Consider the following 57671-nt stretch of genomic DNA (forward strand, 5'->3'; position numbering starts at 1 on the left):
TCAAGGGTTTTTGCAGGTGAAATAATAACGAGCATGGCCAGATCCTGTTTATCCAAGAAGGGGTACTGTAGCAAAAAGCGCGGGAAAAAGGGTCAATGGGTCTGATAGGCAGGGCGCGTTCCAGACGCGCCCGTAAAAACTCAGTTTTTATCCCATACGCCGGGTTCCAACTGAGATTTCAGTTCAGGGAAGCGGTTGGCGTCGAAAGTCGGCAATTTGCCCAGCGTACGCTGGCGGTGGTAATCGTTGGCCAGTTTCAGCGCCACTTTTGACAGTAGCAGGATCGCCGTCAGGTTGGTGATGGCCATTAACGCCATTGAGGTGTCAGCCATTTTCCAGACAACCGGCAATTCAGCCAGCGCACCAAACATCACCATGCCCAGTGCGGCGCAGCGGAAAACCAGCAGGCCGGCCGGGTGGTTGCGCTCGAGGAACACCAGATTACTTTCGGCGTAGGCATAGTTGGCGATGATCGAGGTAAAGGCGAAAAAGAAAATGGCAATGGCAACAAAGGGAGATCCCCAACTGCCGACGGCGGCGGACAAGGCTCGCTGAGTCATGTCGATACCGCTGACATTGGCTACCGGCTGATCCAGTACGCCGGACGACAGAATAATCGCGGCGGTCGCGCTGCAAATCACGATGGTATCGATAAAGACACCGAGCATCTGCACGTAGCCCTGAGACGCAGGGTGCGGTGGGTAAGGGGAGGCGGAAGCCGCCGCGTTGGGCGCGGAACCCATACCGGCCTCGTTGGAAAACAGGCCACGTTGAACGCCCTGGGTCATTGCCTGCGAAATACCATAGCCGACGGCACCTGCCGCCGCTTCCTGCAGCCCGAAGGCGCTCTTGAACACCAGCGACAAGATTGCCGGCATATGCTCGATATTCTGGCCAATCACCCAGAATGCCAGCAGTAGATAAGCCGCAGCCATCAGTGGCACCACCCATTCAGCCACGCGGGCAACCGAGCGGATACCGCCGAAGATTACCAGACCGCTCAGGACAACCAGACCGATACCGATATACAGAGGCTTCACGTTGAAGGCAACGGCGGAGGCCTGGGCAATGGAATTGGCCTGCACGGCATTGAACACTAATCCGAAGGCCACTATCAGGAAGATGGAGAACAGCACGCCCATCCAGCGCATGCCCAGCCCTTTTTCCATATAGTAAGCTGGCCCGCCGCGGAAGTTACCCTGATCGTCTTTGGTTTTGTAGAGCTGCGCCAGGCTGCTTTCGACAAAGGAAGTGGCCATGCCGATGAACGCCACCACCCACATCCAAAAGATGGCCCCGGGGCCGCCTGCGGTAAGGGCAATAGCCACGCCCGTCAGATTACCGGTGCCTACGCGTGCGGCGAGGGTGGTGCATAAAGCTTGAAAAGAGGAGATGCCCGCGCTGTCGCTTTTGTTGCTGTGTTTGAGCACCGAGAACATGTGGCCGAAATGGCGAACCTGGATGAAGCGGGTACGCAGGGTAAAATAAATGCCTGCGCCAAGCAGTAAATAAATCAGTACCGAACCCCACAAAATATTATTTATAAAATTCATCAGGTCCGTCACGGATCCCTCCTTGTTGTTATTTTTTGTGTACCGCGCCGCATCCACCGCGGGTGAAGATATATTGATTGAATTTTTACAAGAGCTTAGCTGAAACCAGTCGGGTTCCGAGCAATTGAGATTTTTCTCAGATTACTGGCCCTATTGCATCAATTTTCGCGAATTTAACATAATTTATTCAATCGATAGCACGTTATTGCCTTTTCTTCAGCTCGGGAATGACGAAAGATACGAGCGTAAACGGTTGCTCGCTCAAGGATAAAACCAGCGCCGCCGGGCCGCGATTTTCCAGCCTTGCACCGGGCCTTGCGCATGTTATTATCAGGGCAGGGCATGGTTGAACGATGCCAAAAGTTCATGCACAAACGATGAGATAATGCCAACATGACCGATAAATTAACTTCCCTGCGCCAACTCACTACCGTGGTTGCAGATACGGGCGATATCGCGGCAATGAAGCTGTATCAACCGCAAGATGCTACAACCAACCCTTCGCTGATCCTCAATGCAGCCCAAATTCCTGAATACCGCAAACTGATTGACGAAGCCATTGCCTGGGCGCGTGAGCAGAGCAGCGATCGCGAACAGCAGATCGCCGACGCCGCCGACAAGCTGGCCGTCAACATCGGTCTGGAAATCCTTAAGCTGGTTCCTGGCCGTATCTCTACCGAAGTGGACGCACGTCTGTCCTACGATACCGTGGCCAGCGTTGCCAAGGCCAAGCGCCTGATCAAGCTGTACAACGATGCCGGCATCAGTAACGACCGCATCCTGATCAAACTGGCTTCTACCTGGCAGGGCATCCGCGCGGCAGAGCAGTTGGAGAAAGAAGGCATCAACTGTAACCTGACGCTGCTGTTCTCCTTCGCTCAGGCGCGTGCCTGTGCCGAAGCTGGCGTGTACCTGATCTCTCCGTTTGTTGGTCGTATCCTCGACTGGTACAAAGCCAACGGCGACAAGAAAGAGTTCGCGCCAAACGAAGATCCAGGTGTGGTTTCCGTTACCGAGATCTACCAGTATTACAAAGAGCACGGTTACAAAACCGTGGTGATGGGCGCCAGCTTCCGTAACGTCGGTGAAATCATCGAACTGGCTGGCTGTGACCGTCTGACCATCGCCCCTACACTGCTGAAAGAGCTGGCAGAGAGCGAAGGTTCCCTGGAGCGTAAACTGGCTTACACCGGCGAAGTGAAAGCGCGTCCTGCGGCGCTGACCGAGCCTGAGTTCTACTGGCAGCACAACCAGGATCCAATGGCGGTTGAGAAACTGACCGACGGTATCCGCAAGTTTGCCGTAGACCAGGGCAAGCTGGAAAAAATGATCGCCGATCTGCTGTAATTCAGGCAGTCAGCGCAGAAAAAGGTGGCTTAGGCCGCCTTTTTTTATGCCCGCAGATCCCCGGCGCGGGCAGACACCTTATACTCTCGGGATGAATAACAGGGCGGGAAGCGAACCCGCTCGAACCCCATTAGGCTGTAGAGGTTACGCATGGACATATTACGTATTGGTTTGGTTTCAGTTTCTGACCGCGCTTCCGGCGGCGTTTACCAGGACAAAGGCATACCGGCTTTGGAAGCGTGGTTGACTGACGCGCTGGCCACGCCGTTCAAACTGGAAACCCGCTTGATCCCCGATGAGCAAACGTTAATCGAGCAAACCCTGTGTGAGCTGGTGGATGAAATGGGCTGCCATCTGGTGCTGACGACCGGCGGTACCGGGCCGGCGCGACGTGACGTGACCCCAGACGCCACGCTGGCGATCGCCGATCGCGTGATGCCTGGCTTCGGCGAGCAAATGCGTCAAATCAGCCTACACTATGTGCCAACGGCAATTCTTTCACGCCAGGTGGGGGCGATCCGCAAGCAGGCGCTGATCATCAACCTGCCGGGACAACCGAAGTCAATCAAGGAAACGCTGGAAGGGGTCAAGGACGAACAGGGCAAGGTGGTGGTGCATGGTATCTTCGCCAGCGTGCCGTACTGCATTCAGTTGCTCGAGGGGCCTTATGTGGAAACTCAGGCCGAAGTGGTAGCAGCATTTAGGCCGAAGAATGCGCGTCGCGAGATAAACCTCTAAATTTCAGCGTTATGTGAGATAAGCCCCAAGCGTTCTGGTGTGAAAATATTTTGCCGTTATAGTAAGGATTCGTTTACAGAAGCCGCTGGCTTTTATTTTAACAGTCTCCTCTGACGGTACCCTATGCCTCACGATAATAATCGCCGGTTAAACCGGCAAGACTACAAAACTCTGACGTTAGCTGCCCTGGGCGGAGCGCTGGAGTTCTACGACTTCATCATTTTCGTCTTCTTTGCTGCGGTGATGGGCGAACTCTTCTTCCCGGCGGATATGCCTGAATGGCTGCGTCAGGTGCAAACCTTCGGTATCTTTGCCGCCGGTTACCTGGCCCGGCCGTTGGGCGGCATCGTCATGGCACACTTCGGCGATTTGGTCGGCCGTAAGAAGATGTTCAGCCTGAGCATTCTGCTGATGGCGCTACCGACGCTGGGTATGGGCCTGTTACCGACCTACGCCAGCATCGGTATTGCCGCGCCGCTCTTGCTGCTGCTGATGCGCGTGCTGCAGGGGGCCGCGATTGGTGGTGAAGTGCCGGGGGCCTGGGTGTTTGTTGCCGAACACGTGCCGCGCCGCCGCATTGGTTTTGCCTGCGGTACCCTGACCGCCGGTCTGACGGTCGGTATCTTGCTGGGCTCGTTGGTGGCGACGGTGATCAACACTACGCTCAGCCAACAGACCATCGCCGAGGGGGGCTGGCGCATTCCTTTCCTGCTGGGCGGCATTTTCGGCCTGGTGGCGATGTACCTGCGCCGTTGGTTGCAGGAAACGCCAATTTTCATCGAGATGCAGGCGCGCAAAGCCCTGGCGGAGGAGCTGCCGCTGAAATCCGTGGTGCTTAACCATCGCAAGGAAGTGGTGGTGTCGATGCTGCTGACCTGGCTGCTGTCCGCCGGTATCGTGGTGGTGATCCTGATGACCCCGACTTACTTGCAAAAGCAATTTGGCATTGCCCCGGCGCTGTCGCTGCAGGCGAACAGTATTGCCACCATCATGCTGATTGCCGGCTGCATTACCGCCGGTTTGGCGGCGGATCGCTTCGGTGCCAGCAAAACCTTTATCGTTGGCAGTTTGCTGTTGGCCGGCTGCAGTTGGCTGTTTTATCGGACGGTGGGAGAACACCCGGAAATGCTGTTCGCCTGCTATGCGCTGGTAGGCTTCAGCGTGGGCGTGGTGGGCGCTGTACCCTATGTGATGGTGCGGGCTTTTCCGGCGGAAGTGCGATTTACCGGTATTTCGTTCTCATATAATGTCGCATACGCTATTTTTGGGGGTTTAACCCCAATATTTGTGACGTTGATCATGAAGTTAACCCCGTTAGCACCCGCTTACTACGTATTGGCGTTGTCGGGGATAGGATTGCTGCTGGGGATTTACCTCCATCGCGATCTGAACAGCGAAACCAGGGCGCAACGCGCCGGTTCTTACAGCTAAAAAAAAGCCCTGCAATCAACCGCAGGGCTTTTCATTTCAGGTCAATGACGCTTATGCCACTGCCCGGATAGGTTCTACATTGTTGACGCTGGGTTCGCCAATCGGCAGCACCGTACGGCCAAACTGCTCGTTGAGCACTTCCGCCATAGCCAGGTAGATGGCGCTGGCACCGCAGATGATGCCTTCGTAGCCGGCAAATTTCAGCAGCGCAGGGTTGCCGGTGATGTTACCGACGGCCAGCAGGGCGAACAGCAGCGTCAGGCTGCCGAACACGAACTGCAGCACGCGGTTGGCGCGCAGAGTGCCGAAGAACATGAACAGGGTGAAGACGCCCCACAGTGCTAAATAGATCCCCAGCACGCTGGCGTCGGTTGGTTCAGCCAGGCCCAGGCGTGGCAGCAGCAGCAGCCCGACCAGGCTCAGCCAGAAGCTGCCGTAAGAGATAAAGGCCGTCATGCCGAAGGTATTGCCTTTCTTGTATTCCAGCAGGCCAGCCATAATCTGGGCCAGTCCACCGAAGAAAATCCCCATGCTGATGATGGAAGAGTTCAATGGGAAAAAGCCCGCGTTGTGCAGGTTCAGCAAGACGGTGGTCATCCCGAAGCCCATCAGGCCGAGAGGGCCGGGATTCGCCAACTTGTTGGTGTGCATATGTCCTCTGCGATAACAGAATTTTAACGAAAATGGATAGGTAAATTCATAAATGGTCTGAATGGCCGAAAAACCTATAACTTCCATCAGAGCGCGCGGCATCATAATGATCCCCAGAACAGGAAACAATGATCTGAGTGACGATAAAAACGAATTTTTTTTTGCCCTGCCCCTTGATGCTGGATTGTATGGCCCCATCTTATTTGCAACCGCAGTTGCTGACCGCGGGTAAGTCTGAAATGTCGGGCAGTTGAAAAGCAAAAATTCGCCCGCATATAGGTTAGCAACCTGACCGAATATGAATTTATTAGTGGAGACGTTTAGATGGGCAAAATCATTGGTATCGACCTGGGTACTACCAACTCTTGTGTAGCAATTATGGATGGTGGTAAAGCGCGCGTGCTGGAGAACAGCGAAGGCGATCGTACTACACCTTCGATCATCGCATATACCCAGGATGGTGAAATTCTGGTTGGCCAGCCTGCTAAGCGTCAGGCTGTTACTAACCCACAAAACACCCTGTTTGCGATCAAGCGCCTGATTGGCCGTCGCTTCCAGGATGAAGAAGCACAGCGTGATAAAGACATCATGCCGTACAAAATTGTGGCTGCTGATAACGGCGACGCATGGGTAGAAGTGAAAGGCCAGCGTGTGGCACCACCGCAGATCTCTGCAGAAGTGCTGAAGAAAATGAAGAAAACGGCGGAAGATTACCTGGGTGAACCGGTAACTGAAGCGGTTATCACCGTACCTGCATACTTCAACGACGCACAGCGTCAGGCGACCAAAGACGCCGGCCGTATCGCAGGTCTGGAAGTAAAACGTATCATCAACGAACCGACCGCTGCGGCCCTGGCTTACGGCCTGGACAAAGAAGTCGGCAACCGTACCATCGCGGTTTATGACCTGGGTGGCGGTACTTTCGATATCTCTATTATCGAAATCGACGAAGTTGACGGTGAAAAAACCTTCGAAGTTCTGGCAACCAACGGTGATACCCACCTGGGTGGTGAAGACTTCGACAGCCGCCTGATCAACTATCTGGTGGAAGAGTTCAAGAAAGAACAAGGTTTCGACCTGCGCAACGATCCGTTGGCGATGCAGCGTCTGAAAGAAGCCGCTGAGAAAGCGAAGATTGAACTGTCTTCAGCTCAGCAGACCGACGTAAACCTGCCGTACATTACTGCAGATGCGAGCGGTCCAAAACACATGAACATCAAAGTGACCCGTGCAAAACTCGAGTCGCTGGTAGAAGATCTGGTTGCGCGTTCTATCGAGCCGCTGAAAGTCGCTCTGAAAGACGCTGGCCTGTCGGTTTCCGACATTCAGGACGTGATCCTGGTGGGCGGCCAGACCCGTATGCCAATGGTTCAGAAGAAAGTCGCTGACTTCTTCGGTAAAGAACCGCGTAAAGACGTTAACCCGGACGAAGCCGTTGCGGTGGGTGCTGCGGTACAGGGCGGCGTGTTGGCCGGTGATGTGAAGGATGTTCTGTTGCTGGACGTTACCCCGCTGTCGCTGGGTATCGAAACCATGGGCAGCGTGATGACTCCGCTGATCACCAAAAACACCACCATCCCGACCAAGCACAGCCAGGTGTTCTCTACCGCTGAAGACAACCAGTCTGCGGTAACCATCCACGTGCTGCAGGGTGAGCGTAAACGCGCTAACGATAACAAGTCACTGGGCCAGTTCAATCTGGACGGCATCCAGGCGGCTCCACGCGGTATGGCGCAAATCGAAGTGACCTTCGACATCGACGCCGACGGTATTCTGCACGTGTCTGCCAAAGACAAGAATACCGGCCGTGAGCAGAAGATCACCATCAAGGCTTCTTCTGGTCTGAACGAAGAAGAAATCCAGAAAATGGTGCGCGATGCTGAAGTGAACGCCGAAGCTGACCGTAAGTTCGAAGAGCTGGTGCAGACCCGTAACCAGGCCGACCACCTGATCCACGGTACCCGTAAGCAGTTAGAAGAAGCGGGCGACAAACTGCCGGCGGAAGACAAAACGGCTATCGAAGCGGCGCTGAAAGATCTGGAAGTTGCGGTTAAAGGCGAAGATAAAGCCGAGATCGAAGCTAAGACCCAGGCTCTGGTGCAGGTTTCCGGCAAGCTGCTGGAAATGGCTCAGGCGCAGCAGGCTCAGCAAGGTGCTGATGCCGGTGCTGATAACGCGGCGCAGAAAGACGACGACGTGGTTGACGCTGAGTTCGAAGAAGTTAAAGACAAAAAATAATCGCCCTTAAGCGGGCACGGAACGGCTGAGAGGCCGTTACCGGAAACCAGCACGGGCGTCGAGGCAACTCTACGCCCGTGCACGCATGTTAAGGGTTACAGAAATAATGGCGAAGAAAGACTATTACGAGATTCTCGGCGTCTCCAAGACGGCGGAAGAACGTGAGATCAAAAAGGCGTATAAACGCCTGGCGATGAAGTACCATCCTGACCGCAACCAGGATCAGGACGCCGAAGCCAGATTTAAAGAGGTCAAGGAAGCGTACGAAGTTCTGACCGACGATCAAAAGCGTGCGGCCTACGATCAATACGGCCATGCGGCGTTTGAACAAGGCGGCATGGGCGGTGGCGGTGGGTTTGGCGGCGGCGGTGCCGACTTCAGCGATATCTTTGGCGACGTATTTGGCGACATCTTCGGTGGTGGCCGCCGTCAACGCGCCAGCCGCGGTTCCGATCTGCGCTACAACATGGAGCTGTCCCTCGAGGAAGCTGTTCGTGGCGTGACCAAAGAGATCCGCATTCCGACGCTGGAAGAGTGTGGTGTTTGTCACGGCAGCGGCGCGAAGCCAGGCAGCTCGCCGGTGACCTGTCCAACCTGTCACGGTCAGGGCCAGGTGCAGATGCGCCAGGGCTTCTTTACCGTGCAGCAGGCCTGTCCGCATTGCCATGGCCGCGGTCAGATCATCAAAGACCCTTGCAACAGCTGCCATGGCCACGGCCGGGTAGAGAAAGCCAAAACGCTGTCGGTGAAAATCCCGGCCGGCGTGGATACTGGTGACCGCATCCGCCTGGCGGGTGAGGGTGAAGCAGGCGAACACGGCGCACCGGCTGGCGATCTGTACGTTCAGGTTCAGGTGAAGGCTCACCCGATCTTCGAGCGTGAAGGCAACAACCTGTACTGTGAAGTACCGATTAACTTCGCGATGGCAGCATTGGGTGGTGAGATCGAAGTGCCGACGCTGGATGGCCGCGTGAAGCTGAAAGTACCGACAGAAACCCAGACCGGCAAACTGTTCCGCATGCGCGGCAAGGGTGTTAAATCGGTACGTGGCGGCAGCCAGGGCGACCTGCTGTGCCGTGTAGTGGTGGAAACCCCGGTTAACCTGAACGACAAGCAGAAGCAATTGCTGAAGGAACTGGAGGAGAGCCTGGGTGGCCCTTCCGGTGATAAAAACAGTCCGCGTTCGAAAAGTTTCTTCGACGGCGTGAAAAAGTTTTTTGATGACCTGACGCGTTAAGCTTCTGTCTCCGTTAGCGTTCTGCATAACCCCGGTGTCAAAACCGGGGTTTTTTATTGACATTCATTTACCAATATCCCTATAAAAAGTGTGATATATATCGTTAATAGATCGGTTTTAACGATGTTTAAAGCATTTATAAACGTATTTTATCGAGCTAAATCGCCGTCTATACTCGTTCCATTACTTTGTCTGCGGGGCCCATGTGCTACGCACAGATCTGGAGAGACGTATTGTGACCAACATTATTCGTCAGTTTTTACGTCAGGAGGCCGCGGGCGGTATCATCCTGATAGTCGCCGCGATTATTGCGTTGATCATGGCCAATACCCCGGCTCAGGGGATCTATCACGCTTTCCTCAATTTACCGGTTATGGTGAAGGTGTCTTCACTGGAGATTGCCAAGCCGCTGCTGCTGTGGATTAACGATGGCCTGATGGCGATCTTTTTCTTGGTGGTGGGGCTGGAGGTTAAGCGTGAGCTGATGCAAGGCTCATTGGCCGGGCGCGACAAGGCGGTCTTCCCGGCAATTGCCGCGCTGGGCGGCATGCTGGCACCGGCGCTGATTTACCTGATGTTCAACGGCGCGGACGAGGTGACTCGTCAGGGCTGGGCAATCCCGGCGGCGACCGATATTGCGTTTGCCCTCGGGGTGATGGCGCTGTTGGGTAACCGTGTGCCAACCAGCCTGAAGGTGTTCCTGCTGGCGCTGGCGATTATTGATGACCTGGGCGTGATCGTGATTATCGCGCTGTTCTATACCCACGAAGTCTCGATGGCGGCGCTGGGCGTGGCGGCGGCGGCTGTTGCGGTACTGGCGTTTATGAACTGGCGCGGGGTGGGGAAAACCTCACTCTATATGATTGTCGGCCTGGTGCTGTGGGTAGCTATCCTCAAATCCGGGGTGCATGCAACGCTCGCCGGGGTGATCGTCGGCTTTATGATCCCGCTGAACGTGAAGAAAGGCCCGTCGCCTTCAGAAACGTTAGAGCATGAACTGCATCCGTGGGTGGCCTTTATGATCCTGCCGCTGTTTGCTTTCGCTAACGCTGGCGTTTCATTACAGGGCGTGTCGTTGAGCGGGCTGACCTCGCTATTGCCGGTCGGGATCGCGGCGGGTCTGTTTATCGGTAAGCCGTTGGGCATCTTCACCTTTAGCCTGTTGGCAGTGAAGCTGGGGATTGCCAGGTTGCCTGAAGGAATTGGTTTCAAACAGGTGTTTGCCGTTTCTGTGCTCTGTGGTATTGGTTTCACCATGTCGATTTTCATCGCGTCGCTGGCGTTTGGTGATGCGGATGTTGTACTAAGCACCTATTCGCGACTGGGGATCCTGATTGGGTCAACTACGGCGGCGGTGGTCGGGTACGCTCTGTTGCGCATGTCGTTACCAAGGGTCAGATAACCCCTTTAGGGTATCCCCTGTTTGCGGGGACACACTACAATAGCTGGTCGGAGCTGCACAGTATAAAATATGTGCAGCTTCGGCCGTTCTGTTTGGGACGAATGCAGCAACAGGTTGTCTGAAACAGGGAAAGGACATTAGTCGCTCGTCACGGTCGAAAGTTCGCCGCGATGAAATGTTAAGGAGAGCACCTCGTGAGGATGTCGCATATCAACTTTAATCACCTTTACTACTTCTGGCAGGTCTGCAAGGAAGGTTCTGTGGTCGGCGCCGCCGAAGCGTTGTTTCTGACGCCGCAGACCATCACAGGCCAGATCAAAGCGCTGGAAGAGCGTTTGGACGGCAAGCTGTTCAAGCGGCAGGGGCGTGGGCTGGTGCCTTCTGAATTGGGGCAGCTGGTGTTCCGCTATGCCGACAAGATGTTTATGCTCAGCCAGGAAATGCTGGATATCGTCAACTACCGCAAGGAATCCAACCTGCTGTTCGACGTTGGGGTGGCGGATGCGCTGTCCAAGCGTTTGGTGAGCCAGGTGCTGGAAACGGCGGTGGTGGTGGATAATGAGCAAATTCACCTGCGTTGCTTTGAGTCGACGCATGAGATGCTGCTGGAGCAGCTCAGCCAGCATAAGCTCGATATGATCCTGTCAGACTGCCCGGTGGACTCCAGCCAGCAGGAAGGGCTGTTTTCACTTAAGCTGGGTGAGTGCGGCATCAGCTTCTTCTGTCGTCAGCCGGCGCCGGACCTGCCGTTCCCCGCCTGCCTGGAACAGCGCAAATTGTTGATCCCTGGCCGACGTTCGATGCTGGGACGTAAATTGCTTAACTGGTTTAACACCCAAGGCATTCAGGTAGAAATCCTGGGCGAGTTTGACGATGCGGCCCTGATGAAAACCTTTGGCATGTACCACAACGCGATCTTCGTTGCTCCGACGCTGTATGCGCAAGATACCTATAACGACGATGACGTGGTGGAGATTGGACGTATTGATAGCGTGCAGGAAGAGTACTACATCATCTTTGCCGAGCGCATGATCCAGCATCCGGCGGTACAGCGGGTGTGCAACAAGGACTTCTCTGCGCTGTTTGCCTACTAGACCGGGTAGCGCAGACGTAAAAAAACCGGCCTGAGCCGGTTTTTTTTCAAGCAGACAACACGATGCTTATTACAAAGCGTTGATGCGCGCCGACAGGTTTGACTTATGGCGTGCTGCTTTGTTTTTGTGGATCAGGCCTTTAGCAGCCTTGCGGTCCACGATTGGTTTCATTACAGCGTAAGCAGCTTGCGCAGCTTCTTTGTCGCCAGTGGCGATAGCAGCTTCTACTTTCTTGATGTAGGTACGCATCATTGAGCGGCCGCTAGCGTTATGCTTACGACGCTTCTCAGACTGTACGGCGCGCTTCTTAGCTGATTTGATATTAGCCAAGGTCCAACTCCCAAATATATTCTATTGAGGACAATTCGAAGGCCGAGGAATATGCCCTTTTAGCCTGCGTTTGTCAATGAATTTGTGCAAATAAGCGCCGTTTGTACGGGCGGCACTTGCTACGTTGTGATGGCGCAGGATTTTACCAGCTTCGGTCATGGGAATACAGTCTTTCGCGAGAAAATTCACCAATGATTTGCCACGGTGGTCGCAACCCATTGGCCGCAGTCGGTAATCACCCGGATGACGCCGGATAAACTGCGGTTAGGGCGTTTCACCTGCAGATTATCTCCGGTATGGTATGTCTATTACATAAAGGCACCAATCGCGGGTTAACCTTAACCGCTGTACAAGGTATAATCCGGCGATTTCCACTGTTTTGAGCCAGCTATGGAGCTAATTCGCGGCATTCACAATATCCGGGCACGCCACCATGGTTGCGTGCTCACCATCGGCAACTTTGACGGCGTACACCGCGGTCACCAAGCGTTGCTGGAGCAGCTGAAACAAGAGGGGCAACGCCTCGGGCTGCCAGTGATGGTCATGATCTTTGAGCCGCAGCCGCTGGAAATGTTTGCAGCGGACAAGGCACCGGCCCGTCTCACGCGTTTGCGTGACAAGGCCAAATACCTGGCGCAGGCGGGGGTTGATTACCTGCTGTGCGTCAAGTTTGATCCGCGTTTTGCCGCCAACACGGCACAGGCGTTCGTCGCCGACCTGCTGGTGGAAAAACTGGGCGTGAAATTCCTGATGGTCGGGGATGATTTTCGCTTTGGCGCTACCCGCCAGGGCGATTTTCCGCTATTGCAAAAAGCCGGGAAAGAATACGGCTTTGAAGTGATCAGCACGCCGACCTTCCGCGAGGGCGATCAACGCATCAGCAGCACGGCGATCCGCAATGCGCTGCGCGATGACGACCTGGCGCAGGCGGAGACGCTGCTGGGCCACCCGTACAGCATTTCTGGTCGGGTGGTGCACGGCGATGAGCTGGGTCGCACCATCGGCTTCCCGACCGCCAACCTGCCGCTGAAGCGCCTGGTTGCCCCGGTGAAAGGGGTTTATGCGGTAGAAGTTTATGGTCTGGGGCCTGAGCCGCTCCCTGGCGTAGCCAATATCGGCACGCGCCCAACCGTTGCCGGTGTACGTCAGCAGCTGGAAGTCCACCTGCTGGATGTCACAATGGATCTTTACGGGCGCCATATAGACGTGGTGCTCCGCGCGAAATTGCGCAATGAACAGCGTTTTGCTTCGCTCGATGCCCTGAAGCAGCAAATCGCCAATGATGTGGTGACGGCCCGAAAGTTTTTCGGGTTAAAAACACTGGTTTAATCGTTTACCCTAAACAATTCGAGTGGCATCGTGGCGGCAACCGCGCGAACCCCGATGAGCTTGCACAGGCAAGTGATTCGGGTAAGAAAGGGCAGCCAACAAAGATGCAGCTTGAAGTGTGACGGGTAAATAGCCGAAAACGGAAACGAGAATCTCATGAGTGACTACAAGAATACCCTGAACTTGCCGGAAACAGGGTTCCCGATGCGCGGCGATCTGGCCAAGCGTGAACCTGGCATGCTGCAACGTTGGTATGAACAGGATCTGTACGGGATTATTCGTACTGCCAAAAAGGGCAAAAAATCCTTCATTTTGCATGACGGCCCTCCGTATGCGAACGGCAGCATTCACATTGGTCACTCGGTTAACAAGATTCTCAAAGACATTATTATCAAGTCGAAAGGGATGTCCGGCTTCGACTCGCCTTACGTTCCGGGTTGGGACTGCCATGGCCTGCCGATCGAACTGAAAGTTGAGCAACTGTACGGCAAACCGGGTGAGAAACTCACCGCCGCGGAATTCCGTGTGAAGTGCCGTGAGTACGCCGCTGAGCAGGTTGAAGGCCAGAAAAAAGACTTTATCCGTCTGGGCGTGTTGGGCGACTGGGATCACCCGTACCTGACCATGGACTTCAAAACCGAAGCCAATATCATCCGCGCGTTGGGCAAAATCATCGACAACGGCCACCTGCTGAAAGGCGCTAAGCCGGTGCACTGGTGTACCGACTGCCGCTCTTCGCTGGCGGAAGCGGAAGTGGAATATTATGACAAGACTTCGCCGTCGATCGATGTGGCTTTCCACGCGGTTGACGCGGCTGCCGTGGCGGCCAAATTTGGCGTCACCAGCTTCAACGGCCCGGTTTCTCTGGTGATCTGGACCACCACGCCGTGGACCTTGCCGGCTAACCGCGCGATCTCTTTGCACCCTGAATTTGCTTATCAACTGGTGCAGGTCGAAGGCCAATGCCTGATCCTGGCCGCTGAGCTGGTAGAAAGCGTGATGAAGCGCGCCGGTATCAGCTCATGGACCGTGCTGGGCAGCTGCAAAGGCGCCGATCTGGAGTTGATGCGCTTCGAACACCCGTTCATGGGCTTCGACGTGCCGGCGATCATGGGCGAACACGTCACGCTGGATGCCGGTACCGGTGCGGTCCATACCGCCGGTGGCCACGGTCCGGATGACTTTGTCATCAGCCAGAAATACGGTCTGGAGATTGCCAACCCGGTAGGGCCGAACGGCTGCTACCTGACCGGCACTCATCCGTTGCTGGACGGCAAGTTTGTCTTCAAGGCCAACGATCTGATCGTAGACCTGCTGCGTGAGAAAGGCGCACTGTTGCACGTTGAAAAACTGGTTCACAGCTATCCATGCTGCTGGCGCCACAAAACGCCGATCATCTTCCGCGCAACGCCACAGTGGTTCATCAGCATGGACCAGAAAGGCCTGCGTCAGCAGTCGCTGGAAGAGATCAAAGGCGTGCAGTGGATCCCAGAATGGGGCCAGGCACGTATCGAAACCATGGTGGCCAATCGCCCGGACTGGTGTATTTCGCGTCAGCGTACCTGGGGCGTGCCGATGTCGCTGTTTGTGCACAAAGACACCGAACAACTGCATCCACGCAGCGTTGAGCTGATGGAAGAAGTGGCGAAGCGCGTTGAGCAAGACGGCATTCAAGCCTGGTGGGATCTGGACGCTGCCGATATTCTCGGCGCGGATGCTGCCGACTACGTCAAAGTGCCAGACACCCTGGACGTGTGGTTCGACTCCGGTTCTACCCACTCTTCCGTGGTTGACGTACGTCCTGAGTTCCAGGGCCACGGTGCCGACATGTATCTGGAAGGCTCCGATCAGCACCGCGGCTGGTTTATGTCATCGTTGATGATTTCCACCGCGATGAAGGGCAAGGCGCCATACAAAGAAGTGCTGACCCACGGTTTCACCGTTGACGGTCAGGGCCGCAAGATGTCCAAGTCCATCGGCAACACCGTCAGTCCACAAGACGTGATGAACAAGCTGGGTGGCGACATCCTGCGCCTGTGGGTGGCGTCTACCGACTACACCGGTGAAATCGCGGTGTCCGACGAGATCCTCAAGCGTTCTGCCGATTCTTATCGTCGTATCCGTAACACCGCGCGTTTCCTGTTGGCCAACCTGAACGGGTTTGAGCCAAGCACCGATTGCGTGGCCCCGGAAGATATGGTGGTACTGGATCGCTGGGCGGTGGGCCGTGCACTGGCGGCGCAGAAGGATATCGAACAGGCTTACGCCAACTATGACTTCCATGAAGTGGTGCAGCGCCTGATGCAGTTCTGCTCGGTCGAGATGGGCTCCTTCTACCTGGATATCATCAAGGATCGTCAGTACACCGCGAAGAGCGACAGCGTTGCTCGCCGCAGCTGCCAGACCGCATTGTTCCACATCGCGGAAGCGTTGGTTCGCTGGATGGCGCCGATCATGTCGTTCACCGCCGATGAAATCTGGAGCTTCCTGCCAGGCAAACGTGCGCAGTACGTGTTCACAGAAGAGTGGTACGACGGTCTCTTCGGTTTGGCCGAAGGTGAAGGCATGAACGACGCCTTCTGGGCCGAGCTGCTGAAAGTGCGCGGCGAAGTGAACAAGGTGCTGGAACAGGCACGTGCCGACAAACGCCTGGGGGGTTCTCTGGAAGCGGCGGTCACGCTGTATGCCGACGCCGAACTGGCCGAACGTCTTAACAGTCTGCAGGATGAGCTGCGCTTTGTGTTGCTGACCTCGGCGGCGCGCGTTGCTCCACTGGCCGATGCGCCGGCGGATGCACAAACAGCAGAATTGGTGAAAGGTCTGAAAATTGCCTTCAGCACCGCAGAAGGTGAGAAGTGCCCGCGCTGCTGGCATTACACCACCGATATCGGCCTGGTGGCGGAGCATGCAGATCTTTGCGGCCGCTGTGTGATCAACGTAGCCGGTGACGGCGAAAAGCGTAAGTTTGCCTAAATGAGTAAACCAATCTGTTCGACCGGTCTGCGCTGGCTGTGGCTGGTGGTGGTGGTGTTGGTACTGGATTTCGCCAGCAAACAGTGGATCCTCGGTAACTTTGTGCTGGGCCAGTCCCAGCCGCTGATCCCGTCGTTCAATCTGTTTTATGCGCGCAACTACGGCGCCGCCTTCAGCTTCCTCGCCGATCACGGCGGCTGGCAGCGCTGGTTCTTTGCCGGCATCGCCGTCGCTATCGTTGCGGTGCTGTTGGTGATGATGTACCGCAGTCAGGCACAGCAAAAGCTGAACAATATTGCCTATGCTTTTATCATCGGCGGAGCGCTCGGCAACCTGTTCGATCGCCTGTGGCACGGGTTCGTGGTCGATTTCATCGACTTCTACGTAGGCGACTGGCACTACCCGACCTTCAACCTGGCGGATAGCTTTATCTGCGTGGGGGCGGCGATGATCGTGCTGGAAGGCTTCTTGTCGCCGGCGAGCAAAAGCGCAAAGAGTAAAGGTGAGTAATATGACGGTTCAGGTTAACGGTAGCAGCGCAGTGCTGGTTCACTTCACGCTGAAACTGGAAGACGGTTCGACCGCAGAATCTACCCGCAGCAGCGGCAAACCGGCGCTGTTCCGTCTGGGTGACGGCAGCCTCTCAGCACCGCTGGAAGCGGAGTTGATTGGCCTGCGTGCGGGCGACAAGTGCGCCTTTACCTTGCAGCCGGAAGCCGCATTCGGTGCAGAGAACCCGGACCTGGTCCAGTACTTCTCACGTCGCGATTTCGCGGAGACTGGGGTACCGGATGTGGGCACTATCATGCTGTTTACCGCCGTCGACGGCAGTGAAATGCCGGGCGTGGTGCGTGAAGTGGCGGAAGATTCGATTACCGTTGATTTCAACCATCCGCTGGCGGGCCATCCGGTGAGCTTCGATATTGAAGTGCTGGAGATTGATCCCGTGCAGGAGGAGACGCATGCAAATATTGCTGGCTAACCCACGTGGCTTCTGCGCCGGGGTTGATCGTGCGATCAGTATAGTAGAGCGTGCACTGGAAATTTACGGTGCGCCTATCTATGTACGCCACGAAGTGGTGCATAACCGCTATGTGGTGGACAGCCTGCGCGAGCGCGGGGCGGTGTTTATTGAGGAGATCGGTGAAGTGCCGGATGGGTCGATTCTGATCTTTTCGGCGCACGGGGTTTCCCAAGCGGTACGGGCGGAAGCTAAGGCGCGCGATCTGACCATGCTGTTTGACGCAACTTGTCCGCTGGTAACCAAAGTGCATATGGAGGTGGCGCGCGCCAGCCGTCGTGGCACTGAGGCGATCCTGATTGGCCATGCCGGCCACCCGGAGGTGGAAGGCACCATGGGCCAGTACAGCAACCCGAAGGGGGGCATGTATCTGGTTGAGTCGCCGGACGACGTGTGGAAGCTGCAGGTGAAGGATGAAAGCAACCTGTGCTTTATGACGCAAACCACGCTGTCGGTGGATGACACTTCTGACGTGATCGACGCCTTGCGCAAGCGCTTCCCGAGCATCATCGGGCCACGTAAGGACGACATCTGCTATGCCACGACCAACCGCCAGGAAGCGGTACGGAACCTGGCCGGGGATGCGGACGTGGTGTTAGTGGTGGGCTCGAAGAACTCATCCAACTCCAACCGTCTGGCTGAATTGGCTCAGCGCGTTGGCAAGCCGGCCTACCTGATCGATTCCGCCGCGGATATTCAGGAAGCCTGGCTGAAGAACGCGAGTAACATCGGCGTTACCGCCGGTGCGTCCGCCCCTGACGTGCTGGTACAGGACGTGATCGCCCGTCTGAAAGCCTTGGGCGGCCTTAACGTCCATGAAGTCAGCGGCCGTGAAGAGAATATCGTGTTTGAAGTGCCAAAAGAGCTGCGGGTCGATATCCGGCAGGTTGACTAGGCCACAGTGGTAAATAAATGAACGGGGAGCTTAGGCTCCCCGTTTTGCATTTGGGGATCGGGGGACGGGGGCAATATTAGATCGAGAGGAAGGAATAGGATGTAATTCAAATTTTCTGTTATTTAAAGTCAAATTTGTTCTGACAATTTGAATTAATGAAAAATGAAGTGCTTATATAGACAGTAATAAAGTTATTAAGACTAATATCATTAGTCTGCAATCTAAATAAAGTCTGGTGTTGGTCAGCAAAGGGCTGAGAGGTTAAATAACTAAATTAATTGTCGTTGCAGACACTGTTTATTTAATTAAGTTCGCAACTGGTTTAAAGAATTTTTCTCCTTTTGCTGCAGATGGATTTTCATATGCTCAAGCAAACGGCGAACTTTTAAAGGTTGGCTGTCCCGTCGCGGCATAATTGCATAGCAATTAATCTCTGGTAATCGCCATTCAGGCAGGATTTCCACCAAATCGCCATTGTGTAATTCACGCTCAACATTGACAAAGAAATTACGGATGATCCCTTTGCCCGCCAGCGCCAGTTCTTTCATGGCCATACCGTTATTGGTAAATAGACGCCCGGTCATTCGTAGCCGATGCTCATCGCCGTTGTGGTGGAGCAGGCGAACAAATTGCGGGTTGCCCAAGGGGGTAAAAGTCACCCATTGATGCCGGGTTAACGCTTGTGGGCTCTCGGGAATACCATGTCCCGCAAGGTAGGCTGGTGATGCACATAATACCTCACGAAAGCGCGCAAGGCGGGTTGAAACGTAACTGGAATCAGCCAATACACCGCCACGGATCGCCAGATCAATACGCTGTCCTATCAGGTCGATTTTCTCGTCGTGGATCTCCAGCCTCAGCGTGATGCGCGGGTGTTCATCAAGGAAGCTTTGCAGTGCAGGCACCAGATAGTGAGTGGCGAACTCGGTAGAGGTCGCGACGCGCAATTCACCGCTCAGTTCGCCGCGCAGGGCGGCGATACGTTGTTGCCCCCGCTCGGCGGCATGCAGCATTAAAACGCAATCTTCATAAAAACAGAGCCCGGCTTCGGTCAGGCTCAGTGAGCGAGTAGAACGCAGAAGTAATTGAATGCCGAGCTCGTTTTCCAACAGGCGGATATGCTGGCTGACGGCAGAGGTGGTAATGCCTAATTCCTTGGCTGCCATGCTGAACGCGCCGCAATCGACAACTTTAGAAAAAATGGCCATGCGTTTTAGAATATTACTCATAGTTTGTTAAGTTCAACTTAACCAAGATTGTTAATTATACGGACTAATAATATAGCACCATCTCTTCTATATTGCCTGAAGCAGATAAATATCAGCAGTGAGTATTATTCCCTGGTGATGCCTCTTTTTTCGAAAAGTCTTATTGCGTTTGTGAATAAATCACCTGCGCCATAATCTGAACAGGAGTTAATTGTGGACAGTGCCCGTATTGAAAAAATATCGTTAAAGATCCTTCATGAGCTATTGCAATATCGGCGTCGTTTTCCAGGAATGGAAACATCAAACTCCGAGGAAGAGCTGCTCGTCACTCAGGTGCAATTGCCGCGCATACGGGCATTCATTGAACAACAACGGCGGATCGAGTTTGTACTGCCGGCCTTTCCGACAAAATCACCCAATACCAATAAGGTGATCGGTGCGGTACCCGATATGGCGGAACGCTTATCGTTGATATTCCTTAATTCCCTCTGCCAGCGTATTCAGCTTTATTACCCGCCGGGTGCGCATATTGTCATCTGTTCGGATGGTCATGTCTTCGGCGATTTAATCCGCGTCAGTGACGATGCCATCAACCACTATCAGCGCGAAATTGAAACTCTGCTGCATGAGGTTGGGGCCACGCACCTGAGCGTGTTCAACCTGGGGGACGTGGAAGGGCTGGCGGAACACACCGACGACTACGATTTGCTGCGCCAGTTGCTGGTCGACGGTTATGCCGAATCGGAGTCGGCAATCAAACAACAGCTGATGGAAAGCGAGCAGGGGCTGCAACTGTACCGCGCCATTACCCGCTTCCTGTATGAAGACAGTCAACTGCCCGGCTACAGCGGCTCGAATGCCGCGTTGCAGAAAGACGCCAAGCTGCGGGCCTGCGGCGTGATCCAACGCAGCTGGGCCTGGGGTAATTTGCTGGCTCAGCATTTTCCGGCGGCGATCCGCTTGTCGATCCACCCGCAGCCTGCCGACAGTCTGAAAATAGGCATTCATATGATGCCAACCAAGGACGACTGGTTGACACCGTGGCACGGCGTCGCGGCCAACGTCAACGGACAGTTCGTACTGATGAAACGCAAAGACGCTCAGGAGTTAGAGGGCGAATTGGTGGCGATCCGCGGTACGCCAAGCCATTACCTGATTGAACAACCTCAAGTGGTGTAATGCGCCACCTTACGCCCGCTATCTTGGCGAGCGTCTTTTAACGGCACGGTTGCCGTGTGAGCAGCAAATTTGCTTCAAGGAGAGTCACCGATGGACAATCAACAATTGAACTGCCGTATTGAACTCAATAGCCCCTTTGGCGCTGTATTGACCCCTGAACGCCCGGGGCAATCCATCAGCGAGCTGCCGGTAGCGGCGCTGCGGACGTTGGCACAGCAGCATCACCTGTTGGTGCTGCGCGGCTTCGATTCCGGTTTTACCGATCCGCGGGTATTGACCCGTTATGCCGGCAATTGGGGTGAGATCATGATGTGGCCCTTCGGCGCGGTGCTGGATGTGAAAGAACATCCAGACGCCAAGGACCATATTTTCGACAGCAGCTATGTGCCGCTGCACTGGGACGGCATGTATAAACCGACCATCCCGGAATTTCAGCTGTTTCACTGTGTAGCCGCGCCCTCGCAGGATGAAGGCGGTTGCACTACCTTTGTCGATACTACGCGCCTGCTGGCCAATGCCGATGAGTCGCAGCTGGCTCAGTGGCTGACGGTGTCTATCTCATACCGTATCAAGCAGGTGGTGCACTACGGTGGTGAGGTGTGTTCACCGCTGGTGGTGACGCACCCGAGCGGTAGTGGGCTGATCATGCGTTACAACGAACCGCCGACAGAAGGGAAGAAATTCCTCAACCAGCATGCGCTGGAATATCACGGGGTGCCGGAAGATCAGCAGGAAGCGTTCCATCAGACTCTGCAACAGCATCTCTACGATCCGCGCCACTATTACGCCCACCAGTGGCAGCAGGGTGATGTGGTGATCGCAGACAACTTCTCGCTGCTGCACGGGCGTGAAGGCTTTACCGCCCGCTCGGCCCGCCATTTACAACGGGTTCATATACAGAGCAACCCGGTGTGCGCCAATCTGGCGCTGAAACCGGCCAACGCAGAGGCTTAAGAGTTATGGCACGTATTCTGATGACCGCCGTGGCAACGCCCGGTCACGTTTACCCGATGCTGGGCATTGCCCGGCACCTGATTGCGCAAGGGCACCAGGTTCGGGTGATGACCGGCGCGTTGTTCCGTGAACGTGCGGAGGCGATAGGGGCGAAGTTTGTTGCCTTCGATCCTAAGGTCGATTTCGACTATCGCTATCTCGAGGAACACTTTCCTGAACGCGCTGCATTGCCGCCGGGCAATGTGCAGATGGCGCTGGCGTTGAAAGACTTTTTCGCCGCTCCAATCCCGTTGCTGAATCAACAGTTGCGTACGGTGATCGCCGCCGAGGCTACCGATCTGCTGATGGTGGAAAACTGTTTCTACGGGGTATTGCCGCTGCTGCAGGCGGAAGAACGCCCTCCGGTTATCGGTATCGGCGTAACGCCGCTGTCATTCTCGTCTGAAGATTCCATCTTCTACGGGCCGCGCATTCCTCCGGCGCTGTTGCCGCGGGAGCTACGTCGCGAACAGCTGGTGGATGACGCCACGCGTGCCTTGATTGATGAGGTGCAGCAGAGTTTTGACGCCGCGATGACGCAATCCGGTGGCAGGCCGCTGCACCAACCCTTTAGCGATGCCTTGATCGGCGGTTGCGATCGTTTCTTGCAACTGGCGACCCCTGCGCTGGAATATCGGCGTGACGATTTGCCGGCCGGCGTGCGATTTATTGGCCCGTTGCGCAGCGCCCCGATGCAACTGCCGAGCGAAGCCCTCTGGGATGAGACGGACCAACGGCCGCTGGTGATTGTCAGCCAGGGCACGTTGGCGAATGTCGATCTGCATCAGTTGATTGTTCCGACGCTGAAGGCGCTGGCACAGTTACCGGTACGGGTGCTGGCGACCACCGGGGGGCGTTCGGTCGACGGGCTGTTGGAGCGGCTGCCGGACAATGCCAGAGTGCGGGAGTTTATCTCTTTCGAACGCTGGCTGCCGCAGGCCGCAGTGCTGATCACCAACGGCGGTTACGGCTCAATCAACTACGCGTTGGATCAGGGCGTGCCGTTGATTATCGCCGGTACCGGCGAGGACAAGCTCGAGGCGGCTTCTCGGGTGGTGGCAGCTGGCTGCGGTATTAATCTGCACACCAGCAATCCGGACGAATCGCAGCTGCGTCATGCCGTGCAGCAGATCTTGACGCAACCGGCCTACCGACAGCATGCGGCATGGGTTCAGGCCGATTACGCCTGCCATGATGCGCTGGCGGCGATTGCCGAAGAGGTGGCGGCGTTAACCGCTTGAATATTTTCTGTCACGGGGGCTTCGGCCCCCATTTTTTGTATTCGGCAGTCCATCACAATCGCGATGGACTGCCACTGTGGTCACAGGGAAAATTGACTTAAAAATCGGTCGATCATCAGCCGATCTTCTGCAGTCAGTTGCCAACCGGGGTGGCGACAGTAATCGGTAGCGATGATATTGCGTCGTTGCAGGACGGTCTTTTCGATCTGAATGATGTATTCGCAGTGACTCATCCAGCGTTGGATGTAAGGCAACAATGCCTGATGCAGCCTATTCGCTTGTTCAACTTCGCCGGCCTGCCAATGGCGATAAATACGCAGGTAAATCTCGCTGAACGAGCAACCCGGCATCACGCCTTTGCCGCCCGCCGCCAACATCTGCAACATATAAAGCCCGGCATAGCCGTTCAGAACGTTGGCCTGGGGAGCCAGTTGCAGAAATTCTTTGGTGTATTCCACCGGCGGATTACATTCAATTTTGAACACCGCATGGGGATAGCGGGCTGCCACGTCGGCCAATTGTTGCGGGGTGATCGGCAAACCGGTTTCACTCGGCGCGTATTGCACCATTACCGGGATGTCTACGGCCTCCAGAACGGCGAAAATGTGCTGCTGGATCGCCTGTGGGCTGGGTTGAAGGAAAAAGGGGGGCAGCAGCATCAACGCGTCGGCGCCCAGAGCTTGATAATGACGAGCGCGTTTGACGGCGACTTCGCTGCTGTGATCGGTGACCGAGATAGCGCGAAACAGCGGGGCTCCTGCCAGTTCGCTGATAAATATCTCCGCCAGGCGTTCACGCTCAGGCTCCTCGAGCTTCGGGAATTCGCTGGCGATGCCAAACAGCGTCATTCCCTGAACGCCGGTTGCTGCCAAATGCTCCAGCAACTGGGTAAAACTCAGCGGGTCGATTTCGCCATTGGCCTTGAACGGCATGGCGACGATAGGGTTGACCCCTTCAATGTCGATAGCTTGGTAACGGCCCATTATTCCTCCTCTCGATCGGCCAGTACGGCACCCTGCGCAGCAGGTAAAGCCCAGCGACGATATAAACGCAGGAAGCCGCGCGGCACTTCTTTGTCCACGGGTTGCCAGTTTTGGCGCCGCTGCGCCAACATCGTCTCGTCAACGTGCAGCGTAAGAGTACGCGCGGGAATATCGATGGATATTTCGTCACCGTCTTGCACTAATGCCAGCTCGCCGCCGTCCACCGCTTCAGGCGAGATATGGCCGACAAACAGCCCGCGGTTGGAGCCGGAGAAACGGCCGTCGGTGATCAGAGCGCAACTGTCAGCCAGGCCCATGCCTTCCAGCGATTTCATCGGCTTATACATTTCCGGCATGCCGGGGCCACCTTTAGGCCCTTCATAGCGCAAGACCAGGGCGCTACCCGGCTTAATCTGGCCGGACATAATCGCCTCGACGGACTCCTGCTCGCTGTTGAACACCACGGCGGGCCCCCGGAAGCGCATCAAATTTTCCGGCACTGCCGCAGGTTTCACCACGCAGCCCAACGGTGACAAATTACCGTGCAGCACGGCAACGCCAGCTTCATTCCGCACCGGAATGGCCAGGGTATGGATGACTTCCGGGCGGCGGCTTGGCCGGGTTTCCACCAGCAGTTCAGCTTTGGTTTTGCCGGTGACGGTTAACGCATTGAGATCGAGCAGTTTGGCAATCTCAAGCTCTACTGCCGGTACGCCACCCGCTTCCCAAAAATCAATCATGTCATGTTCACTGGCCGGATAGAGCGAGGCAACCAGCGGTACCTGGTGGCTCAACTCATCGAAGACGGACAGCGGCAGGTGGCCCAGTTCCGCTTCGTAATGAATGGCTTGCAGATGCAGAATGGCATTGGTGGAGCCGCCGGTGGCCAGCAGGTAGATCACCGCATTGCGGATCGACTCGGCGGTGATAATTTGGCGGGCATTGACGCCATTCAATACCAGTTCCACCGCGGTGCGCCCGGTTTCGATAGCGCACTCGCGGCGTTCGGCCGAAACCGCCGGCAGCGTGCTGCTGCCGGGCAGGCTCATACCCAGTACTTCACCGATGCAGCACATGGTGTTGGCGGTGCCGTACATAGTGCAGGAGCCCGGGCCGGGTTCGGCGATATTTTCGATATGGGCAAATTCCGCCTCATCGATTTCGCCACGCATCTTCCAACCGATGGCCTCGGTGACGATGTTGCCGTCCCAGTGTTTACCTTTATATTCAGCCGGGTACATCGGCCCGCCGTTAACCATGATGGCCGGAATATCCAGCCGTGCCGCCGCCATCAGCATGGCGGGGACAATTTTGTCGCAGGAGCCAAGCAACACCATGCCGTCGAAACGATGGGCACGCATCATCACTTCGATGGAGGCGGTGATCACTTCACGAGCGGCCAGAATGTAGCGCATGCCGAGATGCCCTTCGGCGATACCGTCACAGGGAGCGATAGTGCCGAACACCATGCCGACCCCACCGGCTTCTTCAATGCCCTGCAATACCTTGGCCGTCAGCTCATTCAGATTGGCGTGGCCGGCTGTCGCGTTGGTATAGCTGTTGACCACGGCGATCACCGGACGGCGCAGTTGTTCGTCACTGTGCCCCATGGATTTGTATAGCGCACGCTTCAGCGCGCCATCATCGCCCTCCAGAATGGGGTTGAAATGCGAGCCGCAACCGCCGCTGCCACAGGTTCCACATCCGCTCATAATCAAGATCTCTCAGTGATATTTAAAGGATTGTCAGCGTCAGGCTGAGCAATATGTTGGTGTTGCAAGTCATGGTTTTTTTTAGGGGAGACCAGTTTGGCCGGCAGCATGAAAATCAACGGGGCGCAGAGCAACAGGAAGCCCGCCAGAATGTACAGGCCGCTGTCGGTCTGGCCGGTTTGATCTTTCAGCCAGCCGAGTACCGTGGGGCCGAAGAAACCCGCGAGGTTGCCGACAGAATTCACCAGAGCAATACCGGCAGCGGCGGCGGTGCCGGAAAGCAGGGTGCCGGGCAGGCTGATGTAGGTAGGGATCAGCGCCAGGGTGCCGGACATTGCTACGCATATCCACGTCATCATCCAGAAGGTGGAGCCGCTGCAGTAAGCGCTCAACGTCAGGCCGATGCAGCCAATCACCGCCGGGATGGCGATATGCCAGCGACGTTCCTGCTTAAGATCGGAATGGCGGCTGTTCCAGATCATAAAGACGGCGCCAAATACGTAAGGCAACGCAGCCAGCAGGCCGATTTGGAAATCGTCGCTGATGCCTGAGGTTTTGATAATGGAAGGTAACCAGAAGCTGACGCCGTAATAACCGACGTTGAAACTGAAAAAAATCAACGCCAACAGCCAGACATAGCGGTTAGCCAGCATCTCTTTCAGGCTGTGGGCCGCTTTGCCGTTTGCTGCGCGATCCCGGTTGGCGCGATCCTTGGCCAGATCGGTTTGCACGATCTTTTTCTCTTCGGCGTTGAGCCATTTGGCTTCAGCCACGTTGTTATCCAGGTAACGCAGCACCACAAAGGCCAGCAAGAAAGAGGGAATGGCCTCGACCAGGAACAGCCACTGCCAGTTGTGTAAACCGCCGACATTTTCGAACAGTTTGAGGATCAAACCTGAAAGCGGGCTGCCGATAATCACCGACAGCGGTGTAACCAGAATGAACAGCCCCAGCGTGCGGGCGGAACGCCATGAAGGGAACCACAGCGTTAAATAGAACACGATGCCGGGGAAAAAGCCGGCCTCGGCCACGCCAAGCAGAAAACGCAATACATAGAAGGTGGTTGGCGTGGTGACAAACATCATGGCCGCGGACAGGATCGCCCAGGTGGCCATGATGCGGGCAATCCAAAAGCGCGGCCCGAAGCGTTGCATCAGCAGGTTGCTTGGCAGCTCAAAAATAAAATAGCCGATGAAGAAAATGCCGGCACCGAGACCATAGACGGTATCGCTGAAGCTCAGGGCGTCTTGCATATGCAGCTTGGCGAACCCGACGTTAACGCGGTCCAGATAGGCGAAGAAATAGCACAAAATCAGGAAAGGGATCAGACGGCGAGTAATTTTACCGTACACCCGCGTTTCAGCGGCCTGTTCCGCCGTTGGATTTTCCGTGGTCAGCTTCATGATGGTTTCCTCTGATTTATTTTTATTAGCCGGGTTATGCCGGCGTATTCAAGGAGCGATCGGCAGCCTTGGGCTGCGGCAGTACGGTACTGAGGCGTGAGGTGTTACCCCACCGATTGACGCCAGGCGGCCTGATAGGCCAGCGCGCGTTGACGTAATGCCGCCAGGCTGATGCCGGGTTGATAGAGTCCGCCTCCCAGCCCAAACCCGTTGCTGCCCGCCTGGATATAGGCGCGCATCTGCAGGGGATCCGGTTGGATCCCTCCTACCGGCAAGCAAACCAGTCTTTGGGGAAGCACGACACGCAGCGCCTTGGTTACCGCTGGGGTAATACTTTCTGCCGGGAACAGCTTCAATCCGCTGGCTCCGGCGGCAAGGGCGCAGAAGGCTTCGGAAGGGGTGGCCACGGCGGGCATGCTGATCAGATTCAAATAACGGGAATGGCCGATCACCGCGGCGTCGGTATTGGGAGAAATAATCAGTTGTCCCCCGGCTTTGGCCACCTCTTCAACCTGCTGGACGTTCAGGACGGTGCCGGCGCCGACAAAACCCCTGTCGCCGACGGTTTTCCTGATCACGCGAATAGAGTCGTACGGGGTGGGGCTATTAAGCGGTACCTCCAGAAAGCGGAAGCCGCAGTCCAGCAGAATTTCGACGACGGGCTCAGCCTCCTCAGGCGTGATGCCACGCAAAATAGCGACCAGGGGAAGCGGCTGTTGCTGCCACTGTTGGAGGAAGATTTCTGGGCTCATTGGGCGGTTCCTTGTAGTAGGGGATACAGTTGACTTAATCCGTTGATAAAGCAGCTATCGCCATCCGTGGCGCGCAATGACAGGCCCAAGGGTTCCGCCGCCATTTGGTAGCGCGCAACCAGCGGGGGGCTGGCGACAACCCAGATGGGCTGGTGCGCGGGCAGCGCCTGAAGCTCATTACCGATCAACAAGCCGGAAAGGTAGCTGTGTATATTTTCCGCGGCGATTTCACCGCTGAGGCGGCGGGTACGTGCCGAGAAAATCAGGTGGCTGAGGGGGGCACCGCTGCGTGCCGTATCGGCCCCGAGGATGAACGCCTGCGCGTCCTCCTGTTGTTCCGGCAGGGCGTTGCCCAAAATGGAGTGCCGGCTGAGCAACGAGAACAGTTCGCCGGTCATAAAGGTTGAGAAGTGGCCGATTTCTCCCTGATTCAACTGAACATGCTTGCTGTGGGTTCCGGGTAAAATTGCCAGGCATTGCGCCGCTGGATGTCGTCTGGCCAAACCGAGCAGCTGCACTTCTTCTCCTCGCATCACTTCGGGCTGCTGAGCCAGCCCCAGCCCCTGAACACCGGGAATGATCCACGCTGGGCTACCCCAGTCAGTGGTGAATTTCATGGCCCCAGCCGCCAAATTTTTCAGGCCGCACGGCTGGGTTATGTAGGCAACCTCATGCCACCCCTGTTGTGATCCCACCATGCCGGCCATGACCACCGGCAAAGCGCCATGTTCGACTAACCAGGGCTGCAATAAGGTATGTAGGGTGTCGGCAAACCGGTTTTTTTCAACGGCCAGCAACCCGCAGGGATGGCTGAGGTTACTTAGGCATTGCTCCCCACACATTAAAAAAGCGCGGAAGTTAGTGGTGCCCCAATCGATACCAATCCAGTTGTTATTCATTCAAGTAATACAAACCATGCAGTCTTGTCATACAAGAATGCTAGAGCGAAAATTGCTCAGGATCTGTGAGGGCGATCGAAATTACAGCAAAGAGGGATTTTTAGAGGATGTGGGCGAACATTTCCGGTTGCTGCTGCCAGTGATTCTTTTTGGCCGCATTGAGCAGAATGACACGCATACGCTGGCGTGCAGTTTCTACCTGTTTGAAGCGAATGGCCTCCAGCAATTGTTGGTGCTCTTCAACCGCACTTTTGGTCAGCCGGATATCTTCTTCCAGCGTTTGCTGGAAAGAGAGCGCCATAGCCGCGGAAAGTGCGCTGCCCAATGAATGCAAAAAAGGATTGTGGCTGGCGCCCAGCAAGGCAAGGTGAAATGCCATATCGCCCTGCTCGAAGAGTTGGCGACTGGCCTGCTGTTGCCCTTGTGACATGAGTTTGCAAGCATCTTCCAGCGCGGCCAGGTCATGACCGGTGGCGTTAACGGCCGCTAATGCCGCGATATTCGGTTCAAAGATCAGACGGGTGACCATCAATTGTTCGACCAGTTGTTGGTCGAGACTGCCTTCCGCCAACCAGCTCAGTACGTCAGGATCCAAAAAGCTCCATTGCTCGCGGGCATTGACGGTGCTGCGCTTCTTGGCCTGAATGGAGACCAACCCCTTCGCCGCCAGCACCTGCAACGCGTTACGTACCGAAGTGCGTGAAACCGAATACTGCAAGGCCAATTCATTCTCCCCCGGCAGCGACAGCCCAGGCGGCAGATCGCCACTGATGATGCGGCGGGCCAAATCTTGCGTCAGGGTTTCCGATATGGTGGTTTGCGCGGTTTTCATCCGTGGTTCTCAGGTAATTAAAGCGGCAGTTGCGCCCTATACTAAGCTAAGCGGCGTGCTGGTGGTACCTGTGCCGGTTTGAATGAAGAAAACGAGCGTTTTTTCATGCAAATTTCACCGGTTCAAATTGCATGTTTATGTACAATCGTCAATGGGCGTTGATCGGCCTGATTGTTAACCCATTGACAGCATTACTGATGAAAAGTGGGGGATATCATAATTTTCTAATTATGAAATGAATCCTCTGGCGATGATAGGGCGAGGCAGTTACCCTGAACCGATATACCCGTCATACTTGAAGCTGTATCTGTGTTGACTGCGCTCACTTACCCGAATCACTTACTGAAGTAAGCTCATTGGGATAAGCTCGCTTGCCGCCTTGATACAGCTCCAATTATTTAGGGTAATGAAATCAATCAACAAGAGAGCAAGTATGACTGATTCACCCATCCGCATTGCGATTGCGGGTTCCGGCGGCCGTATGGGCCGCCAATTGATCCAGGCGGTACATCAGGCGCAGGGCGTGGTTTTGGGGGCGGCAGTATCGCGCCCAGGTTCAAGCCTGATTGGGACCGACGCAGGTGAACTGGCGGGCATTGGTGCGCTGGGCATAACCGTCAGCGACAGCCTGGAAAAAGTGGCCGACGATTTCGATATCCTGATCGACTTCACCCGTCCGGAAAGCACCCTGGCGTACCTGGCTTTCTGCGTTGAGCACAAAAAAGCCGTGGTGATTGGCACCACCGGTTTCGATGATGTGGGTAAAGAAGCCATCCGTGCCGCGGCTGGGCAGATTGGCATCGTCTTCGCCGCCAACTTCAGCGTGGGCGTGAACCTGGTGTTAAAGCTGCTGGAAAAAGCCGCGCAGGTGATGGGCGACTATACCGATATTGAGATTGTTGAAGCGCATCATCGGCATAAGGTAGACGCTCCTTCGGGGACGGCTTTGGCGATGGGCGAGGCGATTGCCGGCGCGCTGGGGCGCGATCTGAAAGAGTGCGCGGTGTATGCGCGTGAAGGTTATACCGGTGAACGCGATCCGAAGAGCATTGGCTTTGCCACTATTCGCGCTGGCGATATCGTCGGTGAACACACCGCCATGTTCGCCGACATCGGTGAGCGGGTAGAAATCACCCATAAGGCCTCCAGCCGCATGACTTTTGCCAGTGGTGCGGTTAAGGCTGCAGCATGGCTTGAAGGTCATGATAAAGGTCTGTTTGATATGCGTGATGTGCTCGGTTTAGACCAGTTATAATTGATTTGTATGCCATCGTGATGTGGCTGTATTAATCATAGTGCTATGATTAACGGACAATAATTTTATTGTCCTTTTTTTTAACATGATAAATGTGTGTTTTAGGTCGTTTTTATTGGTTGATTGCTATTTTTGGTGATTAACTTTTAATTTATGATGCTTTTTCCCCTTCAAACGTATCTCTCGCCTGGAAAAGTGCCCTGGGAATTGTGATTTTCTGTCTTTAGAGCTCGCAACCGTTTACTCACCCGAGTTTAGACGTGTTTTTATGGCTACTGACCCCATTAAACGCCGAGAAGTGCAAAAATAAGAGAAAAAATGGCGCTTTGGGTAGACAAGCGGAGCACTCATCATTAAAATGCGCCCAATTTGCCAAAAATTGACCTTGAGGGCGGTTTTTGCATTGATTTAGATCGTGATATCTGAATTAATATGCAAATATTGTGATTGATTATTCCTTGGAGGGTGTTTTGATTAAGTCAGCGCTATTGGTTCTCGAAGACGGAACCCAATTCCACGGTCGGGCCATCGGGGCAGAGGGTACGGCAGTGGGGGAAGTGGTCTTCAATACGTCGATGACCGGTTATCAAGAAATCCTCACTGATCCTTCCTACTCCCGCCAGATCGTTACTCTTACTTATCCTCATATCGGCAATGTCGGCACCAATGCTTCCGACGAAGAATCCTCCGCTGTACACGCCCAAGGCCTCGTCATTCGCGACCTCCCACTGATTGCCAGCAACTACCGCAACGAAGAAGGCCTGTCTGACTACCTGAAGCGTCACAACATCGTGGCGATTGCCGATATCGATACCCGCAAGCTGACCCGCCTGCTGCGCGAGAAAGGGGCACAGAACGGCTGCATCATCGCTGCCGACACGCCGGATGCCGCCTTGGCGTTAGCGAAGGCCAAAGCCTTCCCGGGCCTGAAAGGCATGGATCTGGCGAAAGAAGTTACCACCCAGGAAGCCTACAGCTGGCAGCAGGGCAGTTGGACGCTTGAAGGCGACCTGCCGGAAGCCAAACCGGCCTCTGAGCTGCCGTTCCACGTGGTGGCCTATGACTACGGCGCCAAGCGCAACATTCTGCGTATGCTGGTGGATCGCGGCTGCCGCCTGACGGTGGTGCCGGCACAGACCCCGGCGGATGAAGTCTTGAAGATGGATCCGGACGGTATTTTCCTGTCCAACGGACCGGGTGACCCGGAGCCATGCGATTACGCCATCGCCGCCATCAAGCAGTTCCTGACAACCGATATCCCGGTGTTTGGCATCTGCCTCGGCCATCAGTTGCTGGCTCTGGCCAGCGGTGCAAAAACCGTGAAGATGAAGCTTGGCCACCACGGCGGCAACCACCCGGTAAAAGATCTGGATAACGACTGCGTCATGATCACCGCGCAGAACCATGGTTTTGCGGTAGACGAAAACAACCTGCCGGCCGAACTGCGCGTCACGCACAAATCCTTGTTTGACCACACGGTGCAGGGCATTCACCGCACCGATAAAGCAGCGTTCAGCTTCCAGGGCCACCCTGAAGCCAGCCCGGGCCCACACGACGCCGCGCCGCTGTTCGATCACTTTATCGAACTGATTGAGACTTACCGTTCTTACGCCAAATAATCAGGAGCAGTAAAAAATGCCAAAACGTACAGACATAAAAAGCATCCTGATCCTCGGCGCTGGCCCGATTGTTATCGGCCAGGCGTGTGAGTTCGACTACTCGGGTGCCCAGGCGTGTAAAGCGCTGCGCGAAGAGGGTTACCGCGTTATTCTGGTCAACTCCAACCCGGCCACCATCATGACCGATCCGGAAATGGCGGATGCGACCTACATCGAGCCAATCCACTGGGAAGTGGTGCGTAAAATCATCGAAAAAGAGCGTCCGGATGCCGTGCTGCCGACCATGGGCGGCCAGACCGCACTGAACTGCGCGCTGGAGCTGGAACGTCAGGGCGTGCTGGCCGAGTTCGGCGTGACCATGATTGGCGCTACCGCTGACGCGATCGACAAAGCAGAAGACCGTCGTCGCTTCGACGTGGCGATGAAAAAAATCGGCCTGGACACCGCGCGCTCCGGTATTGCGCACAATATGGAAGAAGCGCTGGCGGTGGCCGCTGACGTCGGCTTCCCGTGCATTATCCGTCCTTCCTTTACCATGGGCGGCACCGGTGGCGGCATCGCTTACAATCGCGAAGAGTTCGAAGAGATCTGCGAGCGTGGTCTGGACCTGTCTCCAACCAAAGAGCTGTTGATTGACGAGTCGCTGATCGGCTGGAAAGAGTACGAGATGGAGGTGGTGCGCGATAAGAACGATAACTGCATCATCGTCTGTTCGATCGAAAACTTCGATGCCATGGGTATCCATACCGGCGACTCCATCACCGTAGCACCGGCGCAAACCCTGACCGACAAAGAATACCAAATCATGCGTAACGCCTCGATGGCGGTACTGCGTGAAATCGGCGTGGAAACCGGCGGTTCCAACGTGCAGTTCTCGGTTAACCCGAAAACCGGCCGTTTGATCGTCATCGAAATGAACCCGCGCGTATCCCGCTCTTCGGCGCTGGCATCTAAAGCCACTGGCTTCCCGATTGCCAAAATCGCCGCTAAACTGGCGGTGGGTTACACCCTCGATGAGCTGATGAACGACATCACCGGTGGCCGTACGCCGGCGTCGTTTGAACCGTCCATCGACTACGTCGTGACCAAGATCCCTCGTTTCAACTTTGAGAAATTTGCCGGTGCCAATGACCGTCTGACTACCCAGATGAAATCCGTCGGTGAAGTGATGGCGATTGGCCGTACCCAGCAAGAGTCGCTGCAGAAAGCATTGCGCGGGCTGGAAGTGGGCGCCACCGGTTTTGACCCTAAAGTGAGCCTGGATGACCCGGAAGCACTGACCAAAATCCGTCGTGAGCTGAAAGACGCCGGTTCTGACCGCATCTGGTACATCGCTGACGCCTTCCGCGCCGGCCTGTCCGTTGACGGCGTCTTCAACCTGACCAACGTAGACCGCTGGTTCCTGGTGCAGATTGAAGAGCTGGTGCGTCTGGAAGAGCAGGTTGCCGGCACCGGCATCAACGGCCTGACGAAAGAGTTCCTGCGCACCCTGAAGCGCAAAGGCTTCGCCGATGCGCGTTTGGCCACCTTGGCCGGCGTCGCCGAAAGCGAAATCCGCAAGCTGCGTCATGGCTATGGCCTGCACCCGGTTTACAAGCGCGTGGATACCTGCGCGGCGGAATTCGCCACCGACACCGCTTACATGTACTCCACTTATGAAGAAGAGTGCGAGTCCAACCCGACCAACGACCGTCCGAAAGTGATGGTGCTGGGCGGCGGGCCAAACCGTATCGGCCAGGGTATCGAATTCGACTACTGTTGCGTGCACGCCTCGCTGGCGCTGCGCGAAGACGGTTACGAGACCATCATGGTCAACTGTAACCCAGAAACCGTGTCTACTGACTACGACACCTCCGACCGTCTGTACTTCGAGCCGGTAACGTTGGAAGACGTGCTGGAAATCGTGCGCATCGAGAAGCCGAAAGGCGTTATCGTGCAATACGGTGGCCAGACGCCGCTGAAATTGGCGCGCGAGCTGGAAGCCGCAGGCGTACCTATTATCGGCACCAGCCCGGACGCGATTGACCGCGCCGAAGACCGTGAGCGTTTCCAGCAGGCGGTACACCGTCTGGGCCTGAAACAGCCGGCCAACGCCACCGTGGCAACCATTGAGCAGGCGGTAGAGAAAGCGGCCGGGATCGGTTACCCGCTGGTGGTACGTCCTTCTTATGTGCTGGGCGGCCGGGCGATGGAAATCGTTTACGACGAAATCGACCTGCGCCGTTACTTCCAAAACGCAGTCAGCGTCTCCAATGATGCCCCGGTGCTGCTGGATCGCTTCCTGGATGACGCGGTAGAAGTCGACGTCGACGCCATCTGCGACGGCGAACGTGTGCTGATCGGCGGCATCATGGAACACATCGAACAGGCGGGCGTGCACTCCGGTGACTCGGCTTGTTCACTGCCGGCCTACACCCTGAGCAAGGAAATTCAGGACGTGATGCGCCAGCAGGTTGAGAAACTGGCGTTTGAGCTGCAGGTGCGCGGTTTGATGAACGTGCAGTTCGCCGTGAAAAACAATGAAGTTTACCTGATTGAAGTCAACCCACGCGCCGCGCGTACCGTGCCGTTTGTTTCCAAGGCCACCGGCGTCCCGTTGGCCAAAGTGGCTGCGCGCGTGATGGCAGGCAAAACCCTGGCTGAGCAGGGCATGACGGAAGAAGTCATCCCGCCTTACTACTCGGTAAAAGAAGTGGTGCTGCCGTTCAACAAGTTCCCAGGCGTCGACCCGATTTTAGGGCCGGAAATGCGCTCTACCGGGGAAGTGATGGGCGTGGGCCGTACCTTCGCCGAGGCCTTCTCCAAGGCGATGCTCGGCAGCCAGTCAGGCATGAAAAAACAGGGCCGTGCGCTGCTGTCGGTGCGTGAAGGCGATAAAGCCCGGGTAGTAGATCTGGCGGCAAGCCTGCTGAAACAGGGCTTCGAGCTGGATGCCACTCACGGTACCGCCGTGGTGCTGGGCGAAGCGGGGATTAACCCACGCCTGGTCAACAAGGTGCATGAAGGCCGTCCGCACATTCAGGACCGTATCAAGAATGGCGAATACACCTACATCGTCAACACCACCGCCGGTCGCCAGGCGATTGAGGACTCCAAGCTGATCCGTCGTAGCGCATTGCAGTACAAGGTGCATTACGATACGACCCTGAACGGCGGCTTTGCCACCGCGATGGCGCTAAAAGCGGATCCGACCGAACAGGTGACTTCGGTGCAGGAGTTGCACGCGCGTATCACCAAGTAATTCGATGATGCCGTAAGAGCCAGGGCGCTGCAGTTCATTGCAGCGCCCTTATTTTTTTAACTTGTTCAGTGAATTTGTTGTCGTGAATTAGAAATTTCCGCTATCAATCATTCAGCAAACTGTCACCCTGTGTGATTGGTATATGCTTGATGTATTGGCATGGAACGAAGGAACGACGACAACAATGATTCTGATTATTTACGCCCATCCCTATCCCCGGCATTCGCATGCCAATCACCGCCTGCTGCAGGCCGTGAAGGATATTCCCGAGGTGGAGGTACGCTCGCTGTATGAGCTGTATCCCGACTTCAATATCGATATCAATGCCGAACAGCGGGCACTGGAGCGCGCCGATCTGGTGGTGCTGCAACATCCGATGCAATGGTACAGCCAACCGCCGCTGCTGAAATTGTGGATCGATAAGGTGCTGGAGCACGGCTGGGCCTATGGTCATGAAGGCAATGCCCTGGTGGGCAAAGATGTGCTGTGGGCAGTGACCAGCGGTGGCGATGAACACCATTTCGAGCTGGGCGCTTACCCGAACTTCGCGGCTCTCGGGCAGCCGCTGCAAGCGACGGCGCTGTACTGCGGTATGCATTGGCAACCGTATTTTGCCGTGCATAACACCTTTACCTGCAATGAACCGGCGCTGATTGCGGCAGGGGAAGCCTACCGTCAACGGCTGGTAGCCTATCTGATGGAACACGGTGAACCCGCCGAGCAGGGAGTTGAGCATGGATAATCACCAGATGATGATTGAGGGGCTGATCTATTTGGGATCGGCCGCGTTGTTTGTGCCGATTGCGGTGCGGCTCGGGCTGGGCTCGGTGTTGGGCTACCTGATTGCCGGCTGCATTATTGGCCCCTGGGGGCTGAAGCTGGTCTCCGATGCCGAATCGATCCTCACCTTTGCCGAAATCGGCGTGGTGCTGATGCTGTTTATCATCGGCCTGGAGTTGGATCCGAAACGGCTGTGGACGCTGCGCGCCTCGGTGTTTGGCGGTGGCATTATTCAGATGGCAGCATGCGGATTGGCGCTGAGCGCCTTTTGCTATTTCCTCGGATTGAACTGGAAGGTGGCGCTGCTGATTGGCCTGACGCTGGCGTTGTCATCCACCGCCATCGCCATGCAGGCCATGAGCGAACGTAACCTGACGCCGTCGCCGATTGGTCGCAGTGCGTTTGCGGCACTGCTGTTCCAGGATATCGCAGCGATCCCCCTGGTAGCGATGATCCCACTGCTGGCCAGCAGCGGTGCCACTACTACGTTAGCGGCGTTTTCCCTGTCAGCGGCCAAAGTGGTGGGTGCGCTGGCAATAGTGGTACTGCTGGGGCGCTATGTGACCCGGCCGCTGCTGCATTTTGTCGCGCGATCGGGCATGCGTGAGGTTTTCAGCGCCGTGGCGCTGTTCCTGGTGTTCGGCTTTGGCATTCTGCTGGAAATGGCCGGGCTGTCGATGGCGATGGGCGCCTTCCTCGCCGGGGTGCTGCTGGCGAGCTCTGAATACCGCCATGCGCTGGAAAGCGATATTCAGCCGTTCAAGGGGCTGCTGCTCGGGCTGTTCTTTATCGGCGTTGGCATGTCGATCGACTTCGGTACCTTGTTCCATCACCCGCTGCTGATCGCCTCGCTGCTGCTGGGCTTTATGCTGATCAAGGCGGCGCTGCTGTGGCTGATTGGCCCCTGGCTTGGGGTACCGAAGCGTCAACGCGGCATGTTCGCGATCCTGCTGGGCCAGGGCAGTGAGTTTGCCTTCGTGATCTTCGGCGCCGCTCAACTGGCCGGAGTATTGCCACCAGACTGGGCCAAATCGTTGACGCTGGCGGTTGCCCTGTCGATGGCGGCGACGCCGCTGCTGCTGGTGGTGGCAACACGGCTCGAGAAAAATACGCCGAAAGACGAACGCCCGGCGGATGTGATTGATGAAGAGAACGCCAGCGTGATCATCGCCGGGTTTGGTCGTTTCGGTCAGATAGCCGGCCGTTTACTGCTGGCCAATGGCGTACATACCGTGGTGTTGGATCACGATCCTGACCATATTGAAACGCTGCGCAAGTTCGATACCAAGGTGTTTTATGGTGATGCCACCCGCGCCGATCTGCTGGAGGCAGCCGGTGCCGAGCACGCCAAGGTGTTGATCAACGCCATCGACGACGTGGAGGCTAACCTGCAACTGACCGAGTTGGCCAAACGGCACTTCCCGCACTTGAAAGTGGTAGCGCGCGCGCGTGATGTCGATCACTGGTATCAGCTGCGTCAGTTAGGTGTGGAAAAGCCGGAGCGGGAAACCTTTGAAAGTTCGCTACGCATTGGTCGTGAGACGCTGGAGTTGCTGGGGCTGGACGCCTACGAGGCGCGGGAAAAAGCGGATACTTTCCGCCGCTATAACCTGAAAATGCTGGAAGACACGCTGGATAATTATCAGGATACCGAATTCCGCGTTGCCAGCCTGCAGCGGGCGAAAGAAATGCTCAGCGCGGCCATCGAACAGGATCAGGATCGGTTGGCGCGAGTACCGCAGAGTGGGTGGCGTGGCAGTATTGATGGCAAAGCGCCGGAAGATGAAGTGGTGGAAGCCAAGGGATAAGCCTAATGGGCGCAGCCGCCGGGCTGCGCCCACGATGGCCGAATTAACTCAGCGCCACCTTGATACCCAGAGCAATCAGCATCCCGCCCAGCAGCTTATCCACCACCTTTTGCGTTTTCTCCAGGCCACGACGCACCGGTCCGCTTTGGATCAGGAACACCAGAACTGGCCACCAGAGAGCAGACAGGCCAAGGATAATTCCCGCATACCACAGTTTTTCGCCCAACCCTGAGTCGATTTGCAGCACCTGGGTGAATACCGCCAGGAAGAACAGCGTAGCTTTTGGGTTGAGCAAATTGCACAGATAGCCTTGTACGAAGGCGCTTTTCAGGCTTGTTTGCTGTGGCGGCAGGTTACTGACGTTCATCTTGCTGCCGCTGCGCGACAGCAGTGCCTGAATGCCGACCCAAATCAGGTAGACCGCACCGGCGTATTTCAGCACGTTGAACAGCCATGGCGTGGTGGTGATCACGACCGCCAGCCCGGCGACGCAGTAAGACATGTGAGTGGCGACGCCGCAGATCACGCCGAAAGCCGTCATCATCGCGGCCAGACGCGGGTAGCGGGCGGCGTTCTTGATCACCAGGAAAAAGTCCGGGCCGGGTGACAGCATGCCCAAGGTGGCGATACCAGCAACGAACAGCGAAGTTTCAAGCATGATTTGACTCTCAGCACAAAAGGCGTAATGGAGGCGATAATAACGCCACGTCCCCTGATACGCATCAACCAAATGAGGTAATGTTTGGCAATATGATGAATATTCACTCAGGGATCACGACGGGGCCTCATGTATCAGACAACCCATATAGACCAGCCGGAAGCGCAGCGACAGCAGCGTGAAATTACCCGCCTGTGCATTCAGTGCGCTTTACTGTTGCTGCAGCATGGTGCCGAGAGCACTGTGGTGGAGCAGTTATCGACCCGATTGGGGATAGCGCTGGGGATGGACAGCGTTGAAAGTTCGATCTCGGCCAATGCGGTGGTATTGACCACCATCAGCCACGGTGAGTGTCTGACGACCACGCGCAAGAACGTCGATCGCGGCATCAATATGCAGATGGTGACGGAGGTGCAGCACATCGTTATTTTGGCGGAGCATCGGCTGGCGGATGTGCATGACGTTGCCCGGCGCTTCGACAAGATCCGCCCTTTGCGTTATCCACGCTGGCTGGTGGTATTGATGGTGGCGCTGTCATGCGGTTGTTTCAGCGTGCTGAACGGCGGCGATCAAAAGGCCTTTGCCGTCACCTTTATTGCCAGTGGCCTGGCTATGTCGGTGCGTCAGGTGCTGACCGCACGCCACATGAATCCCTTGATTAACTTTTGCCTGACGGCCTTTGTCGCGACCTCGGTTTCCGGGCTGTTGCTGCGGCTGCCGCTGTTTAACGAAACCTCCACCGTGGCGATGGCCGCCAGCGTATTGCTGCTGGTGCCCGGTTTCCCGCTGATTAACGCGGTGGCCGACATGTTCAAGGGCCACGTCAATACCGGTTTGGCGCGCTGGGCGATGGCCAGTCTGCTGACGCTGGCTACCTGTATCGGCGTAGTGATGGCGATGTCGCTGTGGGATCTGCGGGGGTGGTCATGAGTCTGCTCTGGGCCTTATTGCAGGATATGCTGCTGGCGGCGGTGCCGGCGTTGGGTTTCGCCATGGTGTTCAACGTGCCGCTGCGCGCATTGCGCTATTGTGCGCTATTGGGGGCGATTGGCCACGGCTCCCGCATGCTGATGATGCATGTGGGGATGAATATTGAATGGTCATCGCTGCTGGCGGCGATCCTGATTGGCATCATCGGTATTTATTGGTCGCGCTGGCTGCTGGCGCATCCGAAGGTGTTTACCGTGGCGGCAGTAATCCCGATGTTCCCCGGTATCTCGGCCTATACCGCGATGATCAGCGTGGTAGAGATTTCGCATCTGGGTTACAGCGAGGCGCTGATGGCCACCATGATGACCAACTTCCTCAAGGCCTGCTTTATCGTGGGGGCATTATCGATTGGGTTGTCATTACCTGGGCTGTGGTTATACCGCAAACGTCCCGGCGTTTAAGGATCATGAGCCAAAATTGTTGGGCATTAGATATACTGATAAGAGCTATCTTATATATTCATATTGCTTGATTAGCCTATCGACGACCGTTGGGGCTTTACGTATAGTGTGAGCAATTTTGCTGCCTACACAGGGTTTAACAATGATTATCAGCCTGATCGCTGCCTTGGCGGCGGATCGCGTTATTGGCATGGAAAACGCCATGCCTTGGCACCTGCCGGCGGACCTCGCGTGGTTTAAACGTAACACGCTGAATAAACCGGTTATTATGGGCCGTAAAACTTTCGAGTCTATTGGTCGTCCGTTACCGGGCCGCCATAACATCGTGTTGAGCAGCCGTCCTGGCACTGACGCCGGGGTGACCTGGGCGACTTCACTGGACGAAGCGCTGGCCGCAGCCGGTGATGTGGAAGAAGTGATGGTGATGGGCGGCGGGCGTATTTATACCCAGTTCCTGGCACGCGCTAACCGTATGTACCTGACGCATATCGATGCCGAAGTCGGCGGTGACACCCATTTCCCAGACTATGAGCCGGACGAATGGGAAACCTCATTCAGCGAGTTCCACGATGCCGATGAGTTGAATTCTCACAGCTATTGTTTCGAGATCCTGGAACGCCGTTAATGGCCGGCGATTAACCCTATCCTTCTGAGGGCGCAAGTGATTGCGCCCTTTGTCTTTTTACCACCCACCTCTCCCTGACTTTTCGTTGTAACATTTTCGTCACACTTCCTGATTAGTATGAAGCCCAACTCTGAGCGCCCCGGCAACTCTGGTGAATCTCGATCGCGGCGCCATATTAAAAAGGAAATAAACCTATGACGACCAAAATTGAGCAATTAGATGCCGATCGCCTGACCGATCCCACTCGCCGTAAACTGTTGCTGGGCAGCGCCGGTGCCGTTGGCCTGGCCGGTTTCCTCGGCGGCGGTATTTGGACGGTTTCCGCTCAGGCTCTGGCGGAAGATTTGCCACCGAACAAGCTGCTGGGCTTTAAAGGGATTGCCGCTTCCACCGCTGATGAGGTGGCGATTGCGCCAGGCTATCGCGCCGAGGTACTGATCTCCTGGGGTGATCCGCTGGTTGAGGGAGCTGCCGCTTTCGACCCACAGGGCAACAACAGCGCTGCCGATCAGGAAAAACAGTTCGGCGATAATAATGACGGTATGAGCTTCTTCCCGATTGATGACAATCACGGCGTGATGGCCATCAACAACGAATACGTCAACGAGCAATACCTGTTTGCTCACGGCGGCACCAAAGCCACCAGTCTTGAAGACGTGCGCAAGTCACAGGCTGCCCATGGCGTTTCTATTGTAGCGGTCCGCCGAGTGGGTGATAGTCAACGTTGGGAGGTCGAGCGCCCATCGCGTTATAACCGCCGGATCACCGCCAACACCGAGATGCAGTTCAGCGGCCCGGCTGCCGGGCATGTGCTGTTGCAAACGGCGGCGGATCCTGGCGGCCGCAAGGTATTGGGTACCTTCGGTAACTGCGCCAACGGAAAAACCCCTTGGGGCACTTACCTGACCTGCGAAGAGAATTTCGATACCTATTTCGGCACTCACCAGGCCGACTACAAGACCACGGCGGACCAAAAGCGCTATACGTTGAAAGTCAGCGAACCTGAGCGTAACTGGCCGGATTACGATGAACGCTTTGACGTGGCGAAGAACCCTAATGAATTCAATCGTCATGGCTGGATCGTCGAAATCGACCCAATGAACCCTGGCTCAACGCCAATCAAACATACCGCACTGGGCCGTTTCAAACATGAAAATGCGGCGGTGACCGTCGCCAAGGATGGTCACCTGGTGGTCTACATGGGTGACGATGAGCGTGGTGAGCACATCTATAAGTACGTATCCAAAGGCGTGGTTGATGTGGCTAACCCGGCCAACAACCGCAGCCTGCTGGACGAAGGCACTTTATATGTGGCGCAGTTTGACGGGGACGCCAACGGCACACCGCTGAAAGGTACCGGGCGCTGGATAGCGCTGGAGTTCGGTAAAAATGGCCTGACGCCGGAAAATGGTTTCCGCGATGAGGCGGAAGTGTTGATCTTCGCCCGCAAGGCTGCGGCGCAGGTGGGGGCTACCAAAATGGACCGGCCGGAATGGATCGCCGTCAATCCACATGATGGGCGCGCCTATTGCACGCTGACCAACAACAGCAAACGTGGTGAAGAAGGTATGCCGTTGAATGCCGCTAACCCGCGACCGAACAATGTCTACGGCCAAATTATCCGTTGGGATGAAGGCGGTGATGCCACAGCTGCGTCATTCAACTGGGATATTTACGCGCTGTGCGGTAACCCGATTGCCCATCCGGAAGGCGTGAATCGCGGCACACCCAATATCACGGCCGAGAATACTTTCAACAGTCCGGACGGACTGGGCTTTGATAAGACCGGTCGCCTGTGGATCCTCACCGACGGCAAATACAGCAACAAAGGCGACTATGCCGGACAGGGCAACAACCAAATGCTGGTGGGCGATCCGCAAAGTGGCGAAATCCGCCGCTTTATGGTGGGGCCAAAGTCATGCGAACTGACCGGCATTACCTTTACCCCCGATTACAAGACGATGTTCGTCAACGTACAGCACCCGGGTGAAGAAGGTGACTCTCATTTCCCGAACAATAGCCCGCGTCCGCGTTCATCGGTATTGATGATTACGCGTGAAGACGGTGGAGTGATTGGGGCTTAAGAAGAAAACAGCGGGGCGGCATTGGCCGCCCCGACGGGATTATGACGCGGCCTGCTGGTGTACGCTGTCGGACAGATCGCTGCGATGGGCCGGTTGGGTAAAGTACTGCCGGTCTTCCCAACGCAACATGGTCAAATCGCCCCCCCAGCAACAGCCGGTATCCAGGCCAATAATGCCTTCCGGCGTGCCTTTGCCTTCCAGTGATGCCCAGTGACCGAAAACAATGGTGTAATCGGCGTCGACCAATCGTGGCAAATCAAACCAGGGTTTCAGCGGAGCAGGCGCAGTGCCTGGCGCATCTTTGCAGATCATATCGAGTTGGCCGTTCGGGAAGCAGTAGCGCATGCGCGTCAGGGCATTGGTGCTGAAACGCAAGCGCGCCAGCCCGCTTAGCTCTGGGCTCCAGTTGTTCGGCATGTCACCGTACATGGCGTCGAGGAACAGCGGATAGCTGTCGCTGCTCAGTACGGCTTCCACTTCACGGGCACAGGTTTGCGCAGTTTCAATGTCCCACTGCGGCGTGATGCCTGCATGCGCCATCACCAGCTTGAGTTGTTCATCGACCTGCAGCACCGGTTGGCGGCGCAGCCAGTTGATCAGCTCATCGGCGTCTGGCGCTTCCAGCAACGACGTAATGCGATCTTTGGGTTTATTGCGGCTGATGCCGGCATAAACGGCCAGCAGATGCAGATCGTGATTGCCCAGCACCATGCGTACTGCCGGTCCGAGTGAGCGCACGTAGCGCAGCACGTCTAGTGAACCGGGGCCACGCGCCACCAGATCGCCGGTCAGCCACAGCTGGTCATGTTGGGGATCGAAGGCAACCTGGGCCAATAGCGACTTGAGTTCATCAAAACAGCCATGAACGTCGCCGATAAGATATGTCGACATAATCAGTGAATCAGCGTTGGAATGGCTAAGCGGAACACGGGAATAGCGGTCTGGAACGGCTGACCCTGATGATCAACCATTTCGTAATGGCCTTCCATGGTACCCAGTGGCGTTTCAAGAATGGCACCGCTGGTGTATTGGAATTCGCCCCCGGGCGGAATGAGCGGCTGCTCGCCGACGACGCCTTCGCCCTGAACTTCGGTTTGACGGCCATTGCTGTTGGTGATCAACCAGTAACGGCCGAGCAGCTGCACGTTGAAACGCCCCAGATTGCGAATGGTGATGGTATAAGCGAAGACGTAACGTTCTTCCTCAGGTATCGACTGTGATTCCACATAGACACTTTGTACCTGAATACATACGCGAGGCGAATCAATCATGATCACTACTCCTTATTGCTGCGGCGCGGGATTGGCTGAAAGCCAGTTAGCCAGCTTACAGTATTGCGCCACAGAAATATTTTCTGCTCTAAGTACCGGATCGATACCCAATTCCGTCAGTTGCTCCGGAGTGAACAAATCCCCCAGGCTATTGCGGACAGTTTTCCGGCGCTGGTTGAACGCCTGAGTCGTGATGCGGCTCAGCATGCGCACGTCACCCACCGGATTTGGATTCACCTTGTGCGGTACCAGACGTACCACTGCGGAATCCACTTTCGGCGCCGGAGTGAACGAAGTTGGTGGCACTTCCAGCACCGGAATAACGTTGCAGTAGTACTGCGCCATCACGGTTAAACGCCCGTAGGCTTTGCTGTTAGGGCCAGCAACCAGGCGGTTGACCACCTCTTTTTGCAACATAAAGTGCATGTCGCGAATGGCCTGAGTATAGCTGAAAAGGTGGAACATCAGCGGCGTCGAGATGTTGTACGGCAGGTTACCAAATACGCGCAGCGGTTGGCCAGCCTGCTCGGCCATTTCGGCGAAGTTCACCGTCATGGCATCTTGCTGGTGAATGGTCAGCTTGTCTTTCAACTGCGGGTGGTTTGCCAGACGGGCCGCCAGATCGCGGTCCAGCTCAATCACCGTCATGCGGTCCATGCGCGCGCCGACCGGCTCGGTCAGTGCGCCCAGGCCGGGACCGATTTCAACGACCGCTTCGCCCGGCATTGGGTGAATGGCGGAAACAATGCTATCGATGACAAACTGATCGGTTAAAAAGTTCTGTCCAAAGCGTTTGCGGGCAAAGTGCCCTTGGTGGACTTTATTATTCATTACAATTAATTATCATTTTAATGGCGAGATTCAAGGCCGTTTTGAAACTGCCCGCATCGGCGGTGCCGGTGCCGGCCAGTTCCAGAGCGGTACCGTGGTCGACCGAGGTACGGATAAAAGGCAAACCGAGGGTAATGTTTACCGCCCGGCCGAACCCTTGGTATTTTAGCACCGGCAGGCCCTGATCGTGATACATCGCCAGCACCGCATCCGCATGTTGCAGATACTTGGGCTGGAACAGGGTGTCCGCCGGCAGCGGGCCGATCAGATGAATACCTTCAGTCCGCAGCGCGTCTAGCGCCGGAATGATTGTATCTATCTCTTCGCGTCCCATATGGCCGCCTTCTCCCGCATGCGGGTTCAGTCCGCAGACATATATCTGCGGCTGGGCGATGCCAAATTTGGTTTTCAGATCGTTGTCGAGAATACGGATGACTTCGAACAGGCTTTGGCGAGTGATGGCACCAGGCACTGCCAGCAAAGGCAGGTGGGTGGTTGCCAGCGCTACGCGCAGCTCTTCGGTCGCCAGCATCATTACCACGCGGTCGCAACCGCTGCGATCGGCAAAAAATTCGGTATGGCCGATAAAGGGCACACCGGCGTCGTTGATCACGCCCTTGTTCACCGGACCGGTGATCAGCGCAGCAAACTCGCCGTTCAGGCAACCGTCACAGGCGCGCGCCAGCGTTTCCACCACATAAGCGCTGTTACCGACATTCAGCTCACCAGCCACTACTGGATGAGCAGTCGCAACCGGCAATACCGTCAACGTACCCGCACGCTGTGGCTGAGCGGGGTGCTGTGGCTGATAGGTGCGCAGCTGTAGCGGCAGGTTCAACTGTCGGGCGCGTTCAAGCAACAAGGCCGGATCCGCGCACACCACCAGTTCAACAGGCCAATCCTGTTGCGCCAGCGCTGCCACTAAATCCGGCCCAACCCCGGCAGGCTCGCCGGGGGTGATTACGATACGATTATTGTTGTGCATTACCGTCAAGGATCTTCACGTAAGCCTGAGCACGTTGTTCCTGCATCCAGGTCTGCGCTTCTTCAGCAAACTTGCGGTTGAACAGCATGCGGTAAGCGCGATCTTTTTGCGCCGCATCGGTTTTGTCCACCTGACGCGTATCCAGCAGCTGGATCAGGTGCCAGCCGAAGGAAGAGTGTACCGGTTGGCTGACCTCGCCTTTGCTCAGCTTCATCAACGCGTCGCGGAAGGCCGGATCGTAGATGTCTGGAGAAGCCCAGCCCAGATCGCCGCCCTGCAGTGCAGAACCCGGATCCTGAGAAAGCTGTTTGGCTTCGTCAGCAAACTTGGCGCGACCGCTCTTGATGGCTTCGGCTACCGCCTGCAGCTTGGCACGCGCCTGATCGTCGGTCAGCACCACGGAAGGTTTCAGCAGAATATGACGAGCATGAACCTCGGTGACAGATACCGACTGGTTGGCGCCACGGATATCATTCACTTTCAGGATGTGGAAGCCGACGCCGGAACGGATTGGCCCAACCACGTCGCCTTTTTTGGCGTTAACCAGTCTTTCGGCGAACAGGGTAGGGATCTCCTGTAGCTTGCCCCAGCCCATGTTACCGCCTTTCAGCGCCTGGGAATCGGCAGAGTAGGAGATGGCCAGCTTGCCGAAGTCGGCGCCGCCGTTGATTTCCCCCATCAGCTGTTTAGCCAGGGCTTCAGCATCGTCAACCTGCGCCTGTGTCGGGTTCTCCGGCAGCGGGATCAGGATGTGGCTGATGTTCATTTCGGTATCGCTGCCGTTCTGAGCGCCAACCTGAGTCGCCAGTGAGTCCACTTCCTGAGGCAGGATGGTGACGCGGCGGCGAACTTCGTTGTTACGCACTTCGCTGATCAGCATTTCTTTGCGGATCTGTGAACGGTAAGTGTTGTAGTTCAGACCTTCATACGCCAGACGACTGCGCATCTGATCGATGCTCATTTTGTTCTGTGCGGCGATGTTGCCGATGGCTTTGTCCAGATCGGCATCGGAGACGTTAATCCCCATTTTCTTGGCCATCTGCAGTTGGATGTTATCCATAATCAGACGTTCAAGGATCTGGTGACGCAGGGTCTTGTCATCCGGCAATTGCTGACCGGCCTGCTGCGCATTGAGCTTCACCGACTGCAACAGGGTGTTTACGTCGCTCTCAAGTACCACGCCGTTATCCACGACGGCGGCGACTTTATCCACTTCTTGGGGTGCTGCGAACGCGGTATTGGCACAAACCACCAATCCGAGAATAAGCGTTCTCCAGTTCTTCATACTTTTCCCATTCTGTAATCCGCAAATGCGGGTGAAAGTTCTCGTTTTCAAAGTGTTACAAAGTATCAAAATGCACGCTGGTAAGGCAGTATGCCGGAACGCAACATTTCCGCGGAGCCCAGACTGTGATCGCTGCTCAGGCCACGCAGTTCGATGTTGAATGAAACTTTGTTGTCATAAACGCTGGTATTGTTGCTGTTGTTCCAGTCGGTGATCTTGCGCTCGTAGCCCAAGGTCACTGCCCAGCAGCAGGTGTTGTACTTCAGACCGAGCAACTGATCGGCGGACTGTTGGGCGCGGGTGTCGTAGTAATAAGCCCCCACGACGGCCCAGCGATCGGCGATTGGCCAACTGCCGGTGACGCCCACCTGCGAAATACCGTCCTGATAAGCCGGCACTTGTCTGGTGTTCAGTGCCGTCTCAATATACTCCGGCGTAGCGTAACGATAGTTCAACTGCAGCACGCGTTCGGAATCCTGACGGTATTCCAGCACGCCGTTGCCCAATGAGACGCTATTGAGACGCGTATCATACTGCAGACCGCCGCGCAGGCCCCAGCGATCGTCGATCTTCCAATAGGTGTCGCCGGCCCAGGCCAGGCTGCCGGTGTCGTCATTGTTGTCGTAATTCGTCGTTTTGTCACCGGTACGGGAACGGCTGAAGTAGTAGATTTGACCCACAGAAACGTTAAAACGTTCAACCAGCGCATCATCATAAATACGCGAGGTCAAACCGGTTGATACGCGGTTCTGTGAGGCAATGCGATCCAGACCGCTGTAAGTACGGTCGCGGAACAAACCGGAGTAGTCGGTTTGCAGCAGCGTGGTGTCGTAGGTGTAGATGTTGCTTTGGTCGCGATACGGCACGTACAGGTACTGCACGCGCGGTTCAAGGGTCTGCGTATAGCCTTCTGACCAGTTCATTGGGCGATCGAACACCATCTTGCCGTCGACCTTGAACTGCGGCAACACGCGATTGACAGAATCATCGAGATCGGGGGCGTCGCTGCCGGTGCGGTTCTTGTAGTTGTTGGCGAAACCGTCAGGAATATCCTGCTGGTAATGGGTCGCCAGCAGCTTGGCTTCGGTATTGATACTGCCCCAACCGTTAGTCAGTGGCAGGCTGAGCGTCGGTTCCATATGCAGACGGGTGGCGTCCGGGCTATAGGGGTTGACGCTGATAAACTTGGCGGCCTGACCATAAATGCGGAAATCGAACGGGCCGAGATCCTCTTTATAGTAGTTCAGGTCGAGCTGCGGCTGAACTTTGTAGGAGTCTGAGCTGCTGCGATCGGTATCGTCGTAAATCTGGAACTGTTTGGAGCTTAAGGTCGCGTCCCAGTTATCAATGGCGTAGCCGACGCTGAATTTCTGCGTTGCATAACCGTCGGTGGTCGAACCGTATTTGGAATCCAGATCGGTAAAGTATTTGGAGTCGCTGACCTTGGTGTAGTCGACATTGAAACGCCACACCTGATCCATCACGCCGTTGTGGTTCCAGTAGAACAACCAACGCTTACTGTCGTCAGGATTGTCCTTGCTGTATTCCTTGTCGTCCGGCAACCAGTCCAATTCCATCAGGCCCAGACCCGGCTGCACCAGGTAGCGGAATTCGTTCTGTAACTGCAGACCACGTTTGGACATGTAATGTGGGGTGATAGTGGCGTCGAAGTTCGGCGCAATGTTCCAGTAATACGGCAGCATGAACTCAAAGCCATTGTTGCTGCCATATTTTGCGTTCGGGATCAGGAAGCCTGAACGACGCTTATCACCGACCGGCAATTGCAGGTACGGGCTGTAAAAGACCGGCACGCCGCCAATTTTGAAGCGCGCATTCCAGATTTCAGCGACTTGCTCTTCGCGGTCGTGGATCACTTCGGAACCGACTACGCTCCAGCTGTTATCACCCGGCAAACAGGAGGTAAAGGTCCCGTTTTCCAAAATGGTGTAACGGTTGGCGCCGCGCATCTTCATTTTGTCGGCGTCGCCACGTCCCTGACGGCCCACCATTTGGTAGTCGCCTTGATAGACGTCGGTATCTTTATTATTCAGGTTCGACCAGGCTTTCGGGCCTTTCAGCTTGATCTGGTTGTCGCTGTAGTGCACGTCACCCGTAGCGGTCACGGTGCGAACCGGTTCGGTTTGCCCCGCGTCTTGCGTCTGGTTCAGTTCCACCTGTTTGGCGGTCAGGGTGCTGTTGCCTTGTTCAATATTCACGTTGCCGGTGAACAGCGCGCTTTTCGGATAGTCCGCGCGTGAATCATCGGCGTGAATGGTGACAGGCAGGCTGTTAGGATCGCCGCTGACCAGCGGTTTGTCATAAACAGGAACGCCAAGCATACATTGCTCGGCCAGGTCAGCCAGCGCGTGCTGACTGTAGAGTGCCGTCCAAATCAGTGTGGCCAGCAGTGTTGGGAAACTTTTTTTCATACGCGGTTTTGGTGTTCCGTCATCAGAGGCGTCATGTCCGGCAAACGGTCAGAGACTATATCACTCATCTGCGTTGCGCTAGTGTTAAATCCGGCCGTTTACTTGCGTCGTCGATAGGCGCAAAGATAAATGACAGGTATGATAATCCAAATCCTGAGAAAAATCGCCTTAACCCTTACCTAAGACGGAAGGGAGCAGTCGGCTTTCGGCATGATAATTGAGGAGTATATGCAGTATTGGGGAAAACTGCTCGGGGTCATCGTGGCCATTTGGGCTGGCGCGGGATTCTGGGGTGTAGTTTTGGGGCTGATTGTCGGTCATATGATCGACTCTGCGCGTAGCAACAAGCGCAGCCGGGGCTTTTTTACCGACCAGCAAACGCGGCAAACGCTGTTTTTCCGCACCACTTTTCAGGTGATGGGTCACCTGACCAAATCAAAAGGGCGCGTTACCGAGGCGGATATTCAGATCGCCAGCCTGTTTATGGATCGTCTGCAACTGCACGGGGAAGCCCGTACCGCGGCGCAGCAGGCGTTTCGTGAAGGCAAACAGAGCCAGTTCCCGCTGAGAGAAACGCTGCAGCAGTTCCGCAGCATCTGCTTTGGCCGTTTTGACCTGATTAGGATGTTTCTGGAAATTCAGATCCAGGCGGCGTTTGCCGACGGGTCACTGCATCCTAACGAACGGCAGGTACTGTATGTGATCGCCGAAGAGCTGGGCATTTCACGTGCGCAGTTCGACCAGTTCCTCAGCATGATGGAGGGCGGACGCCAGTTTGGCGGCGGTCAGCAGGGCGGTTATTCGCAAGGCGGTTACCAACAGGCGCAACGCGGTCCAACGCTGGAGGATGCCTGCAAGGTATTGGGTGTCAGCAGCAGCGACGACGCGACCACCATCAAGCGCGCCTACCGCAAGCTGATGAGCGAGCACCATCCGGATAAGCTGGTAGCGAAAGGTTTGCCGCCGCAAATGATGGAAATGGCCAAGCAGAAAGCGCAGGAAATTCAGGCGGCCTACGACCTGATCAAACGCGAGAAAGGCTTTAAGTAAAAAGAGGTGAGGGCTCGGTATTCTCTGAGCCCCTCTTTATATCGGTCAGAAGTCGGGTTCGACGCGAAAGTGCATCGGCGTCTGGAAAGCCGGATGGGTAATGCGCAGCTCTTGTGCATGCAGCTGTAAACGCGGCGCCATGGCTTTGGCTTCTGGCGTGGCATAGAAACCGTCGCCGAGGATAGGATGCCCCAGCGCCAGCATATGCACGCGCAGCTGGTGCGAGCGGCCAGTGATCGGCATGAGTTTGACCCGCGTGCTGCCGTCGGCGTCGCGTGACAACACCAGATATTCGGTTTGCGCCGCTTTGCCGGTCTCGAAACACACTTTCTGCAGCGGCCGATTCGGCCAGTCGCAAATCAGTGGTAAATCCACCAGACCTTCATCCTGCGCCAGATGCCCCCACACGCGGGCGATGTAGGACTTCTTCGGCTCGCGCTCACGGAACTGGCGCTTGAGTTCACGCTCGGCCGCCTTGTTCAGCGCCACCACAATCACCCCGCTGGTGGCCATATCCAGACGATGCACCGATTCGGCAGCCGGAAAATCCGCCTGAATGCGCGTCATCAGGCTGTCTTTATTTTCCGGCGCACGGCCCGGGACCGACAGCAGGCCACTTGGCTTGTTGACCACGATAATGTGCTCATCCTGATACAGGATATGCATCGGGCCCTGCGGGGGATTGTAGGGTTCCATTTTGTTGGCTCCGCTGAGAGTAACGGCCAGGGGAACTGCAGTTCCCCTGGTGCGGGTTACTGGTGAGTAACGACCACCAGACGGATTGCATCCAGACGCCATCCTGCTTCATTCAGGTTGAGCAGCACCTGCTTGCGGTTGAACTCCAGCGCTTCTACCTCGTCATCACGAATGTTCGGGTTGACCGCCTTCAGAGCTTCCAGACGAGCCAGCTCGGTGCTCAGCTTGTCATCCGCTTCCTGTTTGGCCTGCTCGATCAGAGCGCGAGCCTGTTCTTCAACCAGGCTTTCCGCCTGTTGCAACATGGCATGCACATCTTGTTGCACCGCATTGACCAGCTTGCTGGAGGTATGGCGGTTGACCGCGTTCAACTGGCGGTTGAAACTTTCGAATTCAACCTGCGCTGCCAGATTGGTACCTTTGCGATCCATCAACATGCGGATTGGCGTTGGCGGCAGGAAGCGAGTCAGCTGCAGATGTTTCGGCGCCTGCGCTTCGACCACATACACCAGCTCGACCAGCAGGGTACCGACCGGCAGTGCCTTGTTTTTCAACAGGGAAACTGCACAGCTGCCGGTATCGCCGGACAGGATCAAATCCAGGCCGTTGCGGATAATCGGGTGTTCCCAACTGACGAACTGGGCATCCTCACGCGACAGAGCCTGTTCGCGATCGAAGGTGACGGTACAGCCGTCCTGCGGTAGACCCGGGAAGTCGGGCACCAGCATGTGGTCGGACGGCGTCAGAACAATCAGGTTGTCGCTGCGATCGTCCTGATTGATGCCGACGATGTCGAACAGGTTCAGCGCGAAGCCCACCAGATTGACGTCGTTGTCCTGATTGGCAATGGCTTCCGCCAGAGTCTGCGCTTTCTCGCCGCCGTTGGAGTGCATTTCCAGCAGGCGGTCACGGCCCTGCTCGAGCTGCATTTTCAGGTGGTCGTGCTGCTGGCGGCAGGCGTGAATGAACTCGTCCAGCCCTTCCTGCTCGGTCGGCGAAGCCAGGAAAGCGATCAGCTGCTCGTAGCCGCTGTCGTAAATGGTACGGCCGGTCGGGCAGGTATGCTCGAAGGCATCGAGCCCTTCGTGGAACCAGCGGCCCAGAACTGCCTGCGCGGTGTTCTCCAGGTACGGCACCATGATTTGAATGTCATGCATCTGGCCGATACGGTCCAGACGGCCAATACGCTGTTCCAGCAGGTCCGGGTTGAACGGCAGGTCGAACATCACCAGGTGGCTGGCGAACTGGAAGTTACGGCCTTCGGAGCCGATCTCGGAACACAACAGCACCTGGGCACCGTCTTCTTCGGAGGCGAAGTAAGCGGCGGCGCGGTCGCGTTCGATAATCGACAGGCCTTCGTGGAACACGGCGGCGCGGATAGCTTCACGTTCCCGTAGCACTTGCTCCAATTGCAGCGCGGTGGCTGCCTTGGCGCAGATCACCAGCACTTTCTCGTGGCGATTGGCCACCAGATAGTTCAGTAACCATTCAACGCGAGGATCGAAGTTCCACCAGGTGGCGTTCTCGCCTTCGAATTCCTGATAGATTTGCTCTGGATAGAGCATGTCGCGTGCGCGCGCCTCAACGGTTTTCTTCGCGCCCATGATGCCGGACACTTTAATGGCGGTCTGGTACTGGGTCGGCAACGGCAGTTTGATCTGGTGCAGGTTGCGGTGTGGGAAGCCTTTGACACCGTTGCGCGTGTTACGGAACAGCACGCGGCTGGTGCCGTGGCGGTCCATCAGCATGGTGACCAGTTCCTGACGCGCCTGCTCGCTGTTTTCACCGTCGCTGTTGGCGGCTTTCAGCAGCGGTTCAATGTCTTGTTCGTCGATCAGCTCGCCGAGCAGGTTCAGCTTGTCGTCGGCCAGGCGCTCACCGCTGAGCAACAGGGTAACGGCATCGGCCACCGGGCGATATTTTTGCTGTTCGGCAACAAAATCGTGGTAGTCGTGGAAACGGTTCGGATCCAGCAGGCGCAGACGGGCGAAGTGGCTTTGTTGGCCAAGTTGCTCTGGCGTTGCGGTCAGCAGCAGCACGCCGGGAATGTGTTCTGCCAGTTGTTCGATCACCTGGTATTCACGGCTCGGCGCATCTTCGCTCCAGGCCAGATGGTGCGCTTCATCCACCACCAACAGATCCCACTGGGCATCGGCCAGCTCTTCCAGGCGCTGCTTGTTGCGGCGTACGAAGTCCAGCGAGCAGATCACCAGCTGTTCGGTTTCAAACGGGTTGCTGCTGTCGAGTTTGGCCTCTGAGTAACGGCTGTCGTCAAACAGAGAGAAATACAGGTTGAAGCGGCGCATCATTTCGACCAGCCACTGGTACTGCAGGGTTTCCGGCACCACGATCAATACGCGCTCGGCGCGGCCTGCCAGCAACTGCTGGTGGATAATCATCCCGGCTTCGATGGTTTTACCCAATCCAACTTCGTCCGCCAACAAAACGCGCGGCGCATGACGCTGGCCGACTTCATAGGCGATATGCAACTGGTGCGGGATCAGGCTGGCACGCATGCCACGCAGGCCAGCGAACGGCAGGCGATACTGCTCGCTCTGGTATTTACGCGCGCGGAAACGCAGGGCGAAACGGTCCATACGGTCGATCTGGCCGGCAAACAGGCGGTCCTGCGGCTTGCTGAAGGTCAATTTGCTGTCCAGCAGCACTTCGCGCATCGCCACACCGCTTTCCTGGGTATCCAGGCGGGTGCCGATATAGGTCAGCAGACCGTTATCCTCTTTGACCTCTTCGACCTGCAGTTCCCACCCTTCGTGGTTACTGATGGTGTCGCCCGGGTTGAACATCACGCGGGTGATTGGCGAGTCATTTCTGGCGTAGAGGCGGTTTTCACCGGTTGCGGGGAAAAGCAGGGTAATCATGCGCGCATCCAGCGCCACGACGGTTCCCAGTCCTAATTCGCTTTCCGTATCGCTGATCCAGCGTTGACCAAGTGTAAAAGGCATATATTGTCGGCTCGATTCTTTTAAGTAAGTCTTGTTACCGGGCGGAAAGGGCCGCGGCACCCGTATCAAACGTCTGCTAATCCCGATTTATTTTAATATGGCGGGCAATAGCTATTCATCCCATGCATACATCGTCAGACGACATGGGGGGTGTGTGGGTCCAGAATTTGGGAAGGGCGCTATGGTAATGGAAGGCGGCGCGTTCGTCACCTGCAAAACCCGATGATTTTTCTTAACCCTTCACCAAACCCTGCTGGCGGGCGGAATGTTAAAACAGTCCCATCTGCCCGGTCACCAGCGTGGTAAAATCGTCATGCAAAAATGGCAGTATAGCGTCTGCTACCGGCTGCAGCTGGCGCTCCAGATAATGGGGATAATCAATCGCCGACTGCTGGGTCTCCAGCGGCTCCGGCCCGGCCACAGTCATGACATAGCTGATCCAGCCGCCGTTTTGGTATTGCAACGGTCGTCCCTGCTGACGATTATAGTCGTCGGCGATACGTGCTGCGCGCACATGCGGCGGAACGTTGCGCTGATAGTCGTCCAGCTTCCTGCGCAGACGCTTACGGTAGACCAGCCGATCGTCGAAATCGCCGTTAAGCGTTTGGCTTACATATTCACGCACAAAATCCTGGTAGGGCTGGCGTTTAAAAATGCGTTGATACAGCAGGCGCTGAAACTGCTGTGCCAGCGGTGTCCAGTCGGTGCGCACCGTTTCCAATCCCTTGTAGACCATCTCTTCGCTGCCGTCCGGCTGGGCGATCAGCCCGGCGTAACGTTTTTTACTGCCCTGCTCGGCGCCGCGAATGGTCGGCATCAGGAAACGTGAATAATGGGTTTCAAACTCCAGTTCCAGCGCATTTTCCAGCCCGTACTCTTGCTGCAAATGCTGTTGCCACCATTGGTTCACCTGTTGCACCAGCTTTCGGCCTATTTGCGCCGCTTGCTGCTCGTCATGCGGTTGTTTGAGCCAAACGAAGGTTGAGTCGGTATCGCCGTAGATCACCTGATACCCCTGCGCCTCGATCAGCTCGCGCGTTTGCCGCATGATTTCATGGCCGCGCAGGGTGATCGACGAGGCTAATCGGGGATCGAAAAAACGACAGCCGCTCGATCCTAATACACCATACAGCGCGTTCATGATGATCTTTAAGGCCTGCGACAAGGCTTTGTTCTGCTGACGTTTCGCCGCTTCACGGCCTTGCCAGATCTGCTCGACGATTGCCGGCAAACAGTGCTTGCTGCGTGAAAAACGCGCGTGGCGAAAACCGGGCACCGAGTCCGCATCGCCTGGGTTTCGCATGCCTTCCACCAAGCCGACCGGGTCGATCAGGAAGGTGCGGATGATTGAGGGATACAGGCTCTTGTAATCCAGCACCAGCACCGAGTCATACAGGCCGGGTTGCGAATCCATCACAAAACCGCCGGGGCTGTGTTCCTCGGGCTGTTCACCCAGGTTGGGGGCCACAAAGCCCAGCCGGTGCATGCGCGGCATATACAGATTGCTGAAGGCGGCTACCGAACCGCCGCTGCGGTCGGCTGCCAGCCCGGTAACCGTGGCGCGTTCCAGCAGGAAGGTCAGCAACTCGGTTTTGGCAAAAATTCGTGTAACCAGTTCGCAGTCTTTCAGGTTGTAACGCGCTAGCGCGGGCTTGTCTTCGGCAAAGCGCCGGTCGATTTCTGCCATGCGCTGGTAAGGGTTATCGATAGACTTGCCTTCTCCCAGCAGCGTTTGCGACACGTGTTCCAGGCTGAACGACGGAAAGTTCCAGGTGGCGGATTTCAGCGCTTCAATGCCGTCGATAATCAGGCGACCGGCAGCGGAAGCGAAAAAGTGATTCTGTTTGAAACCGTGTTCGCGCCACTCCAGCAGGTTGCCGCCACGGCCCAGTCGCAGCGGGATCTGATAGCGTTCGGCGTGTTTTTGTAGCACGCGTAAATCGAACTGCACCAGGTTCCAGCCAATAATGGCGTCGGGATCGTGCCGCTCAAGCCATTGGTTCAGCCGTTCCAGCATTTGCGGACGGCTGACGCAGTACTCCAACTCAAAATCCAGTGGTTCATTGCCGCCGTTGGCGGGCCCAAGCATGTAAACCTGGCGCTGGCCGCAACCTTCCAGGGCAATCGAGTACAGCTCGCCGTGCGCGGTGGTTTCAATGTCCAGGGAGACCAGCTTCAAGGTTGGGCGGTATTCCGGCGCCGGTTTCATTTGGCCGCCCTGCAGCGGGCCGTTGCCGTTGGCCTGGCCGCTGAACCACACCGGTGCGGTGATGAAACGCTCCATCAGGTAGCGTTCCGGTGGACGGATATCGGCCTCGTAGACATTGACGCCGCCGTCTTTCAGCAACTTTTCCAGCTTGATCAATTGGCGATGCTGCCGGCAGTAAAGCCCCACCACCGGGCGATGGTGAAAGTCAGTCAACGGCAGGGGTTTCAGCTCCAGTTGCCGCTCCTCACGCAGCAGCAGTTCAGCGCGCTGGCGCTGTTCGGCCGGGATAAAGGCTACGGAAGTCTGCGGCGCCAGACGAAGTTGCTGCGGCCCATTGTCGGTCGCCAGCCAAAACTCCACCTCGGTGCCGGCAGGCGTATCACGCCAGTGACGGGTGAGCAGAAAGCCCTGTTGGAGTGACATCATATACCCTTCGTATTTCAAGCTGCGGCGTTGTTGGCTGCGTGCGTTCACCCCAGTCACTTACTTGAGTAAGCTCCTGGGGACTCTCGCTCTTGCCGCCTAGCCGCAACTTGAAATCCATTGGGTATTCCCCTGATGCTCAAGGCGTGGTGTCGTTGGCTGTTTGCGAAAGCTTTGGTTCTGGTAGATAAATTATAGTATGGGTTTTTATACAGTAATTGTCCATGGCCGCACAGTTCTGCCAAAAAAGCATACAATTCACATATTGACTCGCTCCCGGCCGCACCGGACAATCCCACGCCCACGCCCACGCCCACGCGCTTTGGATAACGAACAGAGGTTTAATGGAAGCCTATTTACAGCACTTGATCACCCAGTCATTGGCTTTCACTCTAATGGTGGTCATGTTTGTCGCGTTTCTGGAATCGCTGGCGCTGGTGGGGCTGTTGCTGCCCGGCACGGTCATGATGGCCAGTATCGGTGCGTTGATCGGCAGCGGTCAGGTAGATTTCTATTATGCCTGGGCTGCGGGCATCGTGGGTTGCCTGTTGGGTGACTGGATTTCTTACTTTATCGGCCGCGCCTTCAAGGGGCCGCTGCACCGCTGGTCATTCTTGAAGAAGAACA

The 57671-nt window shown here is 56.1% G+C and carries 47 protein-coding genes (2 of these 47 only partly in view); 26 read left to right on the plus strand and 21 right to left on the minus strand.

Features of this window, described 5'->3' with window-relative positions:
- Positions 1-35 carry the beginning of a peroxide stress protein YaaA gene (yaaA, locus tag AAZT04_RS19700; RefSeq protein ID WP_020825141.1) on the minus strand. Its footprint begins 739 nt before the window's first position, so 35 of the gene's 774 nt are visible here — the first part of the coding sequence; its start codon is at positions 33-35; the stop codon falls past the left edge of the window.
- Between the two features lie 105 nt (positions 36-140).
- On the minus strand, positions 141-1565 hold the full coding sequence (locus AAZT04_RS19705; RefSeq protein ID WP_258090159.1) for an alanine/glycine:cation symporter family protein: 1425 nt from the start codon (positions 1563-1565) through the stop codon (positions 141-143).
- A 381-nt stretch (positions 1566-1946) separates the two neighbouring features.
- Here AAZT04_RS19705 and tal point away from each other — a divergent pair, with 381 nt between their 5' ends.
- From tal to AAZT04_RS19720, 3 genes are all read left to right on the plus strand, one after another.
- Positions 1947-2900 (plus strand): transaldolase, encoded by a 954-nt coding sequence (gene tal, locus AAZT04_RS19710; protein ID WP_371078730.1) that lies wholly within the window; start codon positions 1947-1949, stop codon positions 2898-2900.
- A 150-nt stretch (positions 2901-3050) separates the two neighbouring features.
- Positions 3051-3638 (plus strand): molybdopterin adenylyltransferase, encoded by a 588-nt coding sequence (gene mog, locus AAZT04_RS19715; RefSeq protein WP_020825144.1) that lies wholly within the window; start codon positions 3051-3053, stop codon positions 3636-3638.
- A gap of 123 nt (positions 3639-3761) precedes the next feature.
- Positions 3762-5069 (plus strand): MFS transporter, encoded by a 1308-nt coding sequence (locus tag AAZT04_RS19720; RefSeq protein WP_020825145.1) that lies wholly within the window; start codon positions 3762-3764, stop codon positions 5067-5069.
- A 51-nt stretch (positions 5070-5120) separates the two neighbouring features.
- Here the strand turns inward: AAZT04_RS19720 and satP are convergent, their stop codons facing one another.
- A complete protein-coding gene (gene satP, locus AAZT04_RS19725; RefSeq protein ID WP_041415204.1) occupies positions 5121-5720 on the minus strand; it encodes an acetate uptake transporter in 600 nt (199 codons plus the stop codon).
- 324 nt (positions 5721-6044) lie between these two features.
- Here satP and dnaK point away from each other — a divergent pair, with 324 nt between their 5' ends.
- The 4 genes from dnaK to nhaR all read left to right on the plus strand — a co-directional run bounded on the left by dnaK (position 6045) and on the right by nhaR (position 11691).
- Entirely contained in the window at positions 6045-7958 is a 1914-nt protein-coding gene (gene dnaK / locus AAZT04_RS19730; RefSeq protein WP_020825147.1) for a molecular chaperone DnaK, read from the plus strand.
- 106 nt (positions 7959-8064) lie between these two features.
- Positions 8065-9195: a molecular chaperone DnaJ gene (gene dnaJ / locus AAZT04_RS19735; RefSeq protein WP_020825148.1), complete on the plus strand. Its 1131-nt coding sequence runs from the start codon at positions 8065-8067 to the stop codon at positions 9193-9195.
- A 235-nt stretch (positions 9196-9430) separates the two neighbouring features.
- The gene (nhaA, locus tag AAZT04_RS19740; protein WP_020825149.1) at positions 9431-10597 is read left to right on the plus strand and encodes a Na+/H+ antiporter NhaA; all 1167 of its coding nucleotides are present in this window, start codon (positions 9431-9433) and stop codon (positions 10595-10597) included.
- A gap of 194 nt (positions 10598-10791) precedes the next feature.
- Positions 10792-11691: a transcriptional activator NhaR gene (gene nhaR / locus AAZT04_RS19745; protein WP_004950031.1), complete on the plus strand. Its 900-nt coding sequence runs from the start codon at positions 10792-10794 to the stop codon at positions 11689-11691.
- Between the two features lie 69 nt (positions 11692-11760).
- Here the strand turns inward: nhaR and rpsT are convergent, their stop codons facing one another.
- Positions 11761-12021 carry a 30S ribosomal protein S20 gene (rpsT, locus tag AAZT04_RS19750; protein WP_012005147.1) on the minus strand — a complete coding sequence of 87 codons (261 nt, stop codon included), beginning with the start codon at positions 12019-12021 and terminating at the stop codon, positions 11761-11763.
- A gap of 390 nt (positions 12022-12411) precedes the next feature.
- Between rpsT and ribF the strand changes: the two genes are divergently transcribed.
- The 5 genes from ribF (at position 12412) to ispH (ending at position 18239) form a co-directional block, all read left to right on the plus strand.
- Positions 12412-13350, plus strand: a complete 939-nt coding sequence (ribF, locus tag AAZT04_RS19755) for a bifunctional riboflavin kinase/FAD synthetase (RefSeq protein WP_020825150.1) — start codon at positions 12412-12414, stop codon at positions 13348-13350.
- Between the two features lie 156 nt (positions 13351-13506).
- Entirely contained in the window at positions 13507-16323 is a 2817-nt protein-coding gene (gene ileS / locus AAZT04_RS19760; protein WP_261104339.1) for an isoleucine--tRNA ligase, read from the plus strand.
- The gene (gene lspA, locus AAZT04_RS19765; RefSeq protein ID WP_020825152.1) at positions 16324-16833 is read left to right on the plus strand and encodes a signal peptidase II; all 510 of its coding nucleotides are present in this window, start codon (positions 16324-16326) and stop codon (positions 16831-16833) included. It begins immediately after the preceding gene.
- Position 16834: 1 nt separating this feature from the next.
- The gene (fkpB, locus tag AAZT04_RS19770; RefSeq protein WP_020825153.1) at positions 16835-17305 is read left to right on the plus strand and encodes an FKBP-type peptidyl-prolyl cis-trans isomerase; all 471 of its coding nucleotides are present in this window, start codon (positions 16835-16837) and stop codon (positions 17303-17305) included.
- The gene (gene ispH / locus AAZT04_RS19775) at positions 17286-18239 is read left to right on the plus strand and encodes a 4-hydroxy-3-methylbut-2-enyl diphosphate reductase (RefSeq protein ID WP_020825154.1); all 954 of its coding nucleotides are present in this window, start codon (positions 17286-17288) and stop codon (positions 18237-18239) included. The genes fkpB and ispH overlap by 20 nt, the downstream gene beginning before the upstream one ends.
- A 305-nt stretch (positions 18240-18544) precedes the next feature.
- Here the strand turns inward: ispH and AAZT04_RS19780 are convergent, their stop codons facing one another.
- The gene (locus AAZT04_RS19780; protein WP_041414183.1) at positions 18545-19468 is read right to left on the minus strand and encodes a LysR family transcriptional regulator; all 924 of its coding nucleotides are present in this window, start codon (positions 19466-19468) and stop codon (positions 18545-18547) included.
- Between the two features lie 192 nt (positions 19469-19660).
- Here AAZT04_RS19780 and pvcA point away from each other — a divergent pair, with 192 nt between their 5' ends.
- The 3 genes from pvcA (at position 19661) to AAZT04_RS19795 (ending at position 22860) form a co-directional block, all read left to right on the plus strand.
- Positions 19661-20626, plus strand: a complete 966-nt coding sequence (gene pvcA / locus AAZT04_RS19785; protein WP_128865026.1) for an L-tyrosine isonitrile synthase — start codon at positions 19661-19663, stop codon at positions 20624-20626.
- A gap of 90 nt (positions 20627-20716) precedes the next feature.
- Positions 20717-21580, plus strand: coding sequence for a TauD/TfdA dioxygenase family protein (locus tag AAZT04_RS19790; protein WP_020825157.1), 864 nt, complete (start codon positions 20717-20719; stop codon positions 21578-21580).
- Between the two features lie 20 nt (positions 21581-21600).
- Entirely contained in the window at positions 21601-22860 is a 1260-nt protein-coding gene (locus tag AAZT04_RS19795; RefSeq protein ID WP_262259497.1) for a glycosyltransferase, read from the plus strand.
- Positions 22861-22940: 80 nt separating this feature from the next.
- Here AAZT04_RS19795 and AAZT04_RS19800 read toward each other — a convergent pair whose 3' ends face one another.
- The 6 genes from AAZT04_RS19800 to AAZT04_RS19825 all read right to left on the minus strand — a co-directional run bounded on the left by AAZT04_RS19800 (position 22941) and on the right by AAZT04_RS19825 (position 29441).
- Positions 22941-23843 (minus strand): dihydrodipicolinate synthase family protein, encoded by a 903-nt coding sequence (locus AAZT04_RS19800; RefSeq protein WP_046374546.1) that lies wholly within the window; start codon positions 23841-23843, stop codon positions 22941-22943.
- On the minus strand, positions 23843-25555 hold the full coding sequence (ilvD, locus tag AAZT04_RS19805; protein WP_176984186.1) for a dihydroxy-acid dehydratase: 1713 nt from the start codon (positions 25553-25555) through the stop codon (positions 23843-23845). The genes AAZT04_RS19800 and ilvD overlap by 1 nt, the downstream gene beginning before the upstream one ends.
- Before the next feature lie 2 nt (positions 25556-25557).
- Entirely contained in the window at positions 25558-26958 is a 1401-nt protein-coding gene (locus tag AAZT04_RS19810) for an MFS transporter (protein WP_371078727.1), read from the minus strand.
- Between the two features lie 104 nt (positions 26959-27062).
- Positions 27063-27710: a 2-dehydro-3-deoxy-6-phosphogalactonate aldolase gene (locus AAZT04_RS19815; RefSeq protein ID WP_262259492.1), complete on the minus strand. Its 648-nt coding sequence runs from the start codon at positions 27708-27710 to the stop codon at positions 27063-27065.
- Complete coding sequence (locus tag AAZT04_RS19820; RefSeq protein WP_041414186.1) at positions 27707-28609, minus strand: 2-dehydro-3-deoxygalactonokinase; 903 nt, start codon at positions 28607-28609, stop codon at positions 27707-27709. The genes AAZT04_RS19815 and AAZT04_RS19820 overlap by 4 nt, the downstream gene beginning before the upstream one ends.
- Before the next feature lie 100 nt (positions 28610-28709).
- Positions 28710-29441, minus strand: a complete 732-nt coding sequence (locus AAZT04_RS19825; RefSeq protein WP_020825164.1) for a FadR/GntR family transcriptional regulator — start codon at positions 29439-29441, stop codon at positions 28710-28712.
- Positions 29442-29874: 433 nt separating this feature from the next.
- Between AAZT04_RS19825 and dapB the strand changes: the two genes are divergently transcribed.
- From dapB to kefC, 5 genes are all read left to right on the plus strand, one after another.
- Positions 29875-30696 carry a 4-hydroxy-tetrahydrodipicolinate reductase gene (dapB, locus tag AAZT04_RS19830; RefSeq protein ID WP_115060127.1) on the plus strand — a complete coding sequence of 274 codons (822 nt, stop codon included), beginning with the start codon at positions 29875-29877 and terminating at the stop codon, positions 30694-30696.
- A gap of 470 nt (positions 30697-31166) precedes the next feature.
- Positions 31167-32315: a glutamine-hydrolyzing carbamoyl-phosphate synthase small subunit gene (gene carA / locus AAZT04_RS19835; RefSeq protein WP_071888917.1), complete on the plus strand. Its 1149-nt coding sequence runs from the start codon at positions 31167-31169 to the stop codon at positions 32313-32315.
- Positions 32316-32331: 16 nt separating this feature from the next.
- Positions 32332-35556: a carbamoyl-phosphate synthase large subunit gene (gene carB, locus AAZT04_RS19840; RefSeq protein ID WP_048762913.1), complete on the plus strand. Its 3225-nt coding sequence runs from the start codon at positions 32332-32334 to the stop codon at positions 35554-35556.
- Positions 35557-35740: 184 nt separating this feature from the next.
- Positions 35741-36298 (plus strand): glutathione-regulated potassium-efflux system oxidoreductase KefF, encoded by a 558-nt coding sequence (gene kefF / locus AAZT04_RS19845; protein ID WP_434681450.1) that lies wholly within the window; start codon positions 35741-35743, stop codon positions 36296-36298.
- Positions 36291-38144 (plus strand): glutathione-regulated potassium-efflux system protein KefC, encoded by a 1854-nt coding sequence (kefC, locus tag AAZT04_RS19850; protein ID WP_020825169.1) that lies wholly within the window; start codon positions 36291-36293, stop codon positions 38142-38144. The genes kefF and kefC overlap by 8 nt, the downstream gene beginning before the upstream one ends.
- 43 nt (positions 38145-38187) lie before the next feature.
- On the opposite strand, the gene AAZT04_RS19855 is transcribed toward kefC, so the two are convergent.
- The gene (locus AAZT04_RS19855; protein ID WP_020825170.1) at positions 38188-38802 is read right to left on the minus strand and encodes a LysE family translocator; all 615 of its coding nucleotides are present in this window, start codon (positions 38800-38802) and stop codon (positions 38188-38190) included.
- Positions 38803-38931: 129 nt separating this feature from the next.
- On the opposite strand from AAZT04_RS19855, the gene AAZT04_RS19860 reads away from it, so the two are divergent.
- From AAZT04_RS19860 to AAZT04_RS19875, 4 genes are all read left to right on the plus strand, one after another.
- Positions 38932-39732, plus strand: a complete 801-nt coding sequence (locus AAZT04_RS19860) for a threonine/serine ThrE exporter family protein (RefSeq protein WP_020825171.1) — start codon at positions 38932-38934, stop codon at positions 39730-39732.
- On the plus strand, positions 39729-40193 hold the full coding sequence (locus tag AAZT04_RS19865) for a threonine/serine exporter (protein WP_020825172.1): 465 nt from the start codon (positions 39729-39731) through the stop codon (positions 40191-40193). Before AAZT04_RS19860 ends, AAZT04_RS19865 begins: the two co-directional genes overlap by 4 nt.
- A gap of 142 nt (positions 40194-40335) precedes the next feature.
- Complete coding sequence (gene folA / locus AAZT04_RS19870; protein ID WP_020825173.1) at positions 40336-40818, plus strand: type 3 dihydrofolate reductase; 483 nt, start codon at positions 40336-40338, stop codon at positions 40816-40818.
- A gap of 194 nt (positions 40819-41012) precedes the next feature.
- On the plus strand, positions 41013-42902 hold the full coding sequence (locus AAZT04_RS19875) for a PhoX family protein (protein WP_129941546.1): 1890 nt from the start codon (positions 41013-41015) through the stop codon (positions 42900-42902).
- A 39-nt stretch (positions 42903-42941) separates the two neighbouring features.
- Here AAZT04_RS19875 and apaH read toward each other — a convergent pair whose 3' ends face one another.
- The 6 genes from apaH to lptD form a co-directional block, all read right to left on the minus strand.
- Positions 42942-43793, minus strand: coding sequence for a bis(5'-nucleosyl)-tetraphosphatase (symmetrical) ApaH (apaH, locus tag AAZT04_RS19880; protein ID WP_116691303.1), 852 nt, complete (start codon positions 43791-43793; stop codon positions 42942-42944).
- 2 nt (positions 43794-43795) lie between these two features.
- On the minus strand, positions 43796-44173 hold the full coding sequence (apaG, locus tag AAZT04_RS19885) for a Co2+/Mg2+ efflux protein ApaG (RefSeq protein ID WP_012005174.1): 378 nt from the start codon (positions 44171-44173) through the stop codon (positions 43796-43798).
- A 12-nt stretch (positions 44174-44185) separates the two neighbouring features.
- Complete coding sequence (rsmA, locus tag AAZT04_RS19890; protein ID WP_020825176.1) at positions 44186-45004, minus strand: 16S rRNA (adenine(1518)-N(6)/adenine(1519)-N(6))-dimethyltransferase RsmA; 819 nt, start codon at positions 45002-45004, stop codon at positions 44186-44188.
- Entirely contained in the window at positions 44997-45989 is a 993-nt protein-coding gene (gene pdxA / locus AAZT04_RS19895) for a 4-hydroxythreonine-4-phosphate dehydrogenase PdxA (RefSeq protein ID WP_046374537.1), read from the minus strand. Before pdxA ends, rsmA begins: the two co-directional genes overlap by 8 nt.
- A complete protein-coding gene (surA, locus tag AAZT04_RS19900) occupies positions 45976-47274 on the minus strand; it encodes a peptidylprolyl isomerase SurA (protein WP_041414190.1) in 1299 nt (432 codons plus the stop codon). Before surA ends, pdxA begins: the two co-directional genes overlap by 14 nt.
- A gap of 65 nt (positions 47275-47339) precedes the next feature.
- Positions 47340-49703, minus strand: a complete 2364-nt coding sequence (lptD, locus tag AAZT04_RS19905) for an LPS assembly protein LptD (protein ID WP_129983303.1) — start codon at positions 49701-49703, stop codon at positions 47340-47342.
- 228 nt (positions 49704-49931) lie between these two features.
- On the opposite strand from lptD, the gene djlA reads away from it, so the two are divergent.
- Complete coding sequence (gene djlA, locus AAZT04_RS19910; protein ID WP_020825180.1) at positions 49932-50753, plus strand: co-chaperone DjlA; 822 nt, start codon at positions 49932-49934, stop codon at positions 50751-50753.
- A 45-nt stretch (positions 50754-50798) separates the two neighbouring features.
- Here djlA and rluA read toward each other — a convergent pair whose 3' ends face one another.
- The 3 genes from rluA to AAZT04_RS19925 form a co-directional block, all read right to left on the minus strand.
- Positions 50799-51449, minus strand: a complete 651-nt coding sequence (rluA, locus tag AAZT04_RS19915) for a bifunctional tRNA pseudouridine(32) synthase/23S rRNA pseudouridine(746) synthase RluA (RefSeq protein WP_046374535.1) — start codon at positions 51447-51449, stop codon at positions 50799-50801.
- Between the two features lie 56 nt (positions 51450-51505).
- A complete protein-coding gene (rapA, locus tag AAZT04_RS19920; protein WP_434681457.1) occupies positions 51506-54412 on the minus strand; it encodes an RNA polymerase-associated protein RapA in 2907 nt (968 codons plus the stop codon).
- Positions 54413-54680: 268 nt separating this feature from the next.
- Positions 54681-57044: a DNA polymerase II gene (locus AAZT04_RS19925; protein ID WP_041415212.1), complete on the minus strand. Its 2364-nt coding sequence runs from the start codon at positions 57042-57044 to the stop codon at positions 54681-54683.
- Between the two features lie 344 nt (positions 57045-57388).
- Between AAZT04_RS19925 and AAZT04_RS19930 the strand changes: the two genes are divergently transcribed.
- Positions 57389-57671, plus strand: partial view of a DedA family protein gene (locus AAZT04_RS19930; protein ID WP_020825184.1) — the 5' portion only. It continues 488 nt past the right edge of the window; the window shows 283 of its 771 coding nt (coding positions 1-283); the start codon lies at positions 57389-57391; its stop codon lies off the right edge, out of view.

This window comes from Serratia sp. Je.1.23.a, assembly GCF_051129805.1.
In the GTDB taxonomy this organism is placed as follows: domain Bacteria; phylum Pseudomonadota; class Gammaproteobacteria; order Enterobacterales; family Enterobacteriaceae; genus Serratia; species Serratia liquefaciens.

Coding starts and splice junctions, on each gene's coding strand:
- folA (WP_020825173.1), top strand. CDS start 40,336: ATGATTATCAGCCTGATCGCTGCCTTGGCGGCGGATCGCGTTATTGGC.
- apaG (WP_012005174.1), bottom strand. CDS start 44,173: ATGATTGATTCGCCTCGCGTATGTATTCAGGTACAAAGTGTCTATGTG.
- kefF (WP_434681450.1), top strand. CDS start 35,741: ATGATTCTGATTATTTACGCCCATCCCTATCCCCGGCATTCGCATGCC.
- satP (WP_041415204.1), bottom strand. CDS start 5,720: ATGCACACCAACAAGTTGGCGAATCCCGGCCCTCTCGGCCTGATGGGC.
- ileS (WP_261104339.1), top strand. CDS start 13,507: ATGAGTGACTACAAGAATACCCTGAACTTGCCGGAAACAGGGTTCCCG.
- AAZT04_RS19865 (WP_020825172.1), top strand. CDS start 39,729: ATGAGTCTGCTCTGGGCCTTATTGCAGGATATGCTGCTGGCGGCGGTG.
- tal (WP_371078730.1), top strand. CDS start 1,947: ATGACCGATAAATTAACTTCCCTGCGCCAACTCACTACCGTGGTTGCA.
- ispH (WP_020825154.1), top strand. CDS start 17,286: ATGCAAATATTGCTGGCTAACCCACGTGGCTTCTGCGCCGGGGTTGAT.
- kefC (WP_020825169.1), top strand. CDS start 36,291: ATGGATAATCACCAGATGATGATTGAGGGGCTGATCTATTTGGGATCG.
- djlA (WP_020825180.1), top strand. CDS start 49,932: ATGCAGTATTGGGGAAAACTGCTCGGGGTCATCGTGGCCATTTGGGCT.
- AAZT04_RS19780 (WP_041414183.1), bottom strand. CDS start 19,468: ATGAGTAATATTCTAAAACGCATGGCCATTTTTTCTAAAGTTGTCGAT.
- AAZT04_RS19790 (WP_020825157.1), top strand. CDS start 20,717: ATGGACAATCAACAATTGAACTGCCGTATTGAACTCAATAGCCCCTTT.
- AAZT04_RS19825 (WP_020825164.1), bottom strand. CDS start 29,441: ATGAAAACCGCGCAAACCACCATATCGGAAACCCTGACGCAAGATTTG.
- dnaK (WP_020825147.1), top strand. CDS start 6,045: ATGGGCAAAATCATTGGTATCGACCTGGGTACTACCAACTCTTGTGTA.
- ribF (WP_020825150.1), top strand. CDS start 12,412: ATGGAGCTAATTCGCGGCATTCACAATATCCGGGCACGCCACCATGGT.
- pdxA (WP_046374537.1), bottom strand. CDS start 45,989: ATGCACAACAATAATCGTATCGTAATCACCCCCGGCGAGCCTGCCGGG.
- lptD (WP_129983303.1), bottom strand. CDS start 49,703: ATGAAAAAAAGTTTCCCAACACTGCTGGCCACACTGATTTGGACGGCA.
- AAZT04_RS19820 (WP_041414186.1), bottom strand. CDS start 28,609: ATGAATAACAACTGGATTGGTATCGATTGGGGCACCACTAACTTCCGC.
- AAZT04_RS19810 (WP_371078727.1), bottom strand. CDS start 26,958: ATGAAGCTGACCACGGAAAATCCAACGGCGGAACAGGCCGCTGAAACG.
- carB (WP_048762913.1), top strand. CDS start 32,332: ATGCCAAAACGTACAGACATAAAAAGCATCCTGATCCTCGGCGCTGGC.
- dapB (WP_115060127.1), top strand. CDS start 29,875: ATGACTGATTCACCCATCCGCATTGCGATTGCGGGTTCCGGCGGCCGT.
- AAZT04_RS19800 (WP_046374546.1), bottom strand. CDS start 23,843: ATGGGCCGTTACCAAGCTATCGACATTGAAGGGGTCAACCCTATCGTC.
- AAZT04_RS19875 (WP_129941546.1), top strand. CDS start 41,013: ATGACGACCAAAATTGAGCAATTAGATGCCGATCGCCTGACCGATCCC.
- dnaJ (WP_020825148.1), top strand. CDS start 8,065: ATGGCGAAGAAAGACTATTACGAGATTCTCGGCGTCTCCAAGACGGCG.
- lspA (WP_020825152.1), top strand. CDS start 16,324: ATGAGTAAACCAATCTGTTCGACCGGTCTGCGCTGGCTGTGGCTGGTG.
- AAZT04_RS19925 (WP_041415212.1), bottom strand. CDS start 57,044: ATGTCACTCCAACAGGGCTTTCTGCTCACCCGTCACTGGCGTGATACG.
- AAZT04_RS19720 (WP_020825145.1), top strand. CDS start 3,762: ATGCCTCACGATAATAATCGCCGGTTAAACCGGCAAGACTACAAAACT.
- AAZT04_RS19795 (WP_262259497.1), top strand. CDS start 21,601: ATGACCGCCGTGGCAACGCCCGGTCACGTTTACCCGATGCTGGGCATT.
- AAZT04_RS19860 (WP_020825171.1), top strand. CDS start 38,932: ATGTATCAGACAACCCATATAGACCAGCCGGAAGCGCAGCGACAGCAG.
- mog (WP_020825144.1), top strand. CDS start 3,051: ATGGACATATTACGTATTGGTTTGGTTTCAGTTTCTGACCGCGCTTCC.
- rapA (WP_434681457.1), bottom strand. CDS start 54,412: ATGCCTTTTACACTTGGTCAACGCTGGATCAGCGATACGGAAAGCGAA.
- AAZT04_RS19815 (WP_262259492.1), bottom strand. CDS start 27,710: ATGAGCCCAGAAATCTTCCTCCAACAGTGGCAGCAACAGCCGCTTCCC.
- ilvD (WP_176984186.1), bottom strand. CDS start 25,555: ATGAGCGGATGTGGAACCTGTGGCAGCGGCGGTTGCGGCTCGCATTTC.
- AAZT04_RS19855 (WP_020825170.1), bottom strand. CDS start 38,802: ATGCTTGAAACTTCGCTGTTCGTTGCTGGTATCGCCACCTTGGGCATG.
- apaH (WP_116691303.1), bottom strand. CDS start 43,793: ATGTCGACATATCTTATCGGCGACGTTCATGGCTGTTTTGATGAACTC.
- rluA (WP_046374535.1), bottom strand. CDS start 51,449: ATGGAACCCTACAATCCCCCGCAGGGCCCGATGCATATCCTGTATCAG.
- surA (WP_041414190.1), bottom strand. CDS start 47,274: ATGAAGAACTGGAGAACGCTTATTCTCGGATTGGTGGTTTGTGCCAAT.
- fkpB (WP_020825153.1), top strand. CDS start 16,835: ATGACGGTTCAGGTTAACGGTAGCAGCGCAGTGCTGGTTCACTTCACG.
- rsmA (WP_020825176.1), bottom strand. CDS start 45,004: ATGAATAATAAAGTCCACCAAGGGCACTTTGCCCGCAAACGCTTTGGA.